This window comes from Actinomadura montaniterrae, from assembly GCF_008923365.1.
GTDB classification, from domain to species: domain Bacteria; phylum Actinomycetota; class Actinomycetes; order Streptosporangiales; family Streptosporangiaceae; genus Spirillospora; species Spirillospora montaniterrae.
Window position 1 is genome coordinate 1 of the sequence record NZ_WBMR01000016.1, and the last position, 56,529, is coordinate 56,529.

Annotated in this window: 54 protein-coding genes and 1 pseudogene (1 of these 55 only partly in view); 17 read left to right on the forward strand and 38 right to left on the reverse strand. The window is 73.2% G+C overall.

Going from position 1 to position 56,529, the window contains the following annotated elements; genetic code table 11:
• Positions 1–105 precede the first annotated feature (105 nt).
• Positions 106–681 (reverse strand): translation initiation factor IF-3, encoded by a 576-nt coding sequence (gene infC, locus F9B16_RS08470; protein ID WP_151539437.1) that lies wholly within the window; start codon positions 679–681, stop codon positions 106–108.
• A gap of 542 nt (positions 682–1,223) precedes the next feature.
• Between infC and F9B16_RS08475 the strand changes: the two genes are divergently transcribed.
• Both F9B16_RS08475 and F9B16_RS08480 read left to right on the forward strand, forming a co-directional pair.
• The gene (locus F9B16_RS08475; RefSeq protein WP_151539438.1) at positions 1,224–1,721 is read left to right on the forward strand and encodes an NUDIX domain-containing protein; all 498 of its coding nucleotides are present in this window, start codon (positions 1,224–1,226) and stop codon (positions 1,719–1,721) included.
• Positions 1,722–1,728: 7 nt separating this feature from the next.
• The gene (locus tag F9B16_RS08480) at positions 1,729–2,685 is read left to right on the forward strand and encodes a PfkB family carbohydrate kinase (protein ID WP_151539439.1); all 957 of its coding nucleotides are present in this window, start codon (positions 1,729–1,731) and stop codon (positions 2,683–2,685) included.
• On the opposite strand, the gene F9B16_RS08485 is transcribed toward F9B16_RS08480, so the two are convergent.
• Entirely contained in the window at positions 2,661–3,395 is a 735-nt protein-coding gene (locus F9B16_RS08485; protein WP_151539440.1) for an HIT family protein, read from the reverse strand. The two genes, F9B16_RS08480 and F9B16_RS08485, sit on opposite strands and share 25 nt — an antisense overlap.
• 153 nt (positions 3,396–3,548) lie before the next feature.
• Here F9B16_RS08485 and F9B16_RS08490 point away from each other — a divergent pair, with 153 nt between their 5' ends.
• On the forward strand, positions 3,549–4,928 hold the full coding sequence (locus tag F9B16_RS08490; protein WP_151539441.1) for a prenyltransferase/squalene oxidase repeat-containing protein: 1,380 nt from the start codon (positions 3,549–3,551) through the stop codon (positions 4,926–4,928).
• Here the strand turns inward: F9B16_RS08490 and F9B16_RS08495 are convergent.
• The 8 genes from F9B16_RS08495 to F9B16_RS08530 all read right to left on the reverse strand — a co-directional run bounded on the left by F9B16_RS08495 (position 4,925) and on the right by F9B16_RS08530 (position 13,360).
• Positions 4,925–5,767 carry a shikimate dehydrogenase gene (locus tag F9B16_RS08495; RefSeq protein WP_225991467.1) on the reverse strand — a complete coding sequence of 281 codons (843 nt, stop codon included), beginning with the start codon at positions 5,765–5,767 and terminating at the stop codon, positions 4,925–4,927. The two genes, F9B16_RS08490 and F9B16_RS08495, sit on opposite strands and share 4 nt — an antisense overlap.
• A 24-nt stretch (positions 5,768–5,791) precedes the next feature.
• Positions 5,792–6,961 carry an endolytic transglycosylase MltG gene (gene mltG / locus F9B16_RS08500; protein WP_151539442.1) on the reverse strand — a complete coding sequence of 390 codons (1,170 nt, stop codon included), beginning with the start codon at positions 6,959–6,961 and terminating at the stop codon, positions 5,792–5,794.
• Positions 6,958–7,416 (reverse strand): Holliday junction resolvase RuvX, encoded by a 459-nt coding sequence (gene ruvX / locus F9B16_RS08505; RefSeq protein ID WP_151539443.1) that lies wholly within the window; start codon positions 7,414–7,416, stop codon positions 6,958–6,960. The genes mltG and ruvX overlap by 4 nt, the downstream gene beginning before the upstream one ends.
• A gap of 96 nt (positions 7,417–7,512) precedes the next feature.
• Complete coding sequence (alaS, locus tag F9B16_RS08510; protein WP_151539444.1) at positions 7,513–10,182, reverse strand: alanine--tRNA ligase; 2,670 nt, start codon at positions 10,180–10,182, stop codon at positions 7,513–7,515.
• Between the two features lie 2 nt (positions 10,183–10,184).
• Positions 10,185–10,505, reverse strand: coding sequence for a DUF6167 family protein (locus F9B16_RS08515; RefSeq protein ID WP_151539445.1), 321 nt, complete (start codon positions 10,503–10,505; stop codon positions 10,185–10,187).
• A complete protein-coding gene (locus F9B16_RS08520; protein WP_151539446.1) occupies positions 10,502–10,921 on the reverse strand; it encodes a DUF948 domain-containing protein in 420 nt (139 codons plus the stop codon). The genes F9B16_RS08515 and F9B16_RS08520 overlap by 4 nt, the downstream gene beginning before the upstream one ends.
• 229 nt (positions 10,922–11,150) lie before the next feature.
• Positions 11,151–12,410, reverse strand: coding sequence for a replication-associated recombination protein A (locus tag F9B16_RS08525; protein WP_225991479.1), 1,260 nt, complete (start codon positions 12,408–12,410; stop codon positions 11,151–11,153).
• A gap of 155 nt (positions 12,411–12,565) precedes the next feature.
• Positions 12,566–13,360 carry a phosphatase PAP2 family protein gene (locus tag F9B16_RS08530; RefSeq protein ID WP_192808670.1) on the reverse strand — a complete coding sequence of 265 codons (795 nt, stop codon included), beginning with the start codon at positions 13,358–13,360 and terminating at the stop codon, positions 12,566–12,568.
• A gap of 146 nt (positions 13,361–13,506) precedes the next feature.
• Between F9B16_RS08530 and F9B16_RS08535 the strand changes: the two genes are divergently transcribed.
• The 4 genes from F9B16_RS08535 (at position 13,507) to F9B16_RS08545 (ending at position 16,072) form a co-directional block, all read left to right on the forward strand.
• Positions 13,507–14,037: a hypothetical protein gene (locus F9B16_RS08535; RefSeq protein ID WP_151539448.1), complete on the forward strand. Its 531-nt coding sequence runs from the start codon at positions 13,507–13,509 to the stop codon at positions 14,035–14,037.
• A gap of 106 nt (positions 14,038–14,143) precedes the next feature.
• A complete protein-coding gene (locus F9B16_RS52515) occupies positions 14,144–14,752 on the forward strand; it encodes a DUF3105 domain-containing protein (RefSeq protein WP_225991468.1) in 609 nt (202 codons plus the stop codon).
• The gene (locus F9B16_RS52520) at positions 14,749–15,393 is read left to right on the forward strand and encodes a DUF305 domain-containing protein (protein WP_225991469.1); all 645 of its coding nucleotides are present in this window, start codon (positions 14,749–14,751) and stop codon (positions 15,391–15,393) included. Before F9B16_RS52515 ends, F9B16_RS52520 begins: the two co-directional genes overlap by 4 nt.
• Before the next feature lie 112 nt (positions 15,394–15,505).
• On the forward strand, positions 15,506–16,072 hold the full coding sequence (locus F9B16_RS08545) for a TIGR03086 family metal-binding protein (protein WP_151539449.1): 567 nt from the start codon (positions 15,506–15,508) through the stop codon (positions 16,070–16,072).
• A gap of 221 nt (positions 16,073–16,293) precedes the next feature.
• Here the strand turns inward: F9B16_RS08545 and F9B16_RS08550 are convergent, their stop codons facing one another.
• Positions 16,294–17,529, reverse strand: a complete 1,236-nt coding sequence (locus F9B16_RS08550; protein WP_151539450.1) for a DUF349 domain-containing protein — start codon at positions 17,527–17,529, stop codon at positions 16,294–16,296.
• A 73-nt stretch (positions 17,530–17,602) separates the two neighbouring features.
• Positions 17,603–18,355 (reverse strand): peptidylprolyl isomerase, encoded by a 753-nt coding sequence (locus F9B16_RS08555; protein ID WP_151539451.1) that lies wholly within the window; start codon positions 18,353–18,355, stop codon positions 17,603–17,605.
• 238 nt (positions 18,356–18,593) lie between these two features.
• Between F9B16_RS08555 and F9B16_RS08560 the strand changes: the two genes are divergently transcribed.
• Genes F9B16_RS08560 through aspS form a run of 3 tightly spaced genes read left to right on the forward strand, consistent with a single transcriptional unit; the run spans position 18,594 to position 22,345 of the window.
• On the forward strand, positions 18,594–19,289 hold the full coding sequence (locus tag F9B16_RS08560; RefSeq protein ID WP_151539452.1) for an MBL fold metallo-hydrolase: 696 nt from the start codon (positions 18,594–18,596) through the stop codon (positions 19,287–19,289).
• A 12-nt stretch (positions 19,290–19,301) separates the two neighbouring features.
• On the forward strand, positions 19,302–20,588 hold the full coding sequence (hisS, locus tag F9B16_RS08565) for a histidine--tRNA ligase (protein WP_151539453.1): 1,287 nt from the start codon (positions 19,302–19,304) through the stop codon (positions 20,586–20,588).
• Positions 20,585–22,345: an aspartate--tRNA ligase gene (aspS, locus tag F9B16_RS08570; protein ID WP_151539454.1), complete on the forward strand. Its 1,761-nt coding sequence runs from the start codon at positions 20,585–20,587 to the stop codon at positions 22,343–22,345. Before hisS ends, aspS begins: the two co-directional genes overlap by 4 nt.
• Positions 22,346–22,450: 105 nt before the next feature.
• Here aspS and F9B16_RS08575 read toward each other — a convergent pair whose 3' ends face one another.
• The 18 genes from F9B16_RS08575 to pgsA all read right to left on the reverse strand — a co-directional run bounded on the left by F9B16_RS08575 (position 22,451) and on the right by pgsA (position 41,536).
• A complete protein-coding gene (locus F9B16_RS08575) occupies positions 22,451–24,625 on the reverse strand; it encodes a RelA/SpoT family protein (protein ID WP_151539507.1) in 2,175 nt (724 codons plus the stop codon).
• 779 nt (positions 24,626–25,404) lie between these two features.
• Entirely contained in the window at positions 25,405–25,929 is a 525-nt protein-coding gene (locus tag F9B16_RS08580) for an adenine phosphoribosyltransferase (RefSeq protein ID WP_151539455.1), read from the reverse strand.
• Positions 25,930–26,034: 105 nt separating this feature from the next.
• Entirely contained in the window at positions 26,035–27,216 is a 1,182-nt protein-coding gene (gene secF / locus F9B16_RS08585; RefSeq protein ID WP_151539456.1) for a protein translocase subunit SecF, read from the reverse strand.
• A gap of 3 nt (positions 27,217–27,219) precedes the next feature.
• Positions 27,220–29,016, reverse strand: coding sequence for a protein translocase subunit SecD (secD, locus tag F9B16_RS08590; RefSeq protein WP_151539457.1), 1,797 nt, complete (start codon positions 29,014–29,016; stop codon positions 27,220–27,222).
• A gap of 42 nt (positions 29,017–29,058) precedes the next feature.
• Positions 29,059–29,571: a preprotein translocase subunit YajC gene (gene yajC, locus F9B16_RS08595; protein WP_192808671.1), complete on the reverse strand. Its 513-nt coding sequence runs from the start codon at positions 29,569–29,571 to the stop codon at positions 29,059–29,061.
• A gap of 178 nt (positions 29,572–29,749) precedes the next feature.
• Positions 29,750–30,814, reverse strand: a complete 1,065-nt coding sequence (gene ruvB, locus F9B16_RS08600; RefSeq protein ID WP_151539509.1) for a Holliday junction branch migration DNA helicase RuvB — start codon at positions 30,812–30,814, stop codon at positions 29,750–29,752.
• A complete protein-coding gene (gene ruvA, locus F9B16_RS08605) occupies positions 30,814–31,419 on the reverse strand; it encodes a Holliday junction branch migration protein RuvA (protein WP_151539458.1) in 606 nt (201 codons plus the stop codon). Before ruvA ends, ruvB begins: the two co-directional genes overlap by 1 nt.
• A complete protein-coding gene (gene ruvC, locus F9B16_RS08610) occupies positions 31,416–32,015 on the reverse strand; it encodes a crossover junction endodeoxyribonuclease RuvC (RefSeq protein ID WP_151539459.1) in 600 nt (199 codons plus the stop codon). Before ruvC ends, ruvA begins: the two co-directional genes overlap by 4 nt.
• An 81-nt stretch (positions 32,016–32,096) precedes the next feature.
• Positions 32,097–33,248: a GNAT family N-acetyltransferase gene (locus F9B16_RS08615; RefSeq protein ID WP_151539460.1), complete on the reverse strand. Its 1,152-nt coding sequence runs from the start codon at positions 33,246–33,248 to the stop codon at positions 32,097–32,099.
• 175 nt (positions 33,249–33,423) lie between these two features.
• Positions 33,424–34,176: a YebC/PmpR family DNA-binding transcriptional regulator gene (locus F9B16_RS08620; RefSeq protein WP_151539461.1), complete on the reverse strand. Its 753-nt coding sequence runs from the start codon at positions 34,174–34,176 to the stop codon at positions 33,424–33,426.
• A gap of 4 nt (positions 34,177–34,180) precedes the next feature.
• Entirely contained in the window at positions 34,181–34,804 is a 624-nt protein-coding gene (pdxT, locus tag F9B16_RS08625) for a pyridoxal 5'-phosphate synthase glutaminase subunit PdxT (RefSeq protein WP_151539462.1), read from the reverse strand.
• 273 nt (positions 34,805–35,077) lie between these two features.
• On the reverse strand, positions 35,078–35,692 hold the full coding sequence (locus F9B16_RS08630) for a DUF6928 family protein (RefSeq protein WP_151539463.1): 615 nt from the start codon (positions 35,690–35,692) through the stop codon (positions 35,078–35,080).
• Between the two features lie 206 nt (positions 35,693–35,898).
• Entirely contained in the window at positions 35,899–36,819 is a 921-nt protein-coding gene (gene pdxS / locus F9B16_RS08635; protein ID WP_151539464.1) for a pyridoxal 5'-phosphate synthase lyase subunit PdxS, read from the reverse strand.
• Positions 36,820–36,940: 121 nt separating this feature from the next.
• The gene (locus F9B16_RS53535) at positions 36,941–37,972 is read right to left on the reverse strand and encodes a DUF3048 domain-containing protein (protein WP_151539465.1); all 1,032 of its coding nucleotides are present in this window, start codon (positions 37,970–37,972) and stop codon (positions 36,941–36,943) included.
• Between the two features lie 119 nt (positions 37,973–38,091).
• Complete coding sequence (locus F9B16_RS08645) at positions 38,092–38,631, reverse strand: hypothetical protein (RefSeq protein WP_151539466.1); 540 nt, start codon at positions 38,629–38,631, stop codon at positions 38,092–38,094.
• A gap of 10 nt (positions 38,632–38,641) precedes the next feature.
• Complete coding sequence (locus tag F9B16_RS08650; RefSeq protein ID WP_151539467.1) at positions 38,642–39,796, reverse strand: glycosyltransferase family 4 protein; 1,155 nt, start codon at positions 39,794–39,796, stop codon at positions 38,642–38,644.
• Positions 39,793–40,737, reverse strand: a complete 945-nt coding sequence (locus F9B16_RS08655; RefSeq protein ID WP_225991472.1) for a phosphatidylinositol mannoside acyltransferase — start codon at positions 40,735–40,737, stop codon at positions 39,793–39,795. Before F9B16_RS08655 ends, F9B16_RS08650 begins: the two co-directional genes overlap by 4 nt.
• A 76-nt stretch (positions 40,738–40,813) precedes the next feature.
• Positions 40,814–41,536 carry a phosphatidylinositol phosphate synthase gene (pgsA, locus tag F9B16_RS08660; RefSeq protein ID WP_151539468.1) on the reverse strand — a complete coding sequence of 241 codons (723 nt, stop codon included), beginning with the start codon at positions 41,534–41,536 and terminating at the stop codon, positions 40,814–40,816.
• Between the two features lie 320 nt (positions 41,537–41,856).
• Here pgsA and F9B16_RS08665 point away from each other — a divergent pair, with 320 nt between their 5' ends.
• The 4 genes from F9B16_RS08665 (at position 41,857) to F9B16_RS52535 (ending at position 46,426) form a co-directional block, all read left to right on the forward strand.
• Positions 41,857–44,025, forward strand: coding sequence for an elongation factor G-like protein EF-G2 (locus F9B16_RS08665; RefSeq protein WP_151539469.1), 2,169 nt, complete (start codon positions 41,857–41,859; stop codon positions 44,023–44,025).
• Positions 44,026–44,216: 191 nt separating this feature from the next.
• The gene (locus F9B16_RS08670) at positions 44,217–45,023 is read left to right on the forward strand and encodes a polysaccharide deacetylase family protein (RefSeq protein ID WP_151539470.1); all 807 of its coding nucleotides are present in this window, start codon (positions 44,217–44,219) and stop codon (positions 45,021–45,023) included.
• A gap of 9 nt (positions 45,024–45,032) precedes the next feature.
• Positions 45,033–45,488 carry a hypothetical protein gene (locus tag F9B16_RS08675; RefSeq protein ID WP_151539471.1) on the forward strand — a complete coding sequence of 152 codons (456 nt, stop codon included), beginning with the start codon at positions 45,033–45,035 and terminating at the stop codon, positions 45,486–45,488.
• Positions 45,485–46,426, forward strand: coding sequence for a hypothetical protein (locus F9B16_RS52535; protein WP_225991473.1), 942 nt, complete (start codon positions 45,485–45,487; stop codon positions 46,424–46,426). The genes F9B16_RS08675 and F9B16_RS52535 overlap by 4 nt, the downstream gene beginning before the upstream one ends.
• A gap of 144 nt (positions 46,427–46,570) precedes the next feature.
• On the opposite strand, the pseudogene F9B16_RS52540 reads toward F9B16_RS52535, so the two are convergent.
• Both F9B16_RS52540 and F9B16_RS08685 read right to left on the reverse strand, forming a co-directional pair.
• Positions 46,571–46,870, reverse strand: a pseudogene (locus F9B16_RS52540) (thiol-disulfide oxidoreductase DCC family protein); the annotation flags it as partial.
• 26 nt (positions 46,871–46,896) lie between these two features.
• On the reverse strand, positions 46,897–47,409 hold the full coding sequence (locus F9B16_RS08685; protein WP_225991480.1) for an HIT family protein: 513 nt from the start codon (positions 47,407–47,409) through the stop codon (positions 46,897–46,899).
• Positions 47,410–47,720: 311 nt separating this feature from the next.
• On the opposite strand from F9B16_RS08685, the gene F9B16_RS08690 reads away from it, so the two are divergent.
• Entirely contained in the window at positions 47,721–48,218 is a 498-nt protein-coding gene (locus tag F9B16_RS08690; protein ID WP_192808672.1) for an Asp23/Gls24 family envelope stress response protein, read from the forward strand.
• On the opposite strand, the gene F9B16_RS08695 is transcribed toward F9B16_RS08690, so the two are convergent.
• Positions 48,200–48,811 (reverse strand): hypothetical protein, encoded by a 612-nt coding sequence (locus F9B16_RS08695; RefSeq protein WP_151539473.1) that lies wholly within the window; start codon positions 48,809–48,811, stop codon positions 48,200–48,202. The genes F9B16_RS08690 and F9B16_RS08695 overlap by 19 nt on opposite strands.
• 93 nt (positions 48,812–48,904) lie before the next feature.
• Positions 48,905–49,471: a TetR family transcriptional regulator gene (locus F9B16_RS08700; RefSeq protein ID WP_151539474.1), complete on the reverse strand. Its 567-nt coding sequence runs from the start codon at positions 49,469–49,471 to the stop codon at positions 48,905–48,907.
• A gap of 96 nt (positions 49,472–49,567) precedes the next feature.
• Here F9B16_RS08700 and F9B16_RS08705 point away from each other — a divergent pair, with 96 nt between their 5' ends.
• Complete coding sequence (locus tag F9B16_RS08705; RefSeq protein ID WP_151539475.1) at positions 49,568–50,698, forward strand: hypothetical protein; 1,131 nt, start codon at positions 49,568–49,570, stop codon at positions 50,696–50,698.
• Between the two features lie 55 nt (positions 50,699–50,753).
• Here F9B16_RS08705 and thrS read toward each other — a convergent pair whose 3' ends face one another.
• The 4 genes from thrS to F9B16_RS54075 form a co-directional block, all read right to left on the reverse strand.
• Positions 50,754–52,739 carry a threonine--tRNA ligase gene (gene thrS / locus F9B16_RS08710; RefSeq protein WP_151539476.1) on the reverse strand — a complete coding sequence of 662 codons (1,986 nt, stop codon included), beginning with the start codon at positions 52,737–52,739 and terminating at the stop codon, positions 50,754–50,756.
• Positions 52,740–53,042: 303 nt separating this feature from the next.
• The gene (locus F9B16_RS08715) at positions 53,043–54,512 is read right to left on the reverse strand and encodes a sugar porter family MFS transporter (protein ID WP_151539477.1); all 1,470 of its coding nucleotides are present in this window, start codon (positions 54,510–54,512) and stop codon (positions 53,043–53,045) included.
• A 159-nt stretch (positions 54,513–54,671) separates the two neighbouring features.
• Positions 54,672–55,202 carry a cysteine dioxygenase gene (locus tag F9B16_RS53540; RefSeq protein ID WP_151539478.1) on the reverse strand — a complete coding sequence of 177 codons (531 nt, stop codon included), beginning with the start codon at positions 55,200–55,202 and terminating at the stop codon, positions 54,672–54,674.
• 61 nt (positions 55,203–55,263) lie between these two features.
• Positions 55,264–55,368, reverse strand: coding sequence for a putative leader peptide (locus F9B16_RS54075; RefSeq protein WP_151539479.1), 105 nt, complete (start codon positions 55,366–55,368; stop codon positions 55,264–55,266).
• 140 nt (positions 55,369–55,508) lie between these two features.
• Between F9B16_RS54075 and F9B16_RS08730 the strand changes: the two genes are divergently transcribed.
• Positions 55,509–56,529 carry the 5' portion of a sensor histidine kinase gene (locus tag F9B16_RS08730; RefSeq protein ID WP_151539480.1) on the forward strand. Its footprint extends 227 nt past the window's final position, so the window shows 1,021 of its 1,248 coding nt (coding positions 1–1,021); its start codon is at positions 55,509–55,511; its stop codon lies beyond the right edge, outside the window.

The window sequence follows — 56,529 nt, forward strand, 5'->3', positions numbered from 1 at the left end:
CGGATCGGCACGCTCGCGGCGCTGATGCTGACCGCGGCGTCGGTGATCGCCGCGATCGACGTGCTGTCCGCGCTGGTCGGCTCGCTCGCGCGGTCGGGCGGTGGGTCAGGCCGGGCCGGTCGCCGCGTCCTGCTCGCGGCTCGCGGCGCGCTCCGCCTTGGCCTCCGCCTTCTTCTTGTGCGGACCGAGCACCATGATCATGTTTCGGCCGTCCTGCTTGGGCCGCGACTCGACGAAGCCGAGCTCCTCGACGTCGTCGGCCAGCCGCTGCAGCAGCCGGAAACCAAGCTCCGGGCGGGACTGCTCACGACCACGGAACATGATCGTGACCTTCACCTTGTCCCCGGCCTTCAGGAACCGCACCACGTGACCCTTCTTGGTCTCGTAGTCGTGCGGGTCGATCTTCGGGCGGAGCTTGATCTCCTTGATGATCGTGTGCGCCTGGTTCTTCCGCGCCTCACGCGCCTTCATCGCGGACTCGTACTTGAACTTGCCGTAGTCCATGAGCTTGGCGACGGGCGGGCGCGCGGTGGGCGCCACCTCGACCAGGTCGAGGTCCGACTCACGCGCGAGTTCAAGGGCCTTGGCGATGGGCACGATGCCCACCTGTTCGCCGTTCGGGCCGACGAGCCGGACCTCGGGCACGCGAATGCGGTCGTTGATACGCGGTTCGGCGCTGATGGGACCTCCTTGGGGCCGTTCTCAAGTTCTGGGACCGGTCGTACCCCGAGGCTCTCACGCGAAAAGCCCCGCACGACTCACGTGCGGGGCCACCTTCGGTCGCCCTGGACGGCGGAACCGTCCGGGGACGACGGCGAGACGAGCGCGCCGCGCCCGTTCACCGGACCGATACCCACCGGCCTCACAGCCGGTCAGGTGGGAGGTGGCCTCCGCTTGAGCGCCCGGCGCGCACGACCTCATCGGTCGCGTGCACAGGGCCGGTCGGCCACCAACACTACCACCTGCGGGGCGCGTGCGCGCCCCGCAGGTTCCGCGTGCACCGCGGAGTACGCCGTCCGTAGTAACCCGGCGGGGCGGTGCCGCATTCCCGGGCGCCGGTCGCTTCGCGCGCGCGGACCGGTCGCCGATCGCCGTCCGGCCGCCTTTTCCCACGTGAAGGTGAGGGTCATCTGGCTCGGCGGGCGCCTGGCACCGGACGCCCGCGTTGTTACCGTGGTGCCAGGACGGCCCGGTGGGGCCGGCGTCAGAGAGGTATTCCCGAGATGCCCTCAGTCGAGACCGGTTCCCCCGGCCCCCTCACCGCCTCGCCGCCGGTCCGCCTGCAGTTCGCGCAGAAGGCGTTCATCACGGCCGGCGGCCGGCTGCTGATGGTGCGCAAGGCGGCGTCCGACCCCTTCCACCCCGGCCGCTGGGAGGTGCCCGGCGGCCGGCTGGACGTCGGCGGCGACCTGGACCTCGACGACCACATCCGGCGGGAGGTGTGGGAGGAGGTCGGCCTGAAGATCGACCCGGGGCCGCCGTTCCACCTGTGGCAGTGGTTCATGGACGACCGGTCCCCGGACGTGCGGGGCGGGCGGATCCGGGTGGTCGCGGCGGCGCGGCACTGCCGCCCGCTGACGCTCGACGTCGCGTTCGGCAACCAGGACGAGAGCGACCATCTGGACGGATGCGCCTGGGTGCCGCTGGACGCGGTGTGCTCCTACCCGCTGATCCCGAGCCTGCGCCCGGTGGTGCGGGCGTTCCTGCCGCTCGCCCGCTGACCGCGGGATGGACGCGGACGGGCGCTGGAGCGGGGGCGCCTCCCCTGCCTGCGGGCCCGGCCTCGACGCGACGGGCCGGCGCCGCTTCTCCCTGTTCGTGATCGGCGACGTGCGGATCGAGGTGCGGGCGGCTCTGGACGGCGTCCGGTTCGGGGAGCTGACCGCCGACCGGCTCTGTTACGCGCCGGCGCGCGCGCTGGTCGCGGGGACGGCGGTGAACCTGGCCCGGTGCGCGGTGGCCCGCTTCCGCCGGGTGAGCGTGCTGGCGAAGATCGGGGACGACGGGTTCACGCCGGTGATCCGGCGGGAGCTGCGCCGGATCGGCGCCCGGGACCGGCTGCGGGTCGAGCCGGGCGCGCCGAACGGGGTGACGGTGATGCTGCGCGACGGGCCGGCGGGCGGCGGGCCGGGGGTGCGGCTGCTGGTGGCCGACCAGGACGCGCCGGGCCGCCGGCTCACCGAGTCGGAGGTCCGCTCGGCGGCGCGCGCGATCGGCCGGGCGGACGTGCTGTTCCTGGACGGATATTCGCTGCTGTCGCCGGTCTCGCGGGCGGCGCTGCGGGCGGCGGCGGACACGGCGCGCGAGGCGGGGACGGCGGTGGCGTTCGATTTGGTCCCGCACGACATCGACGCGCGGCTTCCGGCGGCGGACGTGCTGCCGCTGCTGTCGGCCGTGGATCTGGTGATCGCGGAGGTGCCGACGCTGGCGCGGCTGCTCGGCCGGGAGGTGCCCGCCGGGGCGGACGAGGTGCGGGCGCTGGCGCGCGCGCTGGACGACCTGGTCCCGGGGACTCCGCTGTGGCTGCTGCGCTTCGGCCCGACCCAGCTGGAGCGGGTGCTGGCCTACCAGCGGGAACTGCTGCTGATGGAGTACGAGACCGGGTACCGGGACGGGGACGCGCGTGCCGGGTTCGGTGACCGCCTGGCGGCGTGGGAGCTTCACCAATGGCTGTCGTCACGGTGATCGTGTAGGGACGGGTCGTCGAGGGCGGCAGCCGCGCGGCGCAGCGTCCGCAGGGTCCGCAGGAACCGCCGGCGGCTTTCGGGGAGGCCGAACATCTCCTGCCAGCGCCACGTCCCGGCCGTCCCGAGCACACTCCCGCTTTCGAGGGCTGTGATGACGGCCCAGCGCAGGAACTGGCCGCGTACCCCGTCGCCCGGATGGACGGTCGCCGTCCCCCGCTCCTCGATGAGCAAGTAGGAGCGTCCGGTGCGGAAGCGGGCGCGGACCGCCGCGTGCCCGGCGGTGGCGCCCGGCAGGCCCCGCCGCTCGACCACGTCGCGGACGCCCGGCGTCCCCGGAAGGAAGTGCCAGTGCGCGTGGTCGATGCAGGCGCCGCCGCCCTGCGGCAGCGCGGGCCCGTGCTCGAAGAGCAGCAGCTCACCGGTCCCGTAGGCGTGCCGGTAGAGGAGGGCGACGCGGTCGCGCCAGCGCAGGGCCCCGGCCCACAGCCGTTCGTCGAAGTCGCCCGCGCACTGGCGGTGCTCGCGCGTGACGAGGAGGAGGTGCCCGTCGGCGAGCGGCGCGACGTCCGGCATCAGCAGGAAGTCGCGGTCCCGGGCGAGGACGGACGGCTCGCCCGGCAGCCCGGCCATGGCGTTGATCCGGAACCGGAGGGGCGGGCACAGCACGCACTCGGGGCCGGGCTCGTCCTGCACCGATGGCTCGGCCAACGCCTCCTCCAGCACACGGGGACGCACGGGCGGTCGCTTCCAGCGTGCCCGCCGCGCCGCGCCGGCGATCTGTGCGGGCGCGGCCACAGACCCGGGACCCGCGGGGTACAAAACATGGCCAAATGGGCACATATGGGGATAGAAGGCAGCACCGTGAACCAGACCCCACAGCCCCCCGCACCGGCGCCCCGCGCCGGCCCGTCCGCCGCCGCGCCCTCCGGCGCCCCCGCCGCCCCCGCCATCGACATGGCGGTGCTCGAAGCCCGGCTCAACGAGTCCCTGGACGTCCTGCGCGACACCTACGCGCCCGCGTCCGGCAGCGGCGGCGGCTGGTACCACGAGCTGGCCCGGCCCGAGCCCGGCACCACCGCGACGGCGCTCGGGCTGCTCGCGTTCGTGGAGGCGGGCCGCCCGTTCGAGCACTTCGACGAGGGCCTGGCCTTCCTCGCCGAACGGCAGGCGGTGTCCGCCGACGCGCTGCGCGACGGCGGCTGGGCGACCCGGACCAGCCTCGGCATGCCCGTGGTCGAGGCGACCGGATGGATCGCGCGGTTCCTCGCCCGCGCCCGCTGCGACCTGCGCGAAGACGCCCCGGACCTGCGGCGCGCCTACCGGTGGCTGCTGCGCAACCAGAACCCCGACGGCGGCTGGGGCTCGCTGTACGGCTGCGCGTCCCGCGTGTGGCAGACGTGCCTGGCGCTGCGCGCGCTCGCCCAGCTCAACCCGTACGACCCCGCGGTGGACCGGGGCGTGGAGTGGCTGACCGCCGACCGGACGGCGCACCGGCCCGCGTGGGGACCGGTGCCGGCGGCCGCGCCGACCGTGACGCACACCGCGTTCGTCCTGGTGACCCTCGCCGAGGCGCGGCCGGGCCTGCGGACCGAGCGGCTCCTGGACGCCCACGACTGGCTGCTCGCCCACCTCGACCCCGACGACGACCACACCTGGATCGAGACCTACGAGGTGTCCCCGCACGGGCTCGGCTCCCGGCCGGTGTGGCGGCTCGCCCTGTGGCACTACGGCCTGCCGATCGCGCTGACCGCGCTGCTGCGGGACCCGCGGGGCCCGCACGGGCCGACGATCGCCCGCGCGTTCCGGACGCTGGTGCGCGGCGAGGCCGCCGACCCGCGCCTCAACGGCCCGCCGGGCGGCGGCCGCACCTCGCTGTGGACGCTGTGGTGGCGGCTGGAGACGCTGATCGCGCTCACCCGCGTCCCGCTCGCCGGGAGCGCGGACGTGCTGCACTGGTTCCCGGACGCGACGGTCGTGCAGCGCGCCCACGCGCGCGAGCGGCCGGTGGCGGCGCTGCTGCCGCACCGCCGGCTCGTCGACCCGGTGGCGCTGGTGCGGCGGCACTGGTCGGCGCTGGTGCTCGGGTTCGTCTGCCTGTCCAGCGCGTTCGGCGTCACGCTCGGCGCGTGGGGGTGGCGCGACTTCTGGCTGAGCGTGATCGTGCCGATCGTGCTGGCCGGCGTGGACGAGTCGCTGAAGCGGCGGCGGACGCCGCGCGGCCCGCCGCCGGCGGCCCCCTAGCCGCTGGTGGTGGCGGCGCGGCGGGCCAGCTCCGCCTCGCCGGCGCCGCGCATCGCCGCCACGGGGACGTCGTCGCGGCCGGTCATCAGCTCGACCTGCCGGACGGCCTGGTGCAGCAGCATCGCGAAGCCGCCGACGACCGTGCCGCCCGCGCGCTCCACGGCCGCGGCGAGCGCCGTCGGCCACGGTGCGTACACCACGTCGAACAGCGCGGCGCCGGACGCCGCGACCGGCCCGGCGAAGGCGTCGGCGGCCCGTCCCGGCAGGGTCGACACGACCAGCCCGGCGGGCAGGTGGTCGGCGAACCGGTCGAGGGTGACGACCCGCACGGCCAGCCCGCAGCGCTCGCCGACCTCGGCCGCCTCCGACGCCCGGCCCGGGTCGCGGACCGCGAGGACCGCCGCGTCCAGGCCCAACTCGGCGAGCGCGGCCAGCGCCGACGCGGCCGTCGCACCGCCGCCGAGCACCACCGCGGGCCCGGGCGAGCCGAGGCCCGCCTCACCGAGTGCGGTGACGATGCCGTACACGTCGGTGTTCTCGGCGTGCCGGCGGCCGTCGCGGAAGACGAGCGTGTTGGCGCCGCCGACCCGTTCCGCCAGGTCCGACACCGAGTCGGCGAGCTTCAGCGCGACCCGCTTCAGCGGCATCGTCAGCGACAGGCCCGCCCACTCGGGGCCGAGGCCGTCCAGCAGCCGGGCGAGGCCGTCCTCGCCGCACTCGACGGCGTCGTAGCGCCAGCCGTCCAGGCCCATCGCCGCGTACGCCGCCCGGTGCAGCACCGGCGACAGCGAATGCGCGATCGGCGATCCCAGCACGGCGGCGCGCCGCACCTCACCCACCTGCCCGCTCCGATCCGTCACGCGTCAGCCGTTCGGGTGCTTCTTCTGCCACTCGCGGAACTCCTGCTCCAGCTTCTGGCGCTCCGCGTCGGTGGTGGCGAACTTCGTGACCTTGTGGGTGGGGTCGGTGGCCACGAAGTACAGCCAGTCCCCGGACGCGGGCGACAGCGCGGCCTCGATCGCGTCCGGGCCGGGGTTGCAGATCGGCCCGGGCGGCAGGCCCTTGTGCTTGTAGGTGTTGTACGGCGAATCGACCTGGAGGTCCCGGTTCCGCACGTCCAGCGTGCGCTTGTTCAGCGCGTACAGGACGGTCGTGTCGAACTGCAGCGCCATCCCGGCCTTCACCCGGTTGTAGATGACCCGGGAGATCTTCGGCAGGTCGCTCGGCTTGCCGCCCTCCGCCTGCGCGAGGCTGGCCAGCGTCAGCACCTTCAGCGGGCTGAGGCCCGCCTCCTTCGCCTTGCCCTCCAGGTCGGAGCTGCTCGCCTCCTTGTTGAACGCGTCGACCATCTGCTGGACGATCTTCCGCGCCGACCCGTTCGGGTCGAGGTCGTAACGGCCCGGGTACAGGAAGCCCTCCAGGTTCCCGCCCGCGTACGAGGGCAGCCCGAGGCCGCTGGTGTTCTTCGCGACGGCCTGGAAGTCCCGGACGGGGATGCCGGTCTTCTTCGACAGCAGCTGGAAGACCTCGATGGCGCGCTTGCCCTCCGGGATGGAGATCTGGTTCCCGGCCCGCGACTTCGGGTCCAGCAGCAGCGCCATCGCCGCCTTCGACGACATCTGGAGCCGCATCTGGTAGAAGCCCGGCTGGATGCTGGAGGCGCGCGTCTCGGCGTTGTAGACCTTCACGAACGCGCGGGTGCTCTTGACGACGCGGTGCTCCTGCAGCGTCGCCGCGATCACCGCGCCGCTCGCGCCGTCCTTCACCTGGACCGTGACATTGCCGGTGCCGGAACCGGAGTAGTCCGGCGGATGCAGCCGGTTGTCCAGGATCGCGACGCCGAACACGCCCGCGGTGCCGAACACCGCGACGATGAACGCCAGCGCGAACAGGAACGCCGCGCGGCCGCTGCGGCGGCGGCGCTTCTGCCGCTTGCGGGCGCGCCGCTGGTCCCGCCTGCTCGGCGGCTCCTGCGGCTGCCCCTCCTCGTACGGATCACCGTACGGATCGGAGAAAAGGTCCAAATCGTTCATGAGCTCCCCCGGACGATCTCGCCTGGGGGGCGCCCGGTCAACCGTTCCCCGTCCAGGGCCGCTTGAAGCAGGACCGCGGCCGCGGCCTGATCGACGACCTTGCGGCGGGCCTGACCGCGCACTCCCCCCGCCCGCAGCCCGCTCTCGGCCGTGACGGTGGTGAGCCGCTCGTCGTACAGCCGGACCGCCTCCGGGGGAAGGCGGTCCGCCAGCCGCGCGGCGAACTTGCGCGCCGACTGCGCCGCCGGGCCCTCCCGGCCCGACAGCGACGTCGGCAGCCCGACGACCACCTCGATCGCCTCGTGCTCGGCGACGAGCTCGACCAGCCGGTCGATGTCGCCCCTGCCGCTCTTCACGGTCTCCAGGGGGGACGCGAGGATCCCGCCGGGATCGCACCGGGCAACGCCCACCCGGACGCTTCCCACGTCCACCCCGAGCCGCACGCCCTGCCTCATCGTCCCGCTCCGCTCCGCGGTGCGGGACGCCCTGCGGGGGGCGCCGCGTCGGTCACGAACCTCATGACGCGCCGCCCCTTAACCCGCCCGCGGGGCTCACGCGGCCCCTACGGCTCGTTCGACCGCGGCGAGCGCGTCGTCGATCGCGGCGGGGTTCGCGCCGCCGCCCTGCGCGAGGTCGTCCTTGCCGCCGCCTCCGCCGCCGAGCGCCTTGGCGGCCAGGCCGACGAGCGCGCCGGCCTTCAGGCCGCGCTCGCGCGCGCCCGGCGTGACCGCGACGACCACGACGGGACGGTCCTTCGGGACGCCCGTCACCATCACCACGGCGGGCCGCGCCTGCAGCCGGCCCCGCACGTCGACGGCGAGCTTGCGCAGGTCGTCGGCGCCGGTGCCGTCGGGGGCGCGGTGCCCCACGAACGCGGTGCCGTTCACGTCCTTCGCCCCGTCGGCGAGGGCCCCGGCGGCCGCGAGGATCTGCTGGGAGCGCAGCTTCTCCAGCTCCTTCTCCGCCTCGCGGAGGCGGCCGACGACGCCGGAGATGCGCTCGGGCAGCTCCTCCTTGCGCGCCTTCATCTGCTCGGCGAGCTGCGCGACCAGCACGCTCTCGCGCGCCAGGAACCGGAACGCGTCGATGCCGACGAGCGCCTCGACGCGGCGCACACCCGCGCCGATGGACGACTCGCCCAGCACCTTCACCAGGCCCAGCTGGCCGGACCGGGCGACGTGCGTGCCGCCGCACAGCTCGCGGGAGTAGTCGCCCACCTCCACGACGCGGACCTCGTCGCCGTACTTCTCGCCGAACAGCGCCAGCGCGCCCATCGCGCGGGCCTCGTCGATGGAGGTGTGGAACGCCCGCACGTCCAGGTCGCCGATCAGGACCTCGTTGACCTCGTCCTCGACGTCGCGCAGCACGCTCGCCGGGACGGCGCCGGAGGCGGTGAAGTCGAACCGGAACCGGCCGGGCGAGTTCTCCGAGCCGGCCTGCGCGGCGGACTCGCCGAGCGCCCGGCGGAACCCGGCGTGCACGAGGTGGGTCGCGGTGTGCGAACGGGAGATCGCGGCGCGCCGGGTCAGGTCGATCTCGGCGTGCGCGGAGTCGCCCGCCTGCGCCTCGCCGCTGCGGACCCGGCCGCGGTGCACGATCAGCCCGGCCAGCGGCGACTGCACGTCGTGGACGTCGATGACCGCGCCGTTGCCGAGCCGGATGACGCCCTGGTCGGCGAGCTGGCCGCCGCCCTCGGCGTAGAACGGGGTGCGGTCGAGGACGACCTCGACCTCGGTGCCCTCGCCCGCCGCGGGCGCGTTCGCGCCGTTGACCAGCAGCCCGACGAGCCGGGCGTCGCCGGCGACGTCGTGGTAGCCGATGAAGTCGACCTTGCCGCCGGCGCCGGTGAGCAGCTCGTCGAGGACCGAGACGTCGAGGTTGCCGGTCTTCTTGTCGCGGGCGTCCTGCTTGGCGCGGTCCCGCTGCTCCTTCATCAGCCGGCGGAAGCCGTCCTCGTCGACCTGGAGACCGGCCTCGGAGGCCATCTCGAGGGTCAGGTCGATCGGGAAGCCGTAGGTGTCGTGCAGCTTGAACGCCTGGTCGCCGGCCAGGGTCTTCCCGCCCGACCGCCGGGTCTCCTCCACCGCGGTGTCGAAGATCGCGGTGCCGGTGCGCAGCGTCTGGAGGAAGGACTCCTCCTCCGCGTCGATGACCGTGTGGATGTTGGCGGCGGTGCGGATCAGCTCCGGGTACTGCTCGCCCATCGCGGAGATCGCGACGGAGGTCAGCTCGTGCATCAGCCCGGCCTCCTGGCCGCCGAGCAGCCGCAGGTTCCGGATCGAGCGGCGCAGGATGCGGCGCAGCACGTAGCCGCGGCCCTCGTTGCCGGGGCGGATGCCGTCGGCGACCATCATCGTCCCGCTGCGGACGTGGTCGGCGATGACCCGCAGCGACACGTCCGCGCGGTGCTCGCGCCCGTAGGAGGTGCCGGTCAGGTTCGCGGCCCGGTCCAGGACCCGCCACAGGGTGTCGGTCTCGTAGATGTTGTCGACGCCCTGCAGGACCGCCGCCATGCGCTCCAGGCCCATGCCGGTGTCGATGTTCTTGGCGGGCAGGTCGCCGAGGATCGGAAAGTCGGTCTTGCTGTTCCCGGGGCCCCGCTCGAACTGCATGAAGACGAGGTTCCACACCTCGAGGTAGCGGTCCTCGTCGGCGACCGGGCCGCCCTCGCGCCCGTACTCCGGGCCCCGGTCGTAGTAGATCTCCGAGCAGGGGCCGCAGGGCCCGGGGACGCCCATCGACCAGAAGTTGTCCTCCATGCCGCGCTTCTGGATGCGGTCGAGGGGGACGCCGACCTTGTTGTGCCACAGGTCGCGGGCCTCGTCGTCGTCGTGGAAGACGGTGACCCAGAGCTTGTCCTCGGGGAAGCCGAAACCGCCGTCCTCGCGGGAGCGGGTCAGCAGCTCCCAGGCGAACGGGATCGCCTGCTCCTTGAAGTAGTCCCCGATCGAGAAGTTGCCCAGCATCTGGAAGAACGTGGCGTGCCGGGTGGTCTTGCCGACCTCGTCGATGTCGGGCGTCCGCACGCACTTCTGCGCGCTGGTCATCCGCTGCGACGGCGGGGTGCGCTGGCCGAGGAAGTACGGCTTGAACGGGACCATGCCGGCGTTCACCAGCAGCAGGGTCGGGTCCTCGGCGACCAGGCTGGCGGAGGGCACCACCGTGTGCCCGCGCTCCTCGAAGAACTTCAGGAAGCGGCGCGCCACCTCTGCCGACTCCATGATCAGTGGCCATCCTTCTCGTCGTCGATGATCGTGTAACGCGCCCGCAGCACCCGGCGGGGCCGGGGCCCCGGGGTCTCGGGCGGAGCCTGGTCCATCCGGACGGCCTCGCGCAGCTCCTCCTCGCGGGCCTGCATCCCGGTACGCACGTCCGCCGCGAAAAGCCTCAACCGCTCGCTCGCGGACTGCCCGGTCGACACCGCCCGCGCCGCGACCCCCTCCGGGGACCAGGTGCGCGCGAACCGCTCGACCCGGCGCTTGACGCGGTGCGTGGCGTAGACGCCCGCGCCCGCGCCGACCGACAGCCAGAACAGCCGCTTCACTTGCGCCCCTTCCCCGAGGAGCGGGCCGGGAGCTGCGGGCGGCCGGACGCGGCGGACCGCCCCTCCCCGTCGCGGTTGCTCAGGGCCTTGCGCACCCCGTAGGAGAACGCGGCCGCCTTCACCAGCGGCCCGCCCACCACCGAGGTCATCACGGTGGTGACGGCCGAGACGTTCTGCGTGACGCCCGCGACCTGCTTGGTGATGACGTCGGTGCGGCCGAGCTGCTCGTTGGCGCGCTTCACCGTCGTCGTCATGTCGTCCAGCAGCGGGGCCGCCTGGTCGCCGAGGTCGCGCACGAGCTTGCTGGCCTCGCCGAGCAGCCGGGCGAGCCGCAGCAGCGTCAGTGCGACGAACGCGACGAGCACAGCCCAGAACACGGCCACGATGAGACCTGCTAGCTGTCCACCAGTGAGCATGAGGGCTTCCGTTTCGCTGTGGTTCCGGCCCGGGCCGGGCGCTGGCCTGACAGACCTTACCGGCCCGGACGCGCGCCGTGGGCGCCGGTCACGGCCGGGCGGCGGCGGGCACCGGCCCGGCGGCCGGCGCGCCGGGACCGCGCCCGGGGCCGTTCCCGGCAGAGTAGCGGGCCCGCGCCGCCGATGCCGGGAGCACGGCGCCGGGAAGATCGATCTTCATCGGCCGGGCTCACCGTCCGGGTTCGCCGCGCAGCACCGAGCGGATCCGCGCGAGGACCTCGGTGAAGCGGGACTCGGCGCCGTGCCGCGTCGGCCGGTAGTACTCGCGGCCGTCCACCGAGTCGGGCGCGTACTGCTGCCGGACGACCCCGCCGGGATGGTCGTGGGCGTACTTGTAGCCCTTCCCGTGCCCGATCTTCGCGGCGCCCTTGTAGTGCGCGTCCCGCAGGTGGCCGGGGACGGGCCCGGCCAGGCCCTTGCGGACGTCGCCGAGCGCCCCGTCCACCGCCATGATCACCGCGTTGGACTTCGGCGCCAGCGCCAGGTGGATCACCGCCTGGGCGAGGTTGATGCGGGCCTCGGGCAGCCCGACGAACTCCACCGCCTGCGCCGCCGCGACGGCCGTCTGCAGAGCCGTCGGGTCGGCCATGCCGACGTCCTCGCTGGCGTGCACGATGAGGCGCCGCGCGATGAACCGCGGGTCCTCCCCCGCCTCGATCATGCGGGCGAGGTAGTGCAGCGCCGCGTCGACGTCGCTGCCGCGGATGCTCTTGATGAACGCGCTGATGACGTCGTAGTGCTGGTCGCCCTCGCGGTCGTAGCGGACGGCGGCCCGGTCGACGGCCTTCTCCAGCACATCCGCGTCGATCACCGCGCCGTCGTCGACGACGAGGGCGGCGGCCTCCAGGTAGGTGAGGGTGCGGCGGGCGTCGCCGCCGGCGAGCCGGATCAGGTGGTCCTCGGCGGCGGGGTCGAGGCCGACCGTCCCGCCGAGGCCGCGCTCGTCGGCGAGGGCGCGGCGGATCACCTCGCGCAGGTCGTCCTCGCCGAGCGGCTCCAGGGTGAGCAGCAGCGACCGCGACAGCAGCGGGCTGATCACGGAGAAGAACGGGTTCTCGGTGGTGGCGCCGATGAACGACACCCACCGGTTCTCCACGGCCGGGAGCAGCGCATCCTGCTGGGCCTTGTTGAAGCGGTGCACCTCGTCGACGAACAGGACGGTCTGCCGCCCGGTCATGCCGAGCTCGCGGCGGGCGAGGTCGATCTCCGCGCGGACCCGCTTCACCCCGTCGCTGACCGCGGAGATCTCCACGAACCGGCGGGAGGTGACGTGGCTGACGACCGTGGCGAGCGTGGTCTTTCCCGTGCCGGGCGGGCCCCACAGCACCAGCGACATCGGGACGTCGCGGTCGACGAGCTGCCGGATCGGGGTGCCGGGGCCGAGCAGGTGAGCCTGGCCGACGACCTCGTCCAGCGCGCGGGGCCGCATCCGCACCGCGAGCGGCTGCCGCCCGGCCTCCGCCGCCGTCAGCGGCGCCGCGGACGCCGCGGACGCGCCGCGGTCACGCTCCGCGGAACGGCCCCCGGCCTCGGCCGACGGATCGTCGAAGAGCCCCTCCGGCTCGCCCGGTTCCGCCCTGCTGGTCACGCTCCGACACTATCTCGCCGCGGCGACACTCCCGCCCGCTCGGGCGGCCGGTCCGCCAGCGCCGGGATCCTGGACGTCGCCCACAGCGTGAGGACGACGATCGCGCAGCCGACGATCCCGTCCGTCCAGTAGTGATTGGCCGTGACGACCACGATGCTGAACGTGAGCACGGGATGCAGGGCCAGGATGTAGCGCCAGCGGCCCCCGCCGTAGCGGATCGCGCCCCAGGCGACCAGCAGCGCCCATCCGACGTGCAGCGACGGCATGGCCGCGAACTGGTTGGCCATCCCCTCCCCCGGCTTGGAGCTGTAGGAGCTGGGGCCGTACACGTTCATGAGGTCGATGAACCCGTGGCCGGGCAGCATGCGGGGCGGCGCCAGCGGGAAGGCGAAGTGCAGCGCCAGGGCCGCCGCCGCGGTGATCGCGATCACGGCGCGGACGCGCGGCCACCCCTCCCGGTGCCGGAACCACATCCAGGCCATGAACAGCAGGATCGCCGGGAAGTGGACGCGGACGTAGTACTCGTTCGCGGCGCGCACCCAGCCGTCCCAGCCGAGCGCCCACTTCTGGAACGCCGCCTCGTCCGGGAGGTGGAGCGTGCGCTCCAGGTCCCACAGCCGGCGGGCGTGCGCGAACGCGTCGCTCGGACGGCCGTCGGCGAAATGGCGGCCCAGCTCGTAGGCCCCGATCACCACGCCCATGATCAGGACTTGCACGGCGGTCGCCGCGGCGAGGCGGCGTCCGGTCAGATCGCGTTGCAGAATGGCCTCCGTACCCCCAGATCGCCGCATAGGGTTCATCTTCCCGGCCCCCGGCGCGGCGCGCCTGATCCGTCAGGAGGGTATCGGTCTCCGCCCGGAGTCCGAGACGGGACCGGGAACCCCCCGTCCCGCCGCCGCGTTGTTACCGGCCGGAAGACGGAGTCAGGAGCGTGACGGTGTCCGGAACGGCCCACCGCCGGCGCCATGGGCAGGCGGGCCTGCTCGTGGCGCTGTTCGTCGTGGCCGGGCTCGTCTTCAGCTACGGCCTCGGGCACGGGCTGCCCGACCGGGTGTGCATCGAGAACGGGATGAGCGTGCCCGCCGAGGTCGCCGCCGCGCTGCACCACACCGCGGCGGAGCCCGGCGGCCCCGCCTCCGCCGGCCGTGCCCCCACCGGGCACGCGCCCGCCTCCCACACCGCTCCCGTTCACGGCGTGCCCGTTCACGGCGTGCCCGTTCACGGCGTACCCGGGCATCCAGGGCCCGCCGCCACGTCCCTCAGCGCGCCGCTGAGGCTCCCCCCGCTGGCTCCGGCGGACGCGTGCCTCTGCCTGGCCGTGCTCTTCGCCCTCATGCTGCTGGGGCTCGCCACGGGCCGCCGGGCGCTGCTGCGCCTGCCCGCCCGCGGCGGCCGGGCCCCCGCCCCGCCGCCCGGCGGCTTCTTCTCGCCCGTTTCCCTGGCGTCCCTCCAGGTTCTCCGGCTGTGACGGACCGGCCGTAAGGCCCACCGGCACCGCCCGCCGCGCGCATGGCCGCGCCGGCGCGATGCCGCCATGTCCGTATGCCCCCTGAGACTCCTGAGAGGAGCGCTCCATGTCCAAGAGCGCCCGGAACAAGCAAGCCCGGAAGAAGAACGCCCTGACGCAGCGGCAGGTGCCGTGGGGCGGCATCGCCTTCTTCACCGTCATCGGCCTGATCGCCGTCGTCGCCATCGGCTATGCGTTCGTCCAGTCGAGGCCGTCGTCCGCCGACGACGCCTCGTCCATCAAGGGCGTGGTGGTCAAGAACGGCCTTACCCGCAACCACACGACCGATTCCGTCACGTACAACGCGAACCCGCCCATGGGCGGCGACCACGACCCGGTGTGGCAGAACTGCGACGGCCGCGTCTACGACCAGCCGCTGCGCAACGAGAACGCCGTCCACTCGCTGGAACACGGCGCCGTCTGGATCACCTACCGCCCCGGCCTGGCCGCCGCCCAGCTGGACGCGCTCAAGGCCAAGGTGGAGCGCACCGACTACACGTTCCTCAGCCCGTACCCCTCGCTGGACGCGCCGATCGCGCTCACCGCCTGGGGACACCAGCTGAAGCTCCAGGACGCCGGCGACGCGCGCGTGGACCGGTTCCTGAGCGCGTTCGTCAAGGGCCCGCAGACCCCCGAGCCCGGCGCGGCCTGCGACGGAGCGAAGGACACCCCGTGACCGGCGCCGACGACGCCGTCCGGCCCCGGGGCCGGCGCGTCACCGTCGCCATCGCGGCCCTGGTCCTCCTCGCCGCCGCGGCGCTGCTCGGGACGGCGGCCTGGAAGTCCGGCGAGCCCGGCACGGACGGCCCCGAGGCCGGGTTCGCCCGCGACATGAGCGCCCACCACGCGCAGGCCGTGGAGATGTCGTTCATCGTCCGGGACCGGACGTCCGATCCCGCCGTCCGGCTGCTGGCCTACGACATCATCAACACCCAGTCGGCGCAGATCGGCATGATGACGGCCTGGCTCGACCAGTGGGGAGTGCCCAAGACCGACCCGGCCGGGCCGATGCGCTGGATGTCCGGCCACGCCGGGATGGCCATGCCGGCCCCCGCGACCGGCGCCACCATGCCCGGGATGGCGACCGACGCGCAGCTCGCCGAGCTGCGCAAGGCGTCCGGCAAGGACGCCGAGGTGCTGTTCCTCCGGCTCATGATCGCGCACCACCGCGGCGGCGTGGACATGGCCCGCGCCGTCCTCGAGCGGACCGGCCGCGACCAGGTGCGCCGGCTGGCCCGGACGATGGTCGACGGGCAGCTCTCGGAGATCGCGCAGATGAACGCGATGCTCCGGGAGCGCGGCGCGGCGCCCGCCTGACGGCCCGGCGGGCGGTGCCGCAGCGCCGCCCGCCGGGTCCGCCCGCGCCGCGTCCGGACGAGCTTCGCGATAGCGCTTGACAGCGCGGTCCGATCGCGGGTCACTGACCACCATGGCTCACAACCTCAGCGGCTACCACCGGGCTCTGGACCTGTTCGAAGGTCTGCTGGCCGGCGTCCCCGGGGACGCCTGGGACGCCCCCTCGCCCTGCGACGGCTGGACGGCGCGGGACGTCGCCGGCCACGTCACGGGCGGGCAGTACCTGGTCCGGTCGCTGGCGACCGGGGAGCCCGCGCCGGACATCGGCACCGACCCGGCGCGCTTCGTGCCGGGGGACGCCCTCGCCGCGTGGCGGACGGCCCGCAAGGAGGCCGCCGCGGCGCTGACCCCGGACGGGCTGGGCCGCCCGGTCCCGGTGGGCGCGCTCGGCCGGCTGCCGCTGGGCGACTACCTGCAGGGCTACATCCTGGAGCCGCTGGTGCACGCCTGGGACCTGGCCCGCGCCACCGGCCAGCCGACCCGGCTGGACCCGGACCTCGTGCACCACGCGCTCGCGACCGCCCACATGATCGCCGCCGACCTCCGCACCGCGGGCCAGCTGGCCCCCCAGCTCCCCGCCCCCCAAGGCGCCGACGAGCAGACCCGCCTCCTCGCCTTCCTGGGCAGGCCGATCACCTGACGGAAGACCCGGTTCGAACTCGGTCCCGAAGAGCCGGCTGGGCATCCTCGCGGAAGGCCAGACCTCAGCCCCGGCCACGGGCAGGCACGCGGAGCGAGTGCAGCGAGCGCAGCGGGCCTGCCCGACGACGGGCAAGGCGTTTCACGCGGAGCGCAAGCGGAGCGGGAAACGCCTTGCCCGTCGTGACGGGGGGTTCCAGGGGGGTCGTCCCCCCTGGGCAATCAAGAGAACTCGGCGAGCGTCCGCTCGGCCTCCTCGAGCCAGGCGCGGCGGGCGCCGAGGGCCTCCTCGGCGTCCTTGACGTCCTTGTCGCGGCCGGCGGCGCGGGCCTTGTCCAGGCGCTTCTCCAGCTGGTCGATGGAGCTGCGCAGCTGGTTGACGGTGGCCTCGGCGCGGGCGCGGGCCTCGGGGTTGGTGCGGCGCCACTCCGACTCCTCGGCGGTCCGGACGGCCTCCTCGATCTTGCGGAGCCGGCCCTCGAGGCGGTCGCGCTGGTCGCGGGGCACCATGCCGGCGGCCTCCCAGCGCTCCTGGATCGCGCGCAGCGCCTGCCGGGCCTGCCGGACGTCCCGGACGGGCAGCAGCCGCTCGGCCTCGGCGAGGATCTTCTCCTTCTCCTCGGCGTTGCCGCGGAACTCGGCGTCGCGCTCGGCGAACGCGGCGCTGCGAGCCTGGAAGAAGGTGTCCTGGGCGCCCTTGAAGCGGGCCCACAGGTCCTCTTCGGCGTCGCGGGAGGCGCGGCCGGCGAGCTTCCAGCGGCGCATGAGGTCGCGGTAGGCGGCGGCGGTCTCGCCCCAGTCGGTCGACTCCCGCATCGCCTCGGCCTCGGCGACGAGGCGCTCCTTCTCCCGGCGGGCCTCCTCGCGCTGGTCGTCCAGGGTCGCGAAGTAGACCTTGCGGCGCTTGGTGAAGGCGTTGCGGGCCGAGGAGAGCCGCTTCCACAGTGCGGTCTCGGTGGGCCGGTCGATGCGGTCCGCGGCCTTCCACTCCTCGACGAGCTGGCGGAGCCGCTCGCCGCCGTTCTTCCAGTGCGTCTCCTCGGCGGCGATCCGCTCGGCCTCGGCGACGATGCGCTCCTTGACCTCGCGGGCCTCGTGCCGGTGCTGCTCGCGCTGGGCCTTGACCTCCTCGCGGCGCCGGCCGACCTGCTCGGTGAGGCCGTCGAGCCGGCGGGCGAGCGCGTCGAGGTCGCCGACGGCGTGCGCCTCGCCGACGGCCTCGCGCAGCCGGGCGATGCTGTGCTGGGCCTGCGCGGGCTGCAGGTCGGTGGTGCGGACGCGCTGTTCGAGCAGGCCGATCTCGGTGGCGAGCGCGTCGTACTTGCGCTTGAAGTAGGCCAGGGCCTCTTCGGGCGCGCCGGCCTGCCAGGAACCGACGACGCGTTCGCCGCCGGACGTCCTGACATAGACGGTGCCGTCCTCGTCCACCCGGCCCCAGGGATCGGTCGCGCTGGACACCCTTGCCTCCTGAATCGCAGGTCCGATCGGGCTCACGGCCTCCGGACCCTCCACACCTTAGTATCCCGATCGCCTAAACCGGGGCGATCGTGACGTCCTGGATCGTGACCTTCTTCTTGGGCTTCCCGTCGCCCGCGGGGTCGGAGCCCGCCTTGGCGATCTTCTGCAGGACGTCCAGCCCCTTGGTGATCTTGCCGAACACCGAGTAGTCGGGCTGGAGCTGCGAGTCCTTGTAGACCAGGAAGAACTGGCTGCCGTTGGTGTCGGGGCCCGAGTTCGCCATGGCCAGCGTCCCGGCGGTGTACTTGGCGTTCGCCGTGTTCTCGTTGGCGTACTCATACCCGGGGCCGCCGGTGCCCTGGCCGGACGGGTCGCCGCACTGCAGGACGTTCAGGCCGCCACTGGTCAGCCGGTGGCACGGGCTGTCGTCGTAGAAGCCCTTCTGGGCGAGGTAGACGAACGACCCCACGGTGCACGGCGCGGCCTTGGCGTCCAGGGCCATGACGACGTCGCCCTGGTTCGTCTTCACCGTGGCCTGGACTGTGCCCTTGTAGGCGGGCTTCTTCGGCGGCGTGCCGAGGTCCTTGACCTTGCCCACGGCCTGCCCCGCGGGGTTGTAGGCGCAGTGGAGCCCGTCGGCCTTGGACTTGTCGTCCTTGCCGGTGAACACGACGACCGCGGCGCCGCCCACCACGACGACCGCCACCGCCACCGCGGAGCTGATGATCTTGACGCGGCGGGCCTTGGCGGCCGCTTGCGCCAGCGCCTGCTGCTGCCGCTCGTAGCGCTGCCGAGCGAGCTGCTTCTTGCGGTCCTTCGCCGCCACGTGCCTGCCCTTCCGCTGTGATCAGGTGAACGTGCAGCGCATAGTAGCGGCACTGGGGCCCTGGACGGACTCCAGCCTGAACGAACGTGGAGGAAGCCGCGGCGGCCCGGGCCGCCCCGCCGGATCCGCCGCGGGCCGCCGCGCGACACGGCGATCGGCCTATCTCGTTCGCGATGGCCGCGGCCGCGCCGGTACGCTCGGACAAGCCCACCCGAGATGGTTCTAAGGAAGGACGACCGTGCTCGTCGCCGGGTTCCCCGCTGGATCGTTCGCCGCGAACTGCTATGTCGTGGCGCCCGCCGCGGGCGAGGAGTGCGTCATCGTCGATCCGGGCCAGGACGCCGAGGCCGGGATCGAGGAGATCCTGCGCGAGCACCGGTTGAAGCCGGTCGCGGTGCTGTTGACGCACGGCCATATCGACCACGTGTGGTCGGTGGCGCCGGTGTGCGGCGCCAAGGACGTCCCGGCCTACATCCATCCGGACGACCGCGACCTTCTCACCGACCCGGCCAAGGGGCTGTCCCTCGGCCCCGGGCAGCAGCTGTTCGGGGGCCTGGAGCTGACCGAGCCGGACGACGTGCAGGAGCTGGCCGACGGCGCCGTGCTGGAGCTGGCGGGGCTCAGCTTCACCGTCGACCACGCCCCCGGCCACACGCCCGGGTCGGTGACCTTCCGTACGCCGAAGACGCAGGAGCTGCCGGACGTGATGTTCACCGGCGACCTGCTGTTCGCGGGGTCGATCGGCCGCACCGACCTGCCGGGCGGCTCCTACGAGGAGATCCTCGCGAGCCTGTCCCGGGTGTGCCTGTCCATGCCGGACGAGACGGCCGTCCTGCCGGGGCACGGCACCCAGACCACAATCGGCCGCGAGCGCGCGACCAACCCGTTCCTGGCGGAGCTGAAGCCCGCCGGCGGGCCCAACAAGGGATTCTGAGCCGAAAAGACCATGAGTTCGAGTTTCCGGGCCCCCAAGGGGGTCAGTGAGTACGTTCCGCCGCGCGCGGACCTCTTCTACGCCATCCGCGAGGCGTTCGCCGAGCAGGCGCGGCTGGCCGGCTACGGCTACCTGGAGCTGGCCGTCTTCGAGGACACGAACCTGTTCCGGCGGGGCGTCGGGGAGTCCACCGACGTGGTGTCGAAGGAGATGTACACCTTCGAGGACCGGGGCGGCCGGTCGCTGACGCTGCGTCCGGAGTTCACCGCGTCGGTGCTGCGGGCCGTCCTGGAGAAGAACCTGCACAAGGGCGCGCTGCCGGTGAAGGTGTGGACGACCGGGCCCGCGTTCCGCGCGGAGAACCCCCAGAAGGGCCGGTACCGGCAGTTCTACCAGCTCGACCTGGAGGCGATCGGCACCGAGGACCCGCAGGTCGACGCCGAGACGATCGCGATCGCCGCGAACTGGTACCGCTCGCTCGGCCTCACGCAGGTGCGGCTGCTGCTGAACTCGCTCGGCTGCAAGGAGTGCCGTCCCGCCTACCGGGCGCTGCTGCAGGACTTCCTGCGCAAGCTCGACCTGGACGAGGACACCCGCGCCCGCGTCGAGATCAACCCGCTGCGCGTCCTGGACGACAAGCGCCCCCAGGTGAGGGCGCAGCTCGCCGACGCGCCGCTGATGGCCGACCACCTCTGCCCGGACTGCAAGTCCTACCACGACCGGGTCCGGGAGCTGCTGTCCGACCTCGGCATCGCCTGGGAGGACACCCCCACCCTCGTCCGCGGCCTCGACTACTACACCCGCACCACGTACGAGTTCGACCACCCGCTGCTCGGCGCGCAGTCCGGCATCGGCGGCGGCGGACGCTACGACGGCCTGTCGGAGGACATCGGCGGCCCGCCGCTGCCCGGCATCGGGTTCGGCCTCGGCCTCGACCGCACGATCCTCGCGCTGGAGGCCGAGTCGGCGGACGGCGAGGGCGAGGGCGTCGCGTTCGCCGCGAAGCCGCGCTGCGAGGTGTTCGGGGTCGCGCTCGGCGACACCGCCGAACGCCGGCTGTTCACCCTGGTCGCCGAGCTGCGCCGGGCCGGGATCGCCGCCGACATGGCGTTCGGCGGCAAGAAGCTGAAGGGCGCCATGAAGGACGCCGACCGGTCGGGCGCCCGGTACGCCGTGATCCTCGGTGAGCGAGATATCACCGGCGGCGTCGCCCAGGTCAAGGACCTGGCCGAGGGCGAGCAGGACGCCGTCCCCCTCACCGACCTCACCACGACGTTGAAGGAAAGGCTTCGGAAATGATCCGCACCCACGAGGCGGGCACGCTCCGCAAGGAGCACGCCGGGCAGCAGGTCACGCTGGCCGGCTGGGTCGGCCGCCGCCGCGACCACGGCGGCGTCACGTTCATCGACCTGCGCGACGCGTCCGGCACCGCGCAGGTCGTCTTCCGCGAGGACGAGGCGGCGCACGACCTGCGCTCGGAGTTCTGCGTGAAGGTCGTCGGGGAGGTCCGGGTCCGGCCCGAGGGCAACGAGAACCCCGAGCTGCCGACCGGCGACATCGAGGTCGCCGCCACCGACATCCAGGTGCTGTCGGAGTCGGCGCCGCTGCCGTTCCCGATCGAGGGCGACGTCAACGTCAACGAGGAGATCCGGCTCAAGTACCGGTACCTCGACATCCGCCGCGACGCGGTCGCGCGGGCGATGCGGATCCGCTCCGAGGCGTCCTTCCTCACCCACGAGGTCATGCGCGAGCACGGCTTCGTCAACGTCGAGACCCCGACGCTGACCCGCTCCACCCCCGAGGGCGCCCGCGACTTCCTGGTGCCCGTCCGGCTCAAGCCCGGCCACTGGTACGCGCTGCCGCAGTCGCCGCAGCTGTTCAAGCAGCTGCTCATGGTCGGCGGCCTGGAGCGCTACTACCAGATCGCCCGCTGCTACCGGGACGAGGACTTCCGCGCCGACCGGCAGCCGGAGTTCACCCAGATCGACATCGAGATGTCGTTCGTCGACCAGGACGACGTCCTGGAGGTCGGCGAGGACCTCGTCGCGCGGCTGTGGAAGGAGATCGCCGGGTACGAGATCCCCCGGCCGATCCCCCACATCACCTACGCCGACGCGATGGCCCGGTACGGCTCCGACAAGCCCGACCTGCGGTTCGGCCTCGAGCTGACCGACATGACCGAGTACTTCGCCGACACGTCGTTCCGGGTGTTCCAGGCCCCGTACGTCGGCGCGGTCGTGATGCCGGGCGGCGGGTCCCAGACCCGCAAGGAGCTGGACGGCTGGCAGGACTGGGCGAAGGCCCGCGGCGCCCGCGGCCTCGCGTACGTCCTCGTCCAGGAGGACGGCACGCTCGGCGGCCCCGTCGCGAAGAACCTGTCCGACACCGAGAAGGAGGGGCTCGCCGCGAAGACCGGCGCTTCCCCCGGCGACGCGATCTTCTTCGGCGCCGGCAAGCGGCACGCCACGCAGGAGCTGCTCGGCGCGGCCCGCCTGGAGATCGGCCGCCGCCGCGACCTGATCGACGAGTCGGCGTGGAACTTCGTCTGGGTGGTCGACGCGCCGATCTTCGAGCCGGTGGAGAACGACAAGGGCGAGCAGATCGGCTGGACGTCGGTGCACCACCCGTTCACCGCGCCGAAGCCGGAGTTCGCCGACACCTTCCACGAGGACCCGGGCTCCGCGCTCGCCGACGCCTACGACCTCGTCCTGAACGGCAACGAGATCGGCGGCGGCTCCATCCGTATCCACCGCGCCGAGATGCAGCAGCGCGTGTTCGACGTGCTCGGGCTGTCGAAGGAGGAGGCCGAGTCGCAGTTCGGCTTCCTGCTGGAGGCGTTCAAGTTCGGCCCGCCGCCGCACGGCGGCATCGCGTTCGGCTGGGACCGCACCGTCATGCTGCTGGCGGGCGGCGACACCATCCGCGACGTGATCGCCTTCCCGAAGGCCGCGTCCGGCCTGGACCCGCTGACCGCGGCGCCGACGACGATCACCCCGGCGCAGCGCAAGGAGGCCGGCGTCGACGTCATCCCCGAAGACGCCCCCGCCGAGAGCTGACCCGCGAAACGCCGAGAGGGCGGTCACCGCACAGTGCGGTGGCCGCCCTCGTCCGCTACGGCGAACGCAGCGGAGCGCCGGCGAAGCGGTGGTCGCCCTCGTCTGTCAGCGGGTGGCGCCGCTGGTGACGCGGTAGACGTCGTAGACGCCGTCGATGGAGCGGACGGCCTTGAGGACGTGGCCGAGGTGCTTCGGGTCGCCCATCTCGAAGGTGAAGCGGGAGACGGCGACGCGGTCGCGGGTGGTGGTGACGGACGCCGACAGGATGTTGACGTGCTGGTCGGACAGGACGCGCGTCACGTCCGACAGCAGGCGCGGGCGGTCGAGGGCCTCGACCTGGATCGCGACGAGGAAGACCGAGTCCTCGCCCGGGGACCACTTGACGTCGATCAGTCGGTCGGGCTGGGACTTCAGGCTGGCGACGTTCGCGCAGTCGGCCCGGTGGACGGACACGCCGTGGCCGCGGGTGACGAAACCGACGATGTCGTCGCCGGGCACCGGGGTGCAGCAGCGCGAGAGGCGGACCCACACGTCGGGGTCGTCGGCGACGACGACGCCGGGGTCGCCGACAGGGCGGCCCCGCTTGCGGCGGGTCGGCAGCGCGATCTCGGCGAGGTCCTCCTCGGCGCTCTCCACGCCGCCGAGGGCGTCGACGAGGCGCTGGACGACGGTCTGCGCGGACACGTGGCCCTCGCCGACCGCCGCGTACAGCGACGACACGTCGGTGTAGCGCATGTCGCGGGCGAGGGCGAGCAGCGCCTCCCCGGACATCATCCGCTGCAGCGGCATGTTCTGCTTGCGCATCGCGCGGGCGATGGAGTCCTTGCCGGATTCGATCGCGGTGTCGCGGCGCTCCTTGGAGAACCAGTGCTTGATCTTGTTGCGGGCGCGGGCGGACTTGACGAAGCCGAGCCAGTCGCGGCTCGGGCCGGCGTCCTGCGACTTGGAGGTGAAGACCTCGACGGTGTCGCCGTTGTCGAGGGTCGATTCGAGGGGGACGAGGCGGCCGTTCACGCGGGCGCCGATACATCGGTGCCCGACCTCGGTGTGGATCGCGTACGCGAAGTCGACGGGGGTCGCGCCCTGCGGCAGCGCGATGACGTCGCCCTTCGGGGTGAACACGAACACCTCGGAGACCGACAGGTCGAAGCGGAGCGACTCCAGGAACTCGGCCGGGTCGGCGGTCTCCTTCTGCCAGTCGAGGAGCTGGCGGAGCCACTGCATGTCGCCGGCCTTGCGGCCGCCGACCGTCTCCTCCTTGTACTTCCAGTGCGCGGCGACGCCGTACTCGGCGCGGCGGTGCATGCCCCAGGTGCGGATCTGCAGCTCCACGGGTTTGCCCTCGGGGCCGATCACCGTGGTGTGCAGCGACTGGTACATGTTGAACTTCGGCATCGCGATGTAGTCCTTGAACCGGCCGGGGACCGGGTTCCATCGCGCGTGGATCGAGCCGAGGGCGGCGTAGCAGTCGCGGACGCTGTCGACGAGGACCCGGATGCCGACCAGGTCGTAGATGTCGTCGAAGCTGACGTCGCGGGCGATCATCTTCTGGTAGATCGAGTAGTAGTGCTTCGGCCGGCCCGTCACGGTGGCCTTGATCCGGGCCTCGCGCAGGTCGGTGGAGACGTTCTCGATCACTTCCTGCAGGTAGACGTCGCGGCGCGGGGCGCGCTCGGACACCAGCCGGGCGATCTCGTCGAACCGCTTGGGGTACATCGTGGCGAACGCGAGGTCCTCCAGCTCCCACTTCAGCGTGTTCATGCCGAGGCGGTGCGCGAGCGGCGCGAACACCTCGAGGGTCTCGCGGGCCTTCTTCTCCTGCTTGTGCCGCGGCATGTAGCGCAGCGTCCGCATGTTGTGCAGCCGGTCGCCGAGCTTGATCACCAGGACGCGGATGTCGCGGGACATCGCGACGACCATCTTGCGGACGGTCTCGGCCTCGGCGGCCTCGCCGTACTTGACCTTGTCGAGCTTGGTGACGCCGTCGACGAGCGCGGCGATCTCGTCGCCGAAGTCGGCGCGCAGCTCCTCGAGGGTGTACTCGGTGTCCTCGACGGTGTCGTGCAGCAGCGCCGCGCAGAGCGTCTCGGTGTTCATGCCGAGTTCGGCGAGGATGGTCGCGACGGCGAGCGGGTGCGTGATGTACGGGTCGCCGCTCTTGCGCTTCTGGTCGCGGTGGTAGTGCGCGGCGACGTCGTAGGCGCGCTCGATCAGCCGCAGGTCCGCTTTGGGGTGGGTGTTGCGGACGGTCTTGATGAGCGGTTCGAGTACCGGGTTCATAGCGGGACCCCGCTGGGCGCCCAGCCTGGCGAGCCTGCGGCGCACCCGGGCGGCGGACGGTGGGATCGCGGCCGGCGTCGTCCTGGACTGGGCATCGGAGGGCGTGGCTCCCGGGGAGGCGGGCGCCGGCGGCGTCGCCGGCCCCTGGACGGGGCGGGCCGCCGCGGCCGGCGTTCCGGCGGCCCCGTCGGCGGGGGGCGCCGTGGCCTGCGGCTTCTCCGCGGTCGTTCGCGGCGCGGACGGTTTCGCGGCGGACGGTCTCGACGCGGCCCGTTTCGGCGCGGACGGTTTCGCCGCGGACGATCCGGACGACGGCGGGGCGGTGGCGTCCTTCGCGGCCTCGGTGCCGGGCCGCTGCGCGGGCGCCGCGGCGGCCGCCTCGTCGGCGGGCGGCGATCCGGCCGCCGCCGATGATCCTTCGGACGCCGATCCGGCGGACGATGATCCTGCGGGCGGTGATCCGGTGGACGATGATCCTGCGGGCGGTGATCCGGTGGACGGGTCCTGGGCGGTGGCGGGCGGGCGGGCAGCGGGCTCGTCGGCGGGGCGTCGCTCCGCGGCGGTGGGCGCACCGGTCCGCTCTGCGGACTCCGCGGCGTCCCGCTCACGGCGGGTCTCGTCCGCGGCGTCCACGGCGGCGTCGGTCACCGCTCCGGTCGATGCCACCTCACCGCGCACCCAGCCTCCTCAGCCCTCGCGGGCGCCGTCTCCGCGCCGGCGGGAACGCACCCGTCCCCGGCGGAACCCTGGTGGCCAGTGTATCCGCCGGGCATTTCGTCCTAGACCGTAACCAATGAATGGACGTCCAGATTCCCCAGCTTGCCGCGCCCGTGCAGGAACGACAGCTCCAGCAGGACCGACAGGCCGACGACCTCGCCGCCGCCGCGGCGGACCAGTTCGGCGGCGGCCCGGGCCGTCCCGCCGGTGGCCAGCACGTCGTCGACGATCAGCACCCGGTCGCCGGGCTCGAAGGCGTCGACGTGGATCTCGATCGTCTCGGTCCCGTACTCGAGATCATAGGTCTCCTCGTGCGTCCGCGACGGCAGCTTCCCCTTTTTGCGCACCGGGACGAACCCCGCGCCGAAGTGGTAGGCGACCGGCGCGGCGAGGATGAACCCGCGCGCCTCGATCCCGACGATCTTGTCGACGGTGCCGCGGCCGTGGTGGTTGACGATCGCGTCGACGACCCCCGCGAACGCCACATGGTCGGCCAGCAGCGGGGTGATGTCCTTGAACACCACGCCCGGCTTCGGATAGTCGTCCACGTCGCGGATCCGCTCCTGGATCAGCTTGCCGAGGTCCACCGTTTCACTCCCTGTGACGAATCCCACGTGATCCCGCTCAGAACCGCGCCGTGCCCGCGCCCGTCACCACGGTGGGTGACCGGCGCGGGCACGGCGCGTCTCGCTCTACTTGCCGCCGCGGCGCTGCTGGCGGGTGCCGCGGCGCGGTTGCTGCCGCGGCCCCGTCTGCACGACCTTCCGGATGGTCACGCCGGACGGCAGGGTCCCGGAGGCCGGCGCGTCGTCGCCGTCGTCGTCCGGCTCGTCGCCGGACGCCGTGTCGCCCGAGGACGTGTCGCCGGACGCACCGGTCGCGGCCTTGACCTTCGCGCTCCTGGCCTGCCGCTTGGCGCTCTGCTCGCGGCGGGCGATGTTCGCGCGGATCTGCTTGTACTTCGGCTCGCGCTCCTTGAGCTGCACCAGCAGCGGCGTCGCCACGCACAGCGAGGAGTACGTACCGATGATCATGCCGACGAACAGCGCGAGCGACAGGTCCTTCAGCGTGCCCGCGCCGAACAGCGTGGTGCCGATGAACAGGATCGCGCCGACCGGCAGGATCGCGACCAGCGAGGTGTTCAGCGACCGGACCAGCGTGCTGCTGAGCGCCTGGTTCGCCGCCTCGCTGTAGGTCGTCCTGGAGGTCGGGCCGAGCGGCTTCGTGACCTCCTTGATCATGTCGAAGACGACCACCGCGTCGTACAGCGAGTACCCGAGGATCGTCAGGAACCCCAGCAGCGTCGCGGGCGTGACCTCGAACCCGGACCAGGCGTACACGCCCGCCGTGATGATCAGGTCGTGCACGAGGGCGACGACGGCGGCGACCGCCATCCGCCACTCGAACGCCACCGACAGGTAGCCGATGATCAGGATCATGAAGACGATGAGCGCCTGCCACGCCTTCTTCTGGATCTCCCCGCCCCACGAGGCGCCGACCACCTGGGTGCTGACCTTGCTGGCCGGGACCTTCAGCTCCTTGGTGATGGTCGACTTGACCTGGGTCACCTGGTCCGAGGACAGGCTCTGGGTGGTGACCCGCCAGTCGTCGCCGGCCTTCTGCACGATCGGGTCGTGCGCGCCGCCGTCGGTCGCGGCGGAGCGCACCTGCTCGATCGAGGAGCTCGGCGCCTTGAAGGTGAAGACCGAGCCGCCCTTGAACTCCACGCCGAAGTTGAGGCCCTGGATCAGCAGCCCCGCGAGCGACAGGATCAGCAGCGCCCCGGACAGCGAGTACCAGATCTTCGGCTTGCCGACGATGTCGGCGCTGATCTCACCCCGGTAGATCCGGGAGATGACCGCGCGCAGCCCCATGGCTCAGGCCTCCTGGCTCGTCTTGCGGGCGGCGACGCCGTCGGCGTCCTGCGGGTTGCGGCGCAGCCGTTTGGCGTCCAGCCCGGACATCGGATGCCCGCGGCCGAAGAACCTCGTCCGCGACAGCAGGGCCACCAGCGGCTTGGTGAAGAAGAACACCACCACGATGTCGATCAGCGTGGTCAGGCCCATCGCGAACGCGAACCCGGCGACGCCGCCGACCGCGAGGAAGTACAGCACCACGGCGGCCAGGAACGTCACGGCGTCGGCGACCAGGATGGTGCGCCGCGCCCGCTTCCAGGCGTTCTCCACCGACGAGCGCAGCCGGCGGCCCGCTCTCAGCTCGTCCCGCAGCCGCTCGAAGTAGACGATGAACGAGTCGGCGGTGATGCCGATCGACACGATCAGGCCGATGATGTGCGGCAGCGAGAGCCGGAAGCCCATCCCCTCGCCGAGGATCACCACCGCCTCGTAGGTGATGATCGACGCGACGATCAGGCTGGACACCGCGACGAGGCCGAGGCCCCGGTAGTACAGCAGGCAGTAGACGACGACCAGGCCGAGGCCGATCGCGCCGGCGATCAGGCCGCCGGTCAGCTGGTCGGAGCCCAGCGTGGACGACACCTCGTCGATGGAGCTCTGCTTGAACTCCAGCGGCAGCGCCCCGTACTTCAGCACGTTGGCGAGGTCGGTCGCGTACTGCTGGGTGAAGCTGTCGGCGGGGCCGTCGATGCTGGCGCTGCCGCCGGTGATCGCGCCCTGGTTGATCTGCGGCGCGGAGACGACCTGGCCGTCCAGCACGATCGCGACCTGCGCCTGCGGCGACGACGAGTCGCTCTGGTAGGCCTTGGACGCGTCGGTGGTGACGTCGCCGAACTGCTTGGCGCCCTTGCCGTCGAACTTCAGCGACACCGACCAGCTCGCCTGGCCCTGCTGGGAGTTCGGCGGCATCGCGGTCGCGCTCTTGACGTTCTCGCCGAGCACCCGGACCGGGCCGAGGATGTACTTGCCGACCTGGCCGTTCTCGACCTTCTGCGCGCACGCCGCGACGAACTGGCGCTTCGGGTCGTTGGCGCCCGGCGCGTGCCGGTCGCCGTTGTAGCAGTCCAGCGACTCGAACTGCTGGACGACCGCCTTGTCGGTGACGCCCGGGTAGGTCTGCGTGCCGGTGCCGGTGGACGGCGACACCAGCGGCGAGGACGGCGACGCCGAGGGGGACGCCGACGGGGACGGCGAGCCCGAGCCGGACGGGTTCGGCGTCGGCGCCGCCAGCGCGTCCGACACCGCGCGCTTGCGCGGCGTGGCGGACGCGGACGGCGACGCCGACCCCGACGGCTTCGTCGTCGGCTTGCCGGACGGGCTCGCCGTGCCGGACGGGCTCGCCGACGGGGAGGGCGTCGCCCCGCCCGCCGTGGGCTTGCCGTCGGCGTAGGCGAACACCTGCCGGAACTGCAGCTTGGCGGTCGTGCCGATCAGCCCCACGACGCGGCTCTGCCCCTCGCCGGGCACGTTCACCACGATGTTGTTGCTGCCCTGCTTGGCGACCTCGGCGTCGGACACGCCCAGACCGTTGACCCGCTGCGTCATGATCTTGACGGCCTGGTCCATCAGGCCGGACGGCGGGTTCTTGCCCTTCTCGGTCTTGGCGGTGAGCGTGACGGTCGTCCCGCCCGCGAGGTCCAGGCCGAGCTTCGGCTTGGTCTGCCCCTGCAGGAGCGCGACGCCGGCCAGGATCGCGATGACCGCGAAGAGCGCGAAGAGCGTGCGCCCGGGCTTGGGAACGTTGCTAGGCGAGGCCACTGGTCGTTTTCTTCCCGTCCTTGAGTCGTTGCCGGAGGCGCGTCAGGCCGAGGGCTTCTCCCCGGCCTTGGCCTTCGCCTTGGGCTTGGACTCCCCGGCCTCGTCCTCGTCGTCGAGGTCCGCCGCGCCGGCGGCGCCGTCGGCGTCCTTGGACAGGTCCACCTCGGACGGCTCGTCCTTGGACAGGTCGACGCGCTCGCCGTCCTCGTCCGCCTCGAGCTCGTCGTCGTCGGCCTCGTCGTCCAGCTCCTCGGGCTCGTCGTCCTTGAGGACCTGCATGACGGCCTGCTTGACGAAGTGGACCTCGACGCCCGGCGCGATCTCCAGCAGGAGACCGTCGTCGTCGACGGAGACCACGGTGGCGCGGATGCCGCTGGTGGTCAGCACCCGGGCTCCCGGTTCCATGGCGCTCTGCATCTGCATCTGCTCCTTGCGCCGCTTGCTCTGCGGCCGGATGAGCAGGAAGTAGAACACCACGGGGACGGCGAGGAGCAGCAGCAGGTTGAAGCCCCCGCTGCCGCCGGACGAAGCCGCCAAAATCATGTCGCTGCCCATTACTGGGGCATCCTTCCGATGTGGTTTGCCCAGCCTGTGACCGGATCGGCCACCCCATGGGGAACGCGGGCTGGAGACGGTGGAACCAAGTCCCGGAGTCTAGAGAGTACGCGAGACCCCGGCAACGACGTGACGATCCGCGACGCCGGGAAGTTCCCATCCCGTTACAACATGATCACTATTCGGGCCGATCGGCGCCGTCGTCCACCTCGAACAGCGTACCGGCCATGGGCGACGCGGCCGGCTGGGCGATGCCGAGGTGCGCCCACGCGGCGGGCGTCGCGATGCGGCCGCGGGGCGTCCGGGCCAGCAGGCCCTGCCGGACGAGGAACGGCTCGGCGACGACCTCCACCGTCTCGGGCTCCTCCCCCACCGACACCGCCAGCGTCGACAGCCCCACCGGCCCCCCGCCGAACTTGCGCATCAGCGACTCCAGGACGGCCCGGTCGAGCCGGTCCAGACCACGCTCGTCCACCTCGTAGAGTCGCAGGGCGGCCTTCGCCAGCTCCCGCGTGATCACGCCGTCGGCGCGGACCTCGGCGTAGTCGCGGACGCGGCGCAGCAGCCGGTTGGCGATCCGGGGCGTCCCCCGGGACCGCCCGGCGACCTCGGCGGCGCCGTCGTCGGTGATCTCCACGTCCAGCAGCCGCGCCGACCGCCGGACGATCACCTCCAGCTCGGCGGGCTCGTAGAAGTCCATGTGCGCGACGAACCCGAACCGGTCGCGCAGCGGCCCCGGCAGCATGCCCGCCCGGGTCGTGGCGCCGACCAGCGTGAACGGCGCGATGTCGAGGGGGATCGCGGTCGCGCCCGGCCCCTTGCCCACGACGACGTCGACCCGGAAGTCCTCCATCGCCATGTAGAGCATCTCCTCGGCGGGGCGCGCCAGCCGGTGGATCTCGTCGAGGAACAGCACCTCGCCCTCGGCGAGGGTGGACAGCACCGCCGCCAGGTCGCCGGCGCGCTCGATCGCGGGGCCGGAGGAGATCCGCAGCGGCTGCCCCAGCTCCGCCGCGATGATCATGGCGAGGGTGGTCTTGCCGAGCCCGGGGCCGCCGGACAGCAGCACGTGGTCGGGCGTGCGGCCGCGCCGCAGCGCCCCGCGCAGCACCAGCGACAGCTGCTCGCGGACCCGCTCCTGCCCGACGAAGTCGTCGAGCTTCTTCGGCCGCAGCGCCGCCTCGATCACCTGCTCCTCGGCGCCCTCCGCGTCCGCCGAGACCAGCCGCTCGCTCTCCTCCATCACTTGGCGAGCTTCTTCAGCGCGGACTTCAGCAGAGCCGCGACCGGGGGCGCCTCGGCGCCGTCGAGGTCGGCGGCGACGGCGTCGACGGCCGCGTCCGCGTCCTTGGCGGACCAGCCGAGGTTGATCAGGCCCATCTGGACCTGGGTGCGCCACGCCTCGGCCGCGGCGGGCGCCCGCACCTCGGCGGCGCCGTCGCCGACGGGCCCGCCGAGCCGGTCCTTCAGCTCCAGGACGATCCGCTGCGCGCCCTTCTTGCCGATCCCCGGCACCTTGGTCAGCGCGGTCAGGTCCTCGGTGGCGACGGCGCGGCGCAGCGCGTTCGGGGTGTGCACGGCGAGCATCGCCAGCGCGAGGCGGGGGCCGACGCCGCTGGCGGTCTGCAGGAGCTCGAACACCGTCCGCTCGTCGTCGTCGGCGAACCCGAACAGGGTCAGCGAGTCCTCCCGGACGACCAGCGAGGTCGGCACCTTCGCGTGGTCGCCGACCCGCAGCCCCGCGAGGGTCGCGGGCGTGCACTGCACGGCCAGGCCGACGCCGTGCACGTCGATCACCGCGCCGTCCGGCCCGGCGGCGGCCACCTGGCCGCTGACGAAGGCGATCACTGGACGCTTCCTCCTCTGCTCCGGCCCCCAGGGGCGGTGGTGCTCCGGGCGGCCAGCCGCTCGCGCTCGGCCCGCGCCAGCTCCTCGATCCGCGAGACCTGCGCCCGCGCGAGCCGCCGCTGCGCGCTGCCGCGCCACACGTGGCAGATCGCGAGGGCGAGCGCGTCGGCCGCGTCCGCGGGCTTCGGCGCGGTCTCCAGGCTCAGCAGGCGGGTGACCATCTTCGTCACCTGCGCCTTGTCGGCGCGGCCGTTGCCGGTGACGGCGGCCTTGGCCTCGCTCGGGGTGTGCAGCGCGACCGGCAGGCCGCGGCGGGCGGCGGCCAGCATCGCGATGCCGGCGGCCTGCGCGGTGCCCATCACGGTGCGGACGTTGTGCTGGGAGAACACCCGCTCGACGGCGACGGCGTCGGGGGCCAGCTCGTCCATCAGCGCCTCGATCCCCCGCTCGACGCCGAGCAGCCGCAGCGCGTGGTCCTCGGCGGGGTCGGTCCGCACCACCGACACGTGCACCAGGTGCAGCCGCTTGCCGGGCGCGCCCTCGACGACCCCCACCCCGCACCGGGTGAGCCCGGGGTCCACCCCCATCACCCGCACGGCCGCTCCTTCGATCATCTGTTCGGCCGAACACGCTACCAACTCAGGATGACATCGTTCGTGTGCGGCGGGCGTGTCCCGCTAGAAGTAGTCGAGGGAGAACGGCGTGGCCGCGAACGCGGCGGAGAGCGCCCCCGCGTCCCCGCCGGCGAGCAGCCCGGCGCGGCGCAGGGTGGCGACCGGTATGCCCGCGTAGAGGGCGGACAGGCCCCGCGCACCCATGCGGACGGCGCCGGCGTCCGGGCCGGACCGTTCCAGCCGCCCCTCGCCGTCCTTGATCTCGAGGCGCCAGTGGCCCGAGTTCTCCGGCCGCTGCGGGTCGTCGATCTCCAGCGGGACCGCCGCGGCGACGCCCTCGGGGTAGCCGCGCGCCTCGATCGCGGCGGGCGCGTCCACCACCCGCAGCATCCATTGGCTGCGCCGGACGATCTCCTTCTCCCGCTCCCCCGGCAGCCACAGGACCGGGTCCATGGGCGAGACGCAGGCCTTCACCGTCGACGCCGTCGAGGAACCGGAGCCCACGATGGCCCAGAGCGCGCGCAGCGTCCGCTCCGAGGCCGCCACGGCCCGGATCACCTCCAGCGCCGCGTTCCCCTCGGCCCAGCGGTAGGCGAGGAAGCCGTCCTCGGCGAGATAGCAGTACTCGTTGGGGTCGTCGAGGAAGCCCGGCCACATGGACTCGTGCCAGCCGATCGGCCCGCAGTCGCCGGCGGCCGCGTGGGCGCGGCCGATCACCGCCGCTACCTCCGCCGCGTCCTCGGGCCCGGCGCGGCGGACCGGCACCCGCTCGGCGGCGATGCCGCGCAGCGCCTCCACCGGAAGCTCGATCTTGTGCTGGGCGCCGGCGTGCTCCCAGCCGAGCGACCGGTAGATCCGCGTCGTCGCGGGATACAGCATCGACACCGCGTGCCCGAACCCGGCGCAGCGCTCCAGGATCTCGGTCATCAGGCGGCGCCCGAGCCCGCGTCCGCGCTCCTCCGGCGCGACCGTGATCCCGCCGATGCCGCCCATGGAGACCGCGCGCCCGTGCCACCACTGGGTCATGTCGTGGATGCGGCCGGTCGCCACGATCCGGTCGCCGTCGAAGCCGCCGAACTGCCGTCCCGCCGCCAGCACCGGCTCGGCGCGGCGCAGCGTGGCCGCCCATTCCGCGTCCGTCAGCGGCCCGAAGGCGCGGGCGCGGATGTCCCGGGTGGCTTCCATCTCCTCGGCGGTGAGCTCGCGGATCTCCATGATCCCGACCGTAGACCATCGCGCGGACGCCCCGGGAAGCCGAACGCCGCCGCGCCCTCACGGGCGGCGGCGGCGTTCCCGGCGTGCGACGCGGCTCTCAGGCGTCGATCTTCTCCATCACTGCGTCGGACACGTCGTTGCGATCCTCGCCCCGCAGGGCGCCACGCCCGTGACGCTAGTCCAGCGAAGCGAGGACCTCGTCCGAGACGTCGAAGTTGGCGTAGACGTCCTGGACGTCGTCGGAGTCCTCGAGGGCGTCCAGCAGGCGGAAGACCTTCTTGGCGTTGTCCTCGTCGAGCGGGACGGTCACGCTCGGCAGGAACTTGCTCTCGGCCGACTCGTAGTCGATCCCGGCCTCGACCAGCGCGGTGCGGACCGCGACCAGGTCGCCGGCCTCGCTGACGACCTCGAAGTTCTCGTCGTCGAGCTCGTTGACCTCCTCCGCGCCGGCGTCGAGGACGGCCATCATGACGTCGTCCTCGCTGGTGCCCGCCTTCGGGACGATCACGACGCCCTTGCGGTTGAACATGTACGACACCGAGCCGGGGTCGGCGAGGGAGCCGCCGTTGCGGGTGAGGGCCACCCGGACCTCGGACGCGGCGCGGTTGCGGTTGTCGGTCAGGCACTCGATCAGCACGGCGACACCGCCGGGGGCGTAGCCCTCGTAGGTGATGTTCTGCCAGTCGGCGCCCCCGGCCTCCTCACCGGCGCCGCGCTTGCGCGCGCGCTCGATGTTGTCGTTGGGGACGGAGTTCTTCTTCGCCTTGTAGATGGCGTCGTACAGGGTGGGGTTGGCGTCGGGGTCGCCGCCGCCCGTGCGGGCCGCCACCTCGATGTTCTTGATCAGCTTGGCGAAGAGCTTGCCCCGCTTGGCGTCGAGGGCCGCCTTCTTGTGCTTGGTCGTCGCCCATTTGGAATGGCCGGACATTCAGTCAATCCTCCTTGCGCATCGCCCGGCGCACCAGATCGGCGAAGTAGTGGTGCACGCGGAAGTCGCCCGTCAGCTCCGGGTGGAAGGAGGTCGCCATGAGGCGACCCTGGCGGACGGCGACGATCCTACCGGCGTTCGGGCCGCTCTCGGCGCGTCCGAGGACCTCGACGGCGTCGCCGACGGACTCCACCCAGGGTGCGCGGATGAAAACGGCGTGGTACGGCGTGTCCCCCATACCGGTCAGCGGCACGTCGGACTCGAACGAGTCGACCTGCCGGCCGAACGCGTTGCGCCGCACGGTCATGTCGATGCCGCCGACGGTCTCCTGCCCCGCCACGCCGTCCCGGATCCGGTCCGCCAGCATGATCATGCCGGCGCAGGACCCGTAGGCGGGCAGGCCTCCCTCGATCCGCTTGCGCAGCGGCTCCAGCAGCTCGAACGCGCGCGCCAGCCGCCACATGGTGGTGGACTCCCCGCCCGGCAGGACGAGCCCGTCGACCTGGTCGAGCTCCTCGGCGCGCCGCACGTTGAGGGTGCGCGCGCCGGCCTGCTCCAGGGCGCGGGCGTGCTCGCGCACGTCGCCTTGGAGGGCGAGGACGCCGATCGTCGGTTCGGCAGCAGTCACGTGGGTGAACCTCTCAAGGGTCGCGCAGACGCGGATATAGGAAGAAGAACTGTGGACATTCCGTACAACACGGCGGGACGCGATGGATCTTCCCCTAGGGCGTGTCCGCACCCGCCGCGAGCACCCGAGCCGCCGCGCGAGCGCGTGACCTGACCGGGGAGGCGAAGCCGGAGGCGAGCCTCCCCGGGAAGATCGCGAAGCGATGCCGCGCTCGCCCAAGACAGGTCGGGGTCCGAGCCGCCAGGCGAGGACCCCGGGCCTGGCTTGCCGAAATCACGCGTGCTTGAAGCGGCGGAGCGGGAGCTCCAGCGGCAGGAAGCCGTCCTTGCCCCGGTCGGCGATGCCGCGGCCGAACATGTGGGCCGCGGCGAGCGCGAGCCCGAACTCCTCGTGGTCGAACGGGAGGGGGACGTCCGGGGCGCCGGCGTCGATGGCCCGCCAGAACGGGCGCTCGGCGGGGAGCCGCTCCCCCTGGTCGACGACCACGCCGTCCTCCGCGGTGACGAACACGTCGCGGAGCAGCTCGCCGTCGGTGTACCAGCGGAACCAGCAGCCGCGGATGACCGTGTGCAGGACCAGCACGCCGCAGGACGCGCCGGGCAGCGCGGCGGCCGCGGTGTCGGCGATCCGGCGGGCGTCGTCGTCCAGGCAGAACAGCCGCCGGTCGCACAGCAGCAGCGCCCGCTCGAACGCGCCGACGAACAGCTCGTCCTCGTACGGCCAGAGCGCGAAGTCCAGGACGGTGTCGCCGGTCTCGGTGAGGGTGGCCGCCGGGTAGAGGCCGCGCGCGATCCGCGCCGCCTCGCCGGGGTCGGGCACGAGGCCCGGCCGGAACACCTCGGTGGGTTCACCCGCGCTCGCGCACGCCAGCGCGACGGACCAAGCCATGCTCTCCCCTCCCGCGGCCGGGCACCGCGCAGGGGCGCCCGGTCTCCGGGGGGCCCGCCCCGGCGACCCGGCCCCTCACCGGCCGCGCCGCCAGCGTAATCCCTCCGGCGCCGCGCCGGGGAGGGGGCCACCCGCCTGACCGCCCGGTCATCGGACCGGGCGGCCGGGCGCGCGATCCAGGCACGCGGCTCGGGCACGGCCGGGCGTCACCAGCCGCGGTGGGCGAACTTCTGGTCCTCGCCGAGGGAGGCCACGTTGATGCCGACCATGGCGTCGCCGAGGCCGCGGGACACCTTGGCGATCACGCCGGGGTCGTCGTGGAAGGTGGTGGCCTTGACGATCGCCTCGGCGCGCTGCGCCGGGTTGCCGGACTTGAAGATGCCGGAGCCGACGAACACGCCCTCGGCGCCGAGCTGCATCATCATCGCGGCGTCGGCGGGGGTGGCGATGCCGCCGGCGGTGAACAGCACCACGGGCAGCTTGCCGGCCTGCGCGACCTCCTTGACCAGCTCGTACGGGGCCTGGAGCTCCTTGGCGGCGACGTACAGCTCGTCCTCGGGCAGCGACTGGAGCCGGCGGATCTCCTGCCGGATCTGGCGCATGTGCGTGGTGGCGTTGGAGACGTCGCCGGTGCCGGCCTCGCCCTTGGAGCGGATCATCGCCGCACCCTCGGTGATGCGGCGCAGCGCCTCGCCGAGGTTGGTGGCGCCGCACACGAACGGGACGGTGAACGCCCACTTGTCGATGTGGTTCTCGTAGTCGGCGGGGGTGAGCACCTCGGACTCGTCGACGTAGTCGACGCCGAGGGCCTGCAGCACCTGCGCCTCGACGAAGTGGCCGATGCGGGCCTTGGCCATCACCGGGATGGAGACGGCGCTGATGATGCCGTCGATCATGTCGGGGTCGCTCATCCGGGAGATGCCGCCCTCGGCGCGGATGTCGGCGGGCACCCGCTCCAGGGCCATCACCGCGACGGCACCGGCGTCCTCGGCGATCTTCGCCTGCTCGGGGGTGACGACGTCCATGATCACGCCGCCCTTGAGCATCTCCGCCATGCCGCGCTTGACGCGGGCGGTGCCGGTCTCGGGCGCGTTCTCCGGGGCGGAATTCAAAGTGGACACGGGCATTCCTCACGTGCGCGGACGACAGTTCGCCTTCCATGATATTGCCTGCTAGCGGGGCGTTTCGACGGCCCCGCGGGGGCAGGCCAATGGGCGGGAATTGGCCGTTGACCGGCCGCCCGCGGCGCTATGGAATGTGGGGCTTGCCGTCGTTCAGCAGGACCACCCAGACCTGTCCGCGCGCGAACGTCATCGGCTTGCCGTCGGCGGTGGTGTAGGTGGTGCCGGAGGTCTCCGAGGGGCGCGACCACTTGGCGTCGTAGGCCTTCCCGTCGCGCAGCACGGTGGCGCGGCCGGTGCCGGTCGTCTGGATGAGCGGGGTGTAGCTGCCGAGGAAGTCATGGAACTGTGAGCGGGTCGTCTTGGCGTACTGGACGACGACGGTCGCGCCGCCGAGCCGTCCACCTTCGGCCGCGGTGTCCGGTTTTCCGCCCCAGCTGGCGAGCCACCGCTTCTGCTTGGCGGACCAGGTGAAGCCCATGGTCGCCGCCGGCCATTTCGCTGTGAACGAACCGGTCGGCTTGCCGCCTTCGGGCGCGGGGCCGAAGCGGAAGCCGATGTCGCGCGGTGCGGACGCCTTGGGCGCGTCCTTGAGCAGGGCCTTCGGGTCGCCGTAGAGGTTGTAGGGGATCCGCCTCGCGCTGGAGCGGGAGTAGGCGGATCCCGCGTTCTCCTGGGAGATGTCGTACACCGGCGCCTTGCGGATGTACTTCTTCATCTTGCTCTGCACGCCGGAGAAGGCGAAGGCGGGATGCCCGAACTGCGGGAGGATGTGGAGGTCGGAGATGCGGGCGCTGCGGACCGGCCCGACGCGCTTCGGCAGCTTGGACGAGTACACCGCCATCAGCCGGGTCTCGCCGCCCTCCACCTGCTCGACGTAGACGATGTCGGCGGCCGACACGCCCGCCTGCGGCATGGCCGGTTTAGTGTTCTCGATCTTCACGGCGAGGACGGGGTTCTTCAGCCCCTTGGTGCCGCCGTTGAACGGGTGCGTCGCCGGCGCGGGGGTCTCCGAGGAGGTGCCGCCGTGCGCGCTGGGCGGCGCCGCGGTGCCCGATCCGTGCGAGTCGGAGCAGGCCGCGAGGGCCGCGCCGAGCACGGCGGCGCCGAGTCCCGCGGCCGCCCTGCCCCGTGCCGTCCTGTGCCACGCGTGTCGCATAACCCTCCCTTTGCGGCGATCTGCCCGAGGGTAGCGAACGGACATGATGCGTTCGCCCGGTCCGCTGTACGCGGCGGCCCGCCCGCGGCGATCAAAAGGGCGGCGCGGGCGCCGGGAGGTCAGATGCCGGGCGGGTCGTCGTCGATCTCGAAGAAGTCCGGCAGCGGGGCGCGGCCGGCCAGCGGCAGGACGCGGATCAGCGGCTTGCGGCGCGCGGCGCGCGCCTGCGCGACGGCGTCGTTGTAGAAGCGGCGCGCGTAGGCGACCTTCGCGGCCGACGAGGACAGCTCCTCCAGCACGTCGGCGCCGTCGCCGCCCTCCCCCGCGACGGTGCCGGCGAAGTCCGGCTGGTCGGTCACGGCCCGCAGCGCGCGCGACAGATCGCTCTCAGCGAACTCGCGGTTGTCGGCATCCGCGGTACGGGCCTCGTGCGCGGCGGTCGCCAGAACGAGGCTCGCGGCCGGGTCCAGCAGCCGGGACGCGGCCAGCTCCAGCGCGGCGGCGGCTCGCCTGACCAGTGCGGCGTCCAGCGCGGCGCGGGCCGTCTCGACGCGGACGTGCAGCCGGTCCAGCCGGGTGGCGCGCCACGACACGTACACCCCGACGAGGAACACGACGGCGATCCAGAACAGCACGTCGATGATCCAGTGGTAGAGCATCGGGCCGTCCTCAGGCGCCGGAGCCGGACTCGACGACGCCCGCGCCCGCGTACGCGACCGTCTCGTAGACCCGGAGCACGTCGCGGGCCACCGACGACCAGTCGTAGGCGCGGACGGCCGCGCGGGCCTCCGCGGACAGCTGCTTGCGCCGGGCCGGGTCGTCCAGCAGCGCGGCGGCCGCGGCGGCGAGCGCCTCGTGGTCGCCCGCCGGGAACAGCGCCCCGGCGCGGCCGCCGAGCAGCACCCGGTCGAACGCCTCGATGTCGCTGGCGAGGATCGGCGCGCCCGCCGACATCGCCTCGGCGAGCACGATGCCGAAGCTCTCGCCGCCGAGGTTGGGCGCGACGAACGCGTCCACCGAGTGGTAGGCGCGGATCTTGTCCTCCTCGCTCACCATGCCGAGCACGATCACCCGGTCGCGCAGCTCCGGGGAGACGCGGGCGGCCACGTCGTCGGCGTCGCCGGGCCCGGCGAGCAGCAGCCGCAGGCCCGGGCGGCGGCGCCCGAGGATCTCGAACGCGCGCAGCAGCACCGGCAGGCCCTTGCGCGGCTCGTCCATCCGGCCGAGGAAGCCGAGCGCCTCGCCGCCGCCCGGCCCGCCGGCGCGCCCCCGCCAGCCGGGCAGCGGGGCGGCCATCGCGTACCGCTCGGTGGCGACCCCGTTCGGGATCAGCACCGCGTCGCCGCCGAGGTGCTCGACCAGGCTGGTGCGGGCCGCCTCCGACACCGCGATCCGCCCGTTGATCTTCTCCAGCGCGCTGCGCAGGATCGGCGCGGTCACCGACAGCGCGCGGGACCGCTCGTAGGAGGCGTGGAAGGTGCCGACGATCGGCCCGTCCGCCGCCCAGCACGCCAGCAGGCCGAGCGACGGCGCGGCGGGCTCGTGGACGTGCAGGACGTCGAAGCCGCCCTCGTTGATCCAGCGGCGCACGCGTGCCGACGACAGGAACCCGAATGCCAGCCGCGCCACCGACCCGTTGTAGGGGACGGGGACGGCGCGCCCCGCCGGCACCGCGTAGGGCGGCAGGTCGGCGTCGTCGTCGGCCGGCGTCATCACCGACACCCGGTGCCCGAGCGCGATCAGCGCCTCGGCGAGGTCGCGGATGTGCTGCTGGACGCCGCCCGGCACGTTCCAGGTGTAGGGGCAGACGATGCCGACGTTCACCGGCGCGCCTCTCCGGGCCCGGCCGGGTCCAGGTCGTCCACCCAGACCTTCTGCAGCATGTGCCAGTCCTCCGGGTGGGCGGCGATGCCCGCCTCGAAGACCCGCGCGACCTCCTGCGTCATGGTCTGGATCTTCTCCCGTCTGGTGCCCTCGCCGGGGACCTGGACCTCCTCGTGGACGCGCGCCGCCCAGTACTTCCCCTCGTACCAGAGTGTCACGGGAATGAGGGCGGCGCCGGTCTGCAGCGCGAGCGCGGCGGAAACCGCGGGCATCCGCGCGGTGGCGCCGAAGAACTCCACGTCGACGCCGCTCGCGGTGAGGTCGCGGTCGACGACCAGGCAGACGGGCCGCCCGGCGCGCAGCCGCTGCGCCATCCGGCCGAACGCGGAGGCGCCGGTGTGCGCGAGGACCTCCATCCCGAGGCTCTCGCGGAACTCCACGAACCGGTCGAACAGCGACTCGGGCCTGAGCCGCTCGGCGACGGTGGTGAACGGGTGCCCGCAGGCGGCGAGCCAGGCGCCGGCGTGCTCGTAGTTGCCCATGTGCGGCAGCGCGAGGACGACGCCGCGGCCGGCCTCCAGGTTCGCGAAGATCTTCTTCTCGCCGGTGACCCGCATCCGGCCGACGATCCGGTCCCGGCCGTACTCGGGCAGCCGGAACACCTCCAGCCAGTAGCGGGCGTAGGAGCGCAGCACGCGCTTGCTGAGCACGCGGACCTCGTCGTCCACGGCGTCCTTGCCGAGGACGCGGCACAGGTTGCGCTCCAACTGCCGGACGCCGCCGCCGTTCGCCTGCCAGGCACGGTCGGCGACCGCGGTGAACACCAGCCGGGCGGCGCCCTCGGGCATCTTGCGGACGACCGTCCAGCCCAGCGCGTAGGCGGCGTCCATCACCTCGTCGCGCAGCGACGCGGGCGCGGAGCCGCCTGCGGGCGCGGTCACGGGCACGGCTCCCTCCTGGGCGCGGCCTGGTCGGCGGCGCGGCCCGGTCACGGGTACGGCGTTCGGCGCGGCGGGGTCAGCGGCGCGGCTGCGGGCCCGCCTTCGCGTGCGCCTTCTCGCCGTTCTCCTCGTCCTCTTCGTTCCCCGCGGCGGACGCGCCGGACCCCGGTGCGGGGCCGGACGCGGCGGGCTTCGGCGCCGGGTCGTCCTTCGCCTGGGCGTAGACCGTCGCGAACCGCTGCCCGACGGTGACCGTGCTGAGGACCGCCAGCACCCACAGCGCGATCGCCAGGATGTAGGGCACGCCGAGGCCGTCGAAGCCCGCGGCCACCAGCGCGATGAGCAGGCGCTCGGAACGCTCGGCGATCCCCACGTTGCAGGTGTACCCGAGCCCCTCGGCCCGGGCCTTGGCGTACGACACCACGACCCCGGAGACCAGGCAGTACAGGGCGACGCCGGCGAGGCCGTGCTGCCCGTCCCGGTACAGCCCGATCATCAGCCCGGAGAAGATCGCCGCGTCCGCGACCCGGTCCAGGGTGGAGTCCAGGAACGCGCCGAACTTGGAGATCTTGCCGGTGACCCGGGCGACCGCGCCGTCGAGCATGTCGAACAGCACGAACGCGGTGATCACCATCGTGCCCCAGAAGAACTCCCCGCGCGGGAAGAGCACGAGCGCGCCGGCGGCGACGCCGGCGGTGCCGATGAGGGTGATGGCGTTGGGCGACACCCCGGTCCGCGCGACCGTCCGTCCGATGGGCGTCAGGACCCGCCCCAGCGCGGGCCTGATTCTGTTGAGCATCGCCGTCCGTTCTCCTGCTGCCGGATGAGAGGCCGCCGGCATCGGCCAGGGGCCGCCGTTGGCGCGTCCGATCGTAGTGCCGCCGCCGGCCCGGCGCGGTCAGGCCCGGGTTTGCGGCACCGCGCGGCGGACAGAAGCAGGTTGTTTGCCGTTCACCCCTTGTGATCCCGCCGCACACGGGAAAGGGTGTTGACACGGGTGTGACGTCGGTCACGCACGTTGGACGAGGACGCCGCACTCGGACGTCAGGGCCGGGCCCCTCCGGGCCGGGCCCCAGCCGACGCGGGCTTCCGCGAGGAGGCCCGTCCGAGGAGGTAGTCATGGCGGACAAGGGAGGACACCCGGGAGCCCCCGGCAGGGCACCGGAGGCCGGCGGGTGCGACAGGGTGCGCAACGTCGCGCTGGTCGGCCATTCGGGGGCGGGAAAGACCACGCTCGTGGAGGCGCTGCTGACCGCGGCGGGCACGCTGCAGCGGGCCGGCCGGGTCGAGGAGGGCACCACGGTCAGCGACTTCGACGACGTCGAGGTCCGCCAGCAGCGCTCGGTCAACCTCGCGCTCGCCCCGCTCACGCACGGCGACATCAAGGTCAACCTCATCGACACCCCCGGCTACGCCGACTTCGTCGGCGATCTGCGGGCCGGGCTGCGCGCCGCCGACGCGGCGCTGTTCGTGATCTCGGCGGTGGACGGGATCGACGGCCTCACCCGGATGATCTGGGACGAGTGCGCGCGGGTCGGGATGCCCCGCGCGGTCGTCATCACCAAGATCGACCAGCAGCGCGGCGACTTCGACGACGTGGTGCTGAGCTGCCAGGACGCCTTCGGCGAGGGCGTGCTCCCGCTGTACTTCCCGGCCGCGGGCGGCGACGGGCTGAAGGGCCTCATCGGGCTGCTCACGCAGCGCTGCCTGGACTACTCCACCGGCGAGCGCACCGAGTGCGCGCCCGACCCGGAGTACCTGGAGCAGATCTCCGAGCAGCGCGCGTCGCTGATCGAGGGGATCATCCAGGAGAGCGAGGACGAGACCCTCATGGACCGGTACCTGTCCGGCGAGGAGATCGACGTCAAGGCGCTCATCGAGGACCTGGAGACCGCGGTGGCCCGCGGCAGCTTCTACCCGGTGCTCGCCACGTCGGTGCCGCACGGCGACCACCCCGGTCCGGTCGTCGGGATGCTGGAGCTGCTGGAGGTCATCACGCAGGCGTTCCCCTCGCCCCTCGAACACGGCATCCCCCCGGTGACGCCCGTCCAGGGCGGGCCGCCGAAGGAGATCGGCTGCGACCCCGACGGGCCGCTGGTCGCCGAGGTGGTCAAGACGACGTCCGACCCGTACGTCGGGCGGATCTCGCTGGTCCGGGTGTTCTCCGGGACGCTGCGCCCCGACACCACCGTGCACGTGTCCGGGCACGGCATGGCGGAGCGCGGGCACGAGGACCACGACGTCGACGAACGGGTGGGCGCCCTCACCTCCCCGCTCGGCAAGACGCAGCGGACCGTCTCCTCCTGCGGCGCCGGCGACATCTGCGCGGTGGCGAAGCTGTCGCGCGCCGAGACCGGCGACACGCTGTCCGACCCGTCGGCGCCGATGGTGATGGCGCCGTGGACGATGCCGGACCCGCTGCTGCCCGTCGCGATCCGCGCCAAGTCCAAGGCCGACGAGGACAAGCTCAGCCAGGCGCTCGGCCGGCTGGTCGCCGAGGACCCGACGCTGCGGCTGGAGAACAACGCCGAGACGCGGCAGCTGGTGCTGTGGTGCATGGGCGAGGCGCACGCCGACGTGCTGATCGACCGGCTCAGCGCCCGGTACGGCGTCGAGGTGGAGCGGGTCGAGCTGCGGGTGCCGCTGCGCGAGACGTTCGGCGGGTCCGCCAAGGGGCTCGGCCGGCACGTCAAGCAGAGCGGCGGCCACGGCCAGTACGGCATCTGCCACATCGAGGTGGAGCCGCTGCCGTCCGGCGAGGGCTTCGAGTTCGTCGACAAGATCGTCGGCGGGGTGGTGCCGCGGCAGTTCATCCCGTCGGTCGAGAAGGGCGTCCGGCAGCAGATGGAGCGCGGCGTGTCCGCCGGGTACCCGCTGGTCGACATCAAGGTCACGCTGTACGACGGCAAGGCGCACTCGGTGGACTCCTCCGACATGGCCTTCCAGGCCGCCGGCGCGCTCGCGCTGAAGGACGCCGCCGGGCAGGTCCCGGTGCTGCTGCTGGAACCGGTGGACGAGGTGAGCGTGCTGATCGCCGACGAGTACGTGGGCGCGGTGATGTCCGACCTGACCTCGCGGCGCGGCCGGGTGCTCGGCTCACAGGCGGTGCCGGGCGGCCGCACGATGATCAAGGCGGAGGTGCCGCAGCTGGAGATCGTCCGGTACGCGATCGACCTGCGGTCGATGTCGCAGGGCACCGGCACGTTCGACCGGGCGTTCCTGCGGTACGAGCCGCTCCCCTCGCATCTGGCGGACAAGGTCGCGAAGGCCGAGGCGGTGCACGACTAGCGCGGCGGGCGGGGCGGGCCGGCGTCCGCCCCGCCCGGCCCGTACGGCTCGGACTTGGACCATCCGGGACACCTCCCTTGATCCTTCCGGAGTCGTCCAAATGGCGGCGCGGACTCATCCCTGAGGGTGACTCCGATTTCGGCATCTCGGGCGATGGCGGGCGGTTCGCGGCGTGAAACTCTTACTGCGCCATGAACGACACGGGGGAAGACCGGCGGCCCGCCCGGCCCGGGCGCCGCAACATCATCCGGGGCCTCGGCCTCGCGGCCGGCGGGCTGCTCACCGGCGGCGCCGGGTTCGCCACCGAGCAGGCCTGGCGGAAGGAGGACCCGCCGACCCCCGCGTCCGCGGCGTCCGTCGACTCCTGGCAGCCGCCCGACCGGCAGGTCGACGTCGTGTGGGCGGTGAGCACCCGCCGCCGGCTCGTCGCGCTGACCTTCGACGACGGGCCGATGGAGCGCTGGACCCCGCAGGCCCTCGACGCGCTCGACGAGGCGAAGGTGCCGGCGACGTTCTTCATGGTCGGCAGCCGCCTCGCCCGCAACGCCCGCCTCGTCGAGGGGCGGCTCGGCCGGCACGAGGTCGGCAACCACACCTGGAAGCACGACGACCTGTCGAAGCTGAGCCTCGCGCACGCCTACCGCTCCATCCACCGCACCCACGAGACGATCGAGCAGGTCACCGGGCGCGCCCCGACGCTGCTGCGGCCGCCGTGGGGCCGGCTCGGCGGCACCACCCTGCACGTCGCCGCCCAGCACGGCTACGACCTCGTGCTGTGGTCGCTGCTGGTGCAGGACCGGGCGCTCGGCCGCGAGCCGGACGCGATGGTCGCCGCCGTCGTCGACAACGCGCGGCCCGGCACCATCGTCCTCGCCCACGACGTCGGCGCCGCCAGCCGGAAGACCGCGATCGAGCGGCTGCCCGCGATGATCCGCGGGCTGCGCGGCCGCGGTTTCGACTTCGTCACCGTGTCGCAGCTGCGACGGGCCGCGCTCTAGGCTTGTCCGGTGAACCCGCCCGTCCTCCGCCTGAGCGCCCGCGCGCGGCTCTGGCGATCGCTCGCCGGCGCGGCGTTCGTCGCCGCGCTGCTGTTCACGAGCGCCTTCGGGAGCAACGACGACTTCCCCATCGGGCCGATGACGCAGTTCGCGTTCTCGGTGAAGAACGACGGCGGGACGATCGGCTCGTTCTGGCTCGAGGCCGACACCGCCGAGGGCCGGCACGTCGAGCTGTCCCGGGACGCCGTGGGGACCGGCATGAAACGCGCCGAGATCGAGGGGCAGATGGACCGGATCGTCCACGACCCGTCGCTGCTGCAGGGCATCGCCGAGGGGCAGCACCGGCTGCATCCCGGCGACCCGCGGCTCACCCGGATCTACGTCGTGGAGGAGATCAAGAGGCTGGAGCACGGCAAGGTCGTGTCGACCAGGCGCGTCAACCGCGTCGTCTGGGACGTGCGGTGACCGCCGCCGCGACGCCGGAGGCGCCCCGGCCCGTCCGTCCCGCCGGGCCGGGGCCCGCCGCCCGCGGGCCGTGGGGCCGCTGGTGGTTCGGGCCGGTCCCGCGGGCCCGGATCGCGTGGCTGCGGATCCTCGGGTACGCGTTCCTGCCGTTCGACATGCTGCTGCTGACCAGCAGCTCGCTGGCGCACGCGCGGCTGCCCGCCGACCTGTACCGGCCGGTGCTGGCCGGCCGGCTGCTGCACCTGCCCGCGCCGACGCCCGCCGCGATGCACACGCTGCTGGTCGTGACGCTCGCGGCCGGGTTCATCGCGGCGACGGGCCGGTTCCTGCCGCGCCTGACGGGCTACGTGTGCGCCTGCGGGTACCTGTGGTGGGTCACGATCAGCATGTCGTACGGGAAGGTCGACCACGACCATCTCGCGCTCGTGGTGGCGCTGTTCGTCCTGCCGAGCGTCGGACGGGCCCGCATCGACGACGAGCGCGGATGCGAGGCGTCCGCCTGGGCGGTGCGCGGCATCCAGATCTCGGTGGTGGCCGCCTACTTCCTGTCGATGTGGGCGAAGGTGAAGATCGGCGGGTTCCCCGCGTGGCCGAACGGCGCGACCGTCCAGTGGGCGCTCAGCCGCCGCGGGACGGCGTTCGGGCGCAGCCTCATCGGGTACCCGCTGCTGCTGAAGGCGAGCCAGTGGTTCATGATCACGGCGGAGGCGGTCTCACCGGCGCTGCTGTTCCTGCGGGGCCGGCCGCTGTACCTGTTCGTGCTGTTCTTCGCCGGGTTCCACGCCGTGACCTACGCGCTGATGAGCATCCACTTCCTGCCGCACGCGATCTGGCTGGCGGCGTTCCTGCCGCTGGAGAAGCTGACCGTGCGGCTCCCCGCGGGGCTCCGCCGGGCCCTCGGCGGCCGGGCGGACGCGACCGCGCCCGAGGCCGCCTGAAGGCCGGGCCGGGCGTTGCCGGACGCGGCGGTCAGCCCTGGGCGCCGGCCGCTGCGCGGCGGGCAGCATGCAGGCGGCGGTGCCGCCGGGCATCCGCTGCCGGTTGTTCGCGACGAGCCGGTAGACGGCGTGCGCGAGCCAGCTCACCGGCGGCGTCCGCATGACGACGCCCGGGACGCGCCACACGCCGCCGGCCGCCGTCAGCAGCCGCCCGATCGCCTCCGCGCCGCCGCTGACCCGGCCCGCCCGGTCGACCCACAGCACCTCGTGCTCGGCGCGCTCCTGCGTGGTGCCGAGCGCGGCGAGGTCGGCGAACTGGAACGCGACGACCTCGGCGTCCACGGGGACGCGGCGTTCCAGGAACCGCACCGAGGTGGTGCAGAACCCGCAGTCGCCGTCGTAGACCAGCACCGGCCGCTCGCGTCGCGTCATGGCGTCCATCATGCCGTGCCGTGCGCGCGCCGTCGCCGTCAGTCCTGCGGCCAGGCGTCGGCGAGGATCTGCCGGGTGTCGCGCAGCAGCTGCGGCAGCACCCGGGTGTGCCCGACGACCGGCATGAAGTTGGTGTCGCCGCCCCAGCGCGGCACCACGTGCTGGTGCAGGTGGGCGGCGATTCCGGCGCCCGCGACCAGCCCGAGGTTCATGCCGACGTTGAACCCCTGCGCGCCGCTGGCCTTGCGCAGCGCGGCGAGCGAGCGGCGGGTGAAGACGGCCAGCTCGGTGTACTCCGCCTCGTCGAGGTCGCCGTAGTCGGCGACGTGCCGGTACGGGACGACCATGAGGTGCCCGGAGTTGTACGGGTAGAGGTTGAGCACCGTGTACACCGACCGGCCGCGCGCGACGACGAGGCCCTCCTCGTCGGTCATCGCCGGGATCTCGCAGAACGGGCAGCCCTCCCCCGCTCCGGGCCCGGTGGGCTTGTTCTCGCCCTTGATGTAGGCCATCCGGTGCGGGGTCCAGAGCCGCTGGAAGTTGTCGGGCACGCCCGCGCCGCCCCTCTCCTCCTCGAGGCGGGACTGGTGCTCCGCGGCGCCCGCGCCGGACGCCTCGTCGCGCCCCTGCTGCTCCACGGGCTTCTCCGGCTCTGTGGTCAAGGCGGCGGTCTCCTTTTGTTCACGGCCTGACCAGCAGCATAGAGAGACCGGGGCGCCGGCACGTAGCCGGGATGCCTCTCGCGGGCGGGCGAGCGCGCCGGCGGCAGCGCCCCGCGGACGCGCCCGCGGGAGGGGCCTGCGTGACGTCCCGCCCGTCTCTCCGACACCATGGGTCGTCCAGCCGACCAGTGGGAGCGATCATGACCGAGCTCGAGAAGGGCCGCGCCGGGGACGGCGCCGAACCGCGCCCGGGGGCGGGGTCGACGCCGTTCTTCCCGGGGGCGCCCGGGATGCCGGGCCCGGTGCCCCCGCCGGGCGCGCCGCTGCCCGCCCCTCCCGCTCCGGCCGCCCCGGCCGGTGCGGCGCCGCGGGTGGAGGGGCGGATCACGGTCGGCGACGAGGTGGCCGAGAAGGTCGCCGTGCTCGCCGCGCTGGAGGTCGGCGGGGTCTGCGGGCTCGGCTCGGGGGTGCGGGTCCGGTCCGCGGGCGACGCGGTGACGGTCGACGTCGGCATCGCCGTCGAGTACGGCCACGTGATCATGGACGTGGCGGCGGCGGTGCAGGCCGGTGTGGCGCGGATGGCCGGGCTGATGCTGGGCGCGCGGGTCTCCGCGGTCAACGTGACGGTGGAGGACGTCCGCCGGTCGCCGGGCGCGGGCTCCGGGCAGGTGGGCGCGGGTCAGGCGGGCCGCGCGTAGCAGTTCTGCATCGCCACGCCGACCGACACGGTCGTCACCTTCACCCGCCGCACCAGCTGCGCGGGGACGTTCTTGAACCGGAACGTGTGCGGTTTGCCGCCCGACACGGTCGTCTGCTGCGCCTGCGGCGCGTGCCCCTTGATCGACAGTTCGGCGCGGATCGCGCCGCTGGACGACACGGTGATGGTGACGTCGATGTTCCCGCCCGCGGCGCGGTAGAACGCGGTCCCCTGTGGGCACCAGTCGGTGCCCGCGGCGCCGTTCTGGTCGGGGATCTGCATGCCGCCGCCCTGGCCGCCCCCCTGGCCGCCGCCCGTGTAGGGCGAGCCGCCGCTGTTCTGCGGGACGGGATTGGTCGGCGTGACCGGCTGCCCCGAGGCGCCCGGGACGACGCCCTGCCCCGCCGTGGGCGACGCGCCGGGGCTCGTCGTCCCCGCCGCGCCTGCGCCGTCCTTGTGCTTGTCGAGCAGCGGGACCAGCAGCACCACGATGGCGGCGGCCACGAGCAGCGCGGCGCCGCCGTAGCCGGCGACCCGGCCCCAGACCGAGCGCGCCCGCCGCGGCCCCCGCCGCCGCGGCCTCGTGGACTTCATCTCGCTCGTCTCCCCGGTCCGTGGCACGTGACCGTTGAGGCTACCAACTCCGCGGATCTCCCACGCCCGCTCCCGGCGGCCCGCCCGCCGCGCTCAGCCGAGCAGCCGCCGGGTCAGCTCCGCCAGGCTCCGCGCCACCTCGGCGGGCTCGTGCAGCGGCGCGACCGCGTGGCTGACGGTGACCCGCATCAGCGTCTCGACCAGCAGGTCCTTGACGTCGGCGGGGACGTCCGGCCAGGTCGCGTCGGCGTAGCCGCGGAAGGCCGCGACCACGTGCCCGACCACCGGGTCGCGGCCCCGGGTGGCCAGCGCGATCAGCTCGTCGTCGCGGGACCGCCCGGCGCCGAAGATGTTCCGCAGCAGGGACCGCCGCGCCGCCTCGGTGAGCGCGAACAGCACGGCCGCCTCCACCGCCGCCGGGACGTCGTCGGCGTGCCGCTCCATCCGCTCCTGGACGCCGCCGAGGAACGCGTCGACCTCCCGTTCGACGAGCGCGCGGCCGAGCCCGACCTTCGACCCGAACTCGTTGTAGGCGGTCTGCCGGCTGACCCCGGCGGCCCGCGCGACGCGGGCGAGGCGCAGCGCGCCCCAGTCCCCGTCCTCGACGATCGCGGAGGTGGCGTCGAGCATCCGCTCCCGGGGGCCGCTGCGTGGACACATCCCGCGATTGTGCCCAGTGCCGATCACGTCCCGCACGGAGATCTTGTCACTCGGTGGACAAGAGAGTCACGGCCGTGTTGTCACATATTGCGTGATGTGACGTTGACGAAGAGGAGAGCCGCCCGGGCCCTGCCGGCCGGCCTCGCCGCGGCCGCGATGACCGCCGTGCTCGCCGCCGCCCCCACCACCGCGCACGCCGCCACCTCTGCGCAGGCCGGCACTTCCTGGACGGTCCGCAAGGCCCCCTTCACCCTCGGCGCCAGCGGGCTGACCGCCGTCGCCGCGGCCGCCCCCGGCGCGATCTGGGCCGGCGGCTACCAGTGGCAGAACTCCTACGTGCCCCCGTACTGCGGGGAGCTCGGGCCGTGCAGCCCGCGCTACTACCAGAACCCCGTCCTGCAGAGCGGCGACGGCGCGTCCTGGTCCTGGATCGGCACGCCCGGCATGACGGGGGCCGGGCAGATCACCGCGCTCGACGCCGTCTCCGCGACCGACGTGTGGGCCGCGGGCCCCCGCGACCGCTCCGAGGGGAGCGGCTGCGGCACGCCCTACCTCACGCGCCTGAGCGGCGGCGCCTGGAACGAGGTCTCCCCGCCGTCCCTCCTCTGCTTCTACGCGCTCGACGCGGACGGGGCGGGCGCCTGGGCCGCCGGGTACGCCGACCGCGCGCACGGCGGCTCGGCCGTCTACCGCTGGTCCGGCTCCTGGACGCCGCAGGACACCGGCGCGTCGGAGGTCCGCGCCATCAGGCAGCGGACGCCGGACGACGTCTGGGCCGTGGGCGCGGAGGCCTCCCCCTACGGGGAGGGGAAGTTCTACGCGGCCCGCTTCGACGGCTCGGCGTGGCACGCCATGACGCCGCCGCAGCTCGCGGGGCAGTACGGGCGGATCACGGGCGTCCTGCCCCTCGGGGCCGGCGACGTCTGGGCCGTGAGCGACGCCGGCGCCCACCACTGGGACGGGTCGGCCTGGCAGAGCCCGCCGGCGCCCGACGGCGTCCGGTTCACCGGACCCATCGAGGACGACGGCGCGGGCGGCGCGTGGGCGGCCGGGGCGCGGCGGAACGCTCCGGAGGGCTCGGTCCTGCTGCACTACACCGACGGCGCTTGGCGGACGGAACTCGAGACGACCGCGGTCGTCAAGGGGCTCGCGCGCGTCCCGGGCACGCGGACGATGTGGGCGGTCGGCGCCCTGGCGGGCAAGCCCTACGTGCTCTCCACGAGCTGACGGGCCCGTCCCAGGGCCGCGCCCGCGCGGGGGCGGGCGCGGCCCGGGAGGGGCGTCAGATCTGGATGCGGGCCTCGACGGCCTTGACGATCTCCTCGACGGCCTCGTCGATCGGCACGCCGTTCTTCTGCTCCCCGTTGCGGTACCGGAACGACACCGCGTCCTTCGCGACGTCGTCGTCGCCCGCGATCAGCATGTAGGGGATCTTCTGCTTCTGCGCGTTGCGGATCTTCTTCTGCATCCGGTCGGAGGAGGAGTCGACCTCCACCCGGACACCGCGCTCGCGCAGCCGCGCGGCCACCTTGTCCAGGTGCGGGACGTGCCCGTCGCCGATCGGGATGCCGACGGCCTGGACCGGCGACAGCCACGGCGGCATCGCGCCCGCGTAGTGCTCGATCAGCACGCCCATGAACCGCTCGACCGACCCGAACAGGGCTCGGTGGATCATCGCCGGGGTCTGCCGGCTCCCGTCGGCCGCCTGGTACTCCAGCCCGAACCGCTTCGGCTGGTTGAAGTCCAGCTGGATGGTCGACAGCTGCCAGGTCCGCCCGATCGCGTCCTTGGCCTGCACGGAGATCTTCGGGCCGTAGAACGCGGCGCCGCCCGGGTCGTCCACCAGGTCGAGGCCGGACTCCTCGGCGGCCTGGCGCAGCGCCTCGGTCGCCTCCGCCCAGTCGGCCTCGTCGCCGATGAACTTGTCGGAGTCGTCCCGGGTGGACAGCTCCAGGTAGAACTCCGAGAGCCCGAAGTCGCGCAGGACGCTCAGCACGAAGGACAGCAGCGACTTGATCTCGTCGCCCATCTGCTCCTTGGTGGTGTAGATGTGCGAGTCGTCCTGGGTCATGCCGCGCACGCGGGTGAGGCCGTGCACCACGCCGGACTTCTCGTACCGGTACACCGACCCGAACTCGCACATCCGCAGCGGCAGCTCGCGGTACGACCGCCCGCGCGCCCGGAAGATCAGGTTGTGCATCGGGCAGTTCATCGGCTTGACGCGGTACTCGACCTCGTCCACCTCGAACGGCGGGAACATGTCGTCGCCGTAGTAGGGCAGGTGGCCGGAGATCTCGAACAGCGACGACTTGGTGATGTGCGGGGTGTTGACGAACTCGTAGCCCGCCTCCTGCTGCCGCCGCCGCATGTAGTCCTCCATCTCCTTGCGGATGATCCCGCCCTTGGGATGGAAGACGGGCAGCCCGCTGCCGAGCTCCGGCGGGAAGGAGAACAGGTCGAGCTCGGCGCCGAGCTTGCGGTGGTCGCGCTTCTCGGCCTCCGCCAGGAACTCCAGGTACTCGTCCTGCTTCTCCCGCGACTCCCACGCGGTGCCGTAGATGCGCTGCAGCTGCGGGTTCTTCTCGCTCCCGCGCCAGTACGCGCCGCCGGACCGCATCAGCTTGAACGCCGGGATGACCCGGGTGGACGGCAGGTGCGGGCCGCGGCACAGGTCCTTCCAGCGCAGCTCGCCGGACTTGGCGTCGAGGTTGTCGTAGATGGTCAGCTCGGCGCCGCCGACCTCCACGTTCGCGCCGTCCGCCGCGTCCTCGACCGGGCCCGAGCCCTTGAGCCCGATGAGCTCCAGCTTGTACGGCTCGGCGGCCAGCTCGGCGCGGGCGTCGTCGTCGGAGACGGGGCGGCGGGAGAACCGCTGGCCCTGCTTGACGATCTCGCGCATCCGCTTCTCGATGCGCTTGAGGTCGTCGGGGGTGAACGGCTCGGCGACGTCGAAGTCGTAGTAGAAGCCGTTCTCGACCGGCGGGCCGATGCCGAGCTTGGCCTCGGGGAACAGCTCCTGCACTGCCTGCGCCATGACGTGCGCGGCGGAGTGCCGCATGATGGCCCGGCCGTCGTCGGAGCCGATCGCGACCGGCTCGACGGCGTCGCCGTCGCGCAGCTCGCCGGCGAGGTCGCGCAGCTCGCCGTTGACCCGGGCGGCGATCACGGTGCGGCCGTCGGCGTCCAGTGCCTGCCCCGCGGTGGTGCCCGCCGGCACCGCCCGCTCGCTCCCGTCGAGGGTGATGCGCAGCTCAGACACGGTGGACACGGGTACTCCTCGGGATGGTGGGTTGGGATCAGCGGGTTCCGATGCTATCGACTCGGGGTGTGCCCCGGACGCATCCGGTTCCATCGGACGGCTCCTGTTCCTCCTCTGGGAGGCGCCGGAACGACCCCGGAAAGCGGTGAAGGCCCCGGGATCGCTCCCGGGGCCTTCACAGCGTGCGATGTCAGTGCATGCGGCCGTGGCGCCGGGGGCGACCCGGCGTCGTCGTCTCGAGCACGAGCGGTACGGCCTGCATGGGCCCATGGTAACCGACGCGGGCGGCCCCGGGCAGGGAGGTTTCCGCGGTCACGCGCGGGCCTCGCGTCTCGGCCGTTCGAGCCGGTCCATGTCCTCGAGCTCGCGTCCCCTGGTCTCCGGGACGGCCCGGATCACGAAGATGAACGCGAGGACGGAGAACGCGGTGTACAGGCCGTAGGCCAGGCTGAGCGAGAAGCCGGAGATGCCGGGGAACGTGGTCGTGACGACCCAGTTGGCGATCCACTGCGCGGCGGCGGCCACGGCCAGCGCCGACGCGCGGATGAAGTTGTTGAACATCTCGCCGAGCATCACCCACACGACCGGGCCCCAGGTCGCGGCGAACGCGGCGACGAAGACGTTGGCGGCGACGAGCGCGACCGGCCCGGCGGCGCCGCTCAGCTCCGGCTTGCCGTCCACCACGTGCGCGGTCGAGAAGCAGGCCGTCAGCGTCCCGAGCGACAGCGCCATGCCCGCCGCGCCGCCGAGCAGCAGCGGGCGCCGCCCGACCCGGTCGACCAGCGCGATCGCGACCAGCGTGAACGCCACGTTCACCACCGAGTTGATCACCGAGGTGAGCATCGCGTTGCTCTCGGAGAACCCGACCGCCTGCCACAGCGACGACGAGTAGTAGAAGATCACGTTGATGCCGACGAACTGCTGGAAGACCGACAGCAGGATGCCGACCCACACGATCGGCAGCAGGCCGAGCCGCGAGCCGCGCAGGTCGCGCAGGTGCACGGGGCGGTCCTCGGCGATCGACCGGACGATGTCCTTGATCTTGCCGTCCACGTCGCCGCGGCCCATGACCCGCGCCAGCACCCGCTTCGCGTCGGTCATCTTGTGCTTCTTGACCAGGTAGCGCGGCGACTCGGGGATCGTCGTGGCGATCACGCCCCAGAACACCGCGGGCACGGCCGCGCTGGCGAACATCCAGCGCCAGGCGCCGCCGCCCCACGGGAACGTCCCGGTCGCGCCGCCGTCGGAGACCTGGGCGATGACGTAGTCGACGACCAGCGCGGCGAAGATGCCGAGGACGATCGCCATCTGCTGGAGCGAGCCGAGCCGGCCGCGCAGCTCCGCGGGCGCGATCTCGGCGATGTAGGCGGGCGCGATGACGGACGCGGCGCCGATCGCGAGGCCGCCGACCAGCCGCCACGCGGTCAGGTCGGCGGCGCTGAAGGCGAACGCCGAGCCGAGCGAGCTGATGACGAACAGCGCGGACGCGGCCAGCATCACCTTCACCCGGCCGATCCGGTCGCCGAGCGGGCCGGCGAACCACGCGCCCACGGCGCAGCCGAGCAGCGCGGCCGACACCACGAAGCCGACGACGAAGCCGCTCAGGTGGAAGGTGTCCTTGAGCGCGTCGACGGTGCCGTTGATGACCGAGGAGTCGTACCCGAACAGGAACCCGCCGAGCGCGGCGGCCCCCGCCAGCAGTGCGGCGGTGGCGGCCGAGTGGGAGGGGCCGCCGTGCTCCTCGCCGGCCGTGGTCTTCGCTCCGCTGCCCGGTGTGCTCATGGAGCCGGATCTTCCCCGTAGGAAGGACCTTATGCGGCGGCGTTGCCCGCGCCTCACCCGCGGATGGCGATTCCGAGACCGTGAGCTGGGACGCGGCCGGGCATCGTCACCGCCCCCGCCTCCTCGGCGGCCGGGGCCGTCCCCGCAGTGGACTCCGCGTCACCAGTCGTCGGCGGACTCCGCGGCGAGCCGGACGAGTTCGCCGCCCGCGTCGAGGTCGTACCGGCGCATGGTCGAAAGCGGCGGCGAGTACACGTGGACGCTCACCGCGGGCGCGTCCGAGGTGTTGCGGACGTCGTGGACGTAGTCGGGCCCGAACGAGCGGACCTGCCCGGCGCCGACCTCGCGATGGCTGCGGACGCGGTGCTCCTCCAGCGTGCCGAGCGCGACGGCGAAGGCGCCGGCGGAGCCGCCGTGGTCGTGGAACCCGGTGCACTGGCCGGGCAGCCAGCTGATCAGCCAGATCTCGTGGTCGGCGTCCTGGTGGACGCGCTCGTACCAGCGGCCCTGCGGGTCGAGCCGGACCCGGTGGACCCATTCCTCCGGGTGGTCGGCCAGCGCGCGGGCCCGTTCGGCGAGCCGCGCCGGTGCGAACGGGGCGGCCGCGTCCCGCGGCTCTTCCGGCGCGGGCGCGCCGATCCCGGGCGTGCCGTTTTCGGGCGTGCCGGACTCGGTGGCGGTGACGGTCATGCGTCGTTCTCCTCGGCTGTGCGGTGGGACGTGCTGGAACGCGTCCGCCGGCGGGGGTCCGCTAGCGGGGCGTCCGGCGACACAGCGCGCTGGCCTGGCGGCGCAGATCGACGTGCAGGCGCTCGTGCAGCGGTGCGGAGATCGTCACCCCACGATGATCGGCCATAATCCCTATAAAGTCAATCGGGAAAGCCTGGAAGCCGCCCGCCGCGGCCGTGGGCAGCGGTGATACCAGCGGGGGCGGCCCGATCTCCCCCCGCGGAGGCAGGCGGGCGCGGCGCCGCGCGCTCTAGGCTCGCAGGCGAGATGAACGAACCACACCGCTCCGACGCCGGCGCGCGGCCCCGGCTGCTCGCCGGGGTCGCCGCCGCCGTCGTGCCGGGGCACGACGACCCCGCCGTCCCCCTGCTCCCGGGCCGGCTCCTGCTGCGCGTGCCGATCCTGGTCCTGCTGCTCGCCATGACGATCGGCTTCACGGCCGGGTCGATCGCGATCTCCATCGCGAGCTACCACGTGGACGCGGGGGCGGCGTGGCCGCTCGGGGTGCTGATGGCCAGCCCGCTGATCTTCGCGGCCCGCTGGCCGCTCGCCGCCTGGCGGATCGCGGCCATCGGGCTGCTGATCACCGTGTTCGTCCGGCACGGCACCGGCTTCATGCCGTGGCCGGTCACCGCGATCCTCGCGCTGGTGGTCATCCTGTTCTTCGCCGGGATCGGCTGCGACCGCCAGACGACCGTCGGCGTCGGCGCGGTGACGATCGTGGGGGTGCTGCTGCCCGCCGTGCTGTTCGGCATGCCGGGCTGGTTCGGCATCATCCTCGCCGGGATCACCGCGCTCGTGCTGACCTTCGGCGACGCGGTCGGCGGCCGCCGGTCCGCGGAGGAGGAGCTGCGCCGCCGCGAGGAGCAGCACCGGCAGGACCTGGCGCGGCAGGCGGTGCTGGAGGAGCGCGCCCGCATCGCCCGCGAGCTGCACGACGTCGTCGCGCACCACATGTCGGTGATCGCGATGCAGGCCGAGGCCGCCCCGTTCAAGATCCCCGACCTGCCGGACGCCGCCCGCGAGACGTTCGGCGTGGTCCGGGACGCGGCCCGCGAGGCGCTCACCGAGACCCGCCGCGTCGTGGGGCTGCTGCGCTCGGACGACGAGGGCGCCGAGCGCGCCCCGAGCCCGGGCCTGGACCGGCTGGACGAGCTGGCCGCGGCGGCCCGCAACTCCGGGCTGTCGGTCGCCACCGTGGTCGTCGGGATGCCGCGCCAGCTGGACGCCGGGGTGGACCTGTCGGCGTACCGGATCGTCCAGGAGTCGCTCAGCAACGCCGCCCGGT

Coding starts and splice junctions, on each gene's coding strand:
- F9B16_RS08700 (WP_151539474.1), bottom strand. CDS start 49,471: ATGTGTCCACGCAGCGGCCCCCGGGAGCGGATGCTCGACGCCACCTCC.
- F9B16_RS08525 (WP_225991479.1), bottom strand. CDS start 12,410: ATGCGGCCCCGCGCGCTGGACGAGGTCGTCGGCCAGGCTCACCTGCTC.
- ruvB (WP_151539509.1), bottom strand. CDS start 30,814: ATGGAGGAGAGCGAGCGGCTGGTCTCGGCGGACGCGGAGGGCGCCGAG.
- F9B16_RS08615 (WP_151539460.1), bottom strand. CDS start 33,248: ATGGAGATCCGCGAGCTCACCGCCGAGGAGATGGAAGCCACCCGGGAC.
- F9B16_RS08690 (WP_192808672.1), top strand. CDS start 47,721: ATGACCGAGCTCGAGAAGGGCCGCGCCGGGGACGGCGCCGAACCGCGC.
- F9B16_RS08715 (WP_151539477.1), bottom strand. CDS start 54,512: ATGAGCACACCGGGCAGCGGAGCGAAGACCACGGCCGGCGAGGAGCAC.
- pdxS (WP_151539464.1), bottom strand. CDS start 36,819: ATGCCCGTGTCCACTTTGAATTCCGCCCCGGAGAACGCGCCCGAGACC.
- F9B16_RS08475 (WP_151539438.1), top strand. CDS start 1,224: ATGCCCTCAGTCGAGACCGGTTCCCCCGGCCCCCTCACCGCCTCGCCG.
- F9B16_RS08545 (WP_151539449.1), top strand. CDS start 15,506: ATGGCTCACAACCTCAGCGGCTACCACCGGGCTCTGGACCTGTTCGAA.
- mltG (WP_151539442.1), bottom strand. CDS start 6,961: ATGAACGATTTGGACCTTTTCTCCGATCCGTACGGTGATCCGTACGAG.
- F9B16_RS08480 (WP_151539439.1), top strand. CDS start 1,729: ATGGACGCGGACGGGCGCTGGAGCGGGGGCGCCTCCCCTGCCTGCGGG.
- F9B16_RS08520 (WP_151539446.1), bottom strand. CDS start 10,921: ATGCTCACTGGTGGACAGCTAGCAGGTCTCATCGTGGCCGTGTTCTGG.
- ruvX (WP_151539443.1), bottom strand. CDS start 7,416: ATGAGGCAGGGCGTGCGGCTCGGGGTGGACGTGGGAAGCGTCCGGGTG.
- F9B16_RS52515 (WP_225991468.1), top strand. CDS start 14,144: ATGTCCAAGAGCGCCCGGAACAAGCAAGCCCGGAAGAAGAACGCCCTG.
- pgsA (WP_151539468.1), bottom strand. CDS start 41,536: ATGCTCAACAGAATCAGGCCCGCGCTGGGGCGGGTCCTGACGCCCATC.
- F9B16_RS08575 (WP_151539507.1), bottom strand. CDS start 24,625: ATGAACCCGGTACTCGAACCGCTCATCAAGACCGTCCGCAACACCCAC.
- yajC (WP_192808671.1), bottom strand. CDS start 29,571: ATGGGCAGCGACATGATTTTGGCGGCTTCGTCCGGCGGCAGCGGGGGC.
- hisS (WP_151539453.1), top strand. CDS start 19,302: ATGAGTTCGAGTTTCCGGGCCCCCAAGGGGGTCAGTGAGTACGTTCCG.
- secF (WP_151539456.1), bottom strand. CDS start 27,216: ATGGGGCTGCGCGCGGTCATCTCCCGGATCTACCGGGGTGAGATCAGC.
- F9B16_RS53540 (WP_151539478.1), bottom strand. CDS start 55,202: ATGACCGTCACCGCCACCGAGTCCGGCACGCCCGAAAACGGCACGCCC.
- F9B16_RS08630 (WP_151539463.1), bottom strand. CDS start 35,692: ATGGCTTGGTCCGTCGCGCTGGCGTGCGCGAGCGCGGGTGAACCCACC.
- aspS (WP_151539454.1), top strand. CDS start 20,585: ATGATCCGCACCCACGAGGCGGGCACGCTCCGCAAGGAGCACGCCGGG.
- F9B16_RS08620 (WP_151539461.1), bottom strand. CDS start 34,176: ATGTCCGGCCATTCCAAATGGGCGACGACCAAGCACAAGAAGGCGGCC.
- F9B16_RS08530 (WP_192808670.1), bottom strand. CDS start 13,360: ATGCGGCGATCTGGGGGTACGGAGGCCATTCTGCAACGCGATCTGACC.
- F9B16_RS08665 (WP_151539469.1), top strand. CDS start 41,857: ATGGCGGACAAGGGAGGACACCCGGGAGCCCCCGGCAGGGCACCGGAG.
- alaS (WP_151539444.1), bottom strand. CDS start 10,182: ATGGAGTCGGCAGAGGTGGCGCGCCGCTTCCTGAAGTTCTTCGAGGAG.
- F9B16_RS54075 (WP_151539479.1), bottom strand. CDS start 55,368: ATGGCCGATCATCGTGGGGTGACGATCTCCGCACCGCTGCACGAGCGC.
- F9B16_RS08695 (WP_151539473.1), bottom strand. CDS start 48,811: ATGAAGTCCACGAGGCCGCGGCGGCGGGGGCCGCGGCGGGCGCGCTCG.
- F9B16_RS08645 (WP_151539466.1), bottom strand. CDS start 38,631: ATGCTCTACCACTGGATCATCGACGTGCTGTTCTGGATCGCCGTCGTG.
- F9B16_RS53535 (WP_151539465.1), bottom strand. CDS start 37,972: ATGCGACACGCGTGGCACAGGACGGCACGGGGCAGGGCGGCCGCGGGA.
- F9B16_RS08670 (WP_151539470.1), top strand. CDS start 44,217: ATGAACGACACGGGGGAAGACCGGCGGCCCGCCCGGCCCGGGCGCCGC.